The organism is Bradyrhizobium sp. JHI2711 (assembly GCF_056156565.1).
The window spans coordinates 498987-555393 of sequence record NZ_JBPZPT010000001.1 but is presented as its reverse complement, the minus strand read 5'-3'; the positions used below and the strand labels follow the sequence as shown (position 1 = coordinate 555393).

Annotated in this window: 52 protein-coding genes and 1 tRNA gene (1 of these 53 running past the window's edge); 31 read left to right on the top strand and 22 right to left on the bottom strand. The window is 65.2% G+C overall.

The window, feature by feature from the left end; genetic code table 11:
- Window positions 1–841, bottom strand: partial view of a hypothetical protein gene (locus ACTEK7_RS02675; protein ID WP_225148729.1) — the 5' portion only. Its footprint begins 101 nt before the window's first position; the window shows 841 of its 942 coding nt (coding positions 1–841); the start codon lies at window positions 839–841; its stop codon lies off the left edge, out of view.
- 123 nt (window positions 842–964) lie between these two features.
- Between ACTEK7_RS02675 and ACTEK7_RS02670 the strand changes: the two genes are divergently transcribed.
- The 3 genes from ACTEK7_RS02670 (at window position 965) to ACTEK7_RS02660 (ending at window position 3824) form a co-directional block, all read left to right on the top strand.
- Complete coding sequence (locus ACTEK7_RS02670) at window positions 965–1624, top strand: tetratricopeptide repeat protein (protein WP_225148728.1); 660 nt, start codon at window positions 965–967, stop codon at window positions 1622–1624.
- A gap of 97 nt (window positions 1625–1721) precedes the next feature.
- Window positions 1722–2363 carry a hypothetical protein gene (locus tag ACTEK7_RS02665; protein ID WP_225148727.1) on the top strand — a complete coding sequence of 214 codons (642 nt, stop codon included), beginning with the start codon at window positions 1722–1724 and terminating at the stop codon, window positions 2361–2363.
- Window positions 2364–2633: 270 nt separating this feature from the next.
- A complete protein-coding gene (locus ACTEK7_RS02660) occupies window positions 2634–3824 on the top strand; it encodes an acetylornithine transaminase (RefSeq protein WP_225148726.1) in 1191 nt (396 codons plus the stop codon).
- A gap of 113 nt (window positions 3825–3937) precedes the next feature.
- On the opposite strand, the gene ACTEK7_RS02655 is transcribed toward ACTEK7_RS02660, so the two are convergent.
- The 3 genes from ACTEK7_RS02655 to pcsA form a co-directional block, all read right to left on the bottom strand.
- Window positions 3938–4912, bottom strand: coding sequence for a quinone oxidoreductase family protein (locus tag ACTEK7_RS02655; protein WP_036012480.1), 975 nt, complete (start codon window positions 4910–4912; stop codon window positions 3938–3940).
- 85 nt (window positions 4913–4997) lie between these two features.
- On the bottom strand, window positions 4998–5723 hold the full coding sequence (locus tag ACTEK7_RS02650; protein WP_036012482.1) for a TerC family protein: 726 nt from the start codon (window positions 5721–5723) through the stop codon (window positions 4998–5000).
- Window positions 5720–6457 (bottom strand): phosphatidylcholine synthase, encoded by a 738-nt coding sequence (gene pcsA, locus ACTEK7_RS02645; protein ID WP_225145716.1) that lies wholly within the window; start codon window positions 6455–6457, stop codon window positions 5720–5722. The genes ACTEK7_RS02650 and pcsA overlap by 4 nt, the downstream gene beginning before the upstream one ends.
- A 129-nt stretch (window positions 6458–6586) precedes the next feature.
- On the opposite strand from pcsA, the gene ACTEK7_RS02640 reads away from it, so the two are divergent.
- Window positions 6587–7771, top strand: coding sequence for a UbiH/UbiF family hydroxylase (locus tag ACTEK7_RS02640; protein WP_225148725.1), 1185 nt, complete (start codon window positions 6587–6589; stop codon window positions 7769–7771).
- 227 nt (window positions 7772–7998) lie between these two features.
- Here ACTEK7_RS02640 and ACTEK7_RS02635 read toward each other — a convergent pair whose 3' ends face one another.
- The gene (locus tag ACTEK7_RS02635) at window positions 7999–8952 is read right to left on the bottom strand and encodes an AEC family transporter (RefSeq protein WP_128261615.1); all 954 of its coding nucleotides are present in this window, start codon (window positions 8950–8952) and stop codon (window positions 7999–8001) included.
- A 106-nt stretch (window positions 8953–9058) separates the two neighbouring features.
- On the opposite strand from ACTEK7_RS02635, the gene hspQ reads away from it, so the two are divergent.
- Window positions 9059–9391: a heat shock protein HspQ gene (hspQ, locus tag ACTEK7_RS02630; protein ID WP_024341905.1), complete on the top strand. Its 333-nt coding sequence runs from the start codon at window positions 9059–9061 to the stop codon at window positions 9389–9391.
- A 73-nt stretch (window positions 9392–9464) separates the two neighbouring features.
- On the opposite strand, the gene ACTEK7_RS02625 is transcribed toward hspQ, so the two are convergent.
- Window positions 9465–10295, bottom strand: a complete 831-nt coding sequence (locus tag ACTEK7_RS02625; RefSeq protein ID WP_036012492.1) for an invasion associated locus B family protein — start codon at window positions 10293–10295, stop codon at window positions 9465–9467.
- A gap of 258 nt (window positions 10296–10553) precedes the next feature.
- Between ACTEK7_RS02625 and ACTEK7_RS02620 the strand changes: the two genes are divergently transcribed.
- The 3 genes from ACTEK7_RS02620 to ACTEK7_RS02610 all read left to right on the top strand — a co-directional run bounded on the left by ACTEK7_RS02620 (window position 10554) and on the right by ACTEK7_RS02610 (window position 15228).
- Entirely contained in the window at window positions 10554–12410 is a 1857-nt protein-coding gene (locus ACTEK7_RS02620) for an extracellular solute-binding protein (RefSeq protein WP_225147208.1), read from the top strand.
- A gap of 4 nt (window positions 12411–12414) precedes the next feature.
- A complete protein-coding gene (locus tag ACTEK7_RS02615) occupies window positions 12415–13917 on the top strand; it encodes an AMP-binding protein (RefSeq protein WP_225147070.1) in 1503 nt (500 codons plus the stop codon).
- Window positions 13918–14004: 87 nt separating this feature from the next.
- A complete protein-coding gene (locus ACTEK7_RS02610; RefSeq protein ID WP_225147071.1) occupies window positions 14005–15228 on the top strand; it encodes a GGDEF domain-containing protein in 1224 nt (407 codons plus the stop codon).
- Between the two features lie 131 nt (window positions 15229–15359).
- On the opposite strand, the gene mfd is transcribed toward ACTEK7_RS02610, so the two are convergent.
- Entirely contained in the window at window positions 15360–18878 is a 3519-nt protein-coding gene (gene mfd / locus ACTEK7_RS02605) for a transcription-repair coupling factor (RefSeq protein WP_225147072.1), read from the bottom strand.
- The gene (locus ACTEK7_RS02600) at window positions 18875–19165 is read right to left on the bottom strand and encodes an FAD assembly factor SdhE (protein WP_036012510.1); all 291 of its coding nucleotides are present in this window, start codon (window positions 19163–19165) and stop codon (window positions 18875–18877) included. The genes mfd and ACTEK7_RS02600 overlap by 4 nt, the downstream gene beginning before the upstream one ends.
- A 253-nt stretch (window positions 19166–19418) precedes the next feature.
- Between ACTEK7_RS02600 and recG the strand changes: the two genes are divergently transcribed.
- Window positions 19419–21527, top strand: coding sequence for an ATP-dependent DNA helicase RecG (recG, locus tag ACTEK7_RS02595; protein ID WP_225147073.1), 2109 nt, complete (start codon window positions 19419–19421; stop codon window positions 21525–21527).
- A 160-nt stretch (window positions 21528–21687) separates the two neighbouring features.
- Here recG and ACTEK7_RS02590 read toward each other — a convergent pair whose 3' ends face one another.
- The 3 genes from ACTEK7_RS02590 to glmS all read right to left on the bottom strand — a co-directional run bounded on the left by ACTEK7_RS02590 (window position 21688) and on the right by glmS (window position 25329).
- Window positions 21688–22545: an NAD(P)-dependent oxidoreductase gene (locus tag ACTEK7_RS02590; protein ID WP_225147074.1), complete on the bottom strand. Its 858-nt coding sequence runs from the start codon at window positions 22543–22545 to the stop codon at window positions 21688–21690.
- A 103-nt stretch (window positions 22546–22648) separates the two neighbouring features.
- Window positions 22649–23419: a DUF502 domain-containing protein gene (locus ACTEK7_RS02585; RefSeq protein WP_036012517.1), complete on the bottom strand. Its 771-nt coding sequence runs from the start codon at window positions 23417–23419 to the stop codon at window positions 22649–22651.
- Window positions 23420–23502: 83 nt separating this feature from the next.
- The gene (gene glmS, locus ACTEK7_RS02580; protein ID WP_225133653.1) at window positions 23503–25329 is read right to left on the bottom strand and encodes a glutamine--fructose-6-phosphate transaminase (isomerizing); all 1827 of its coding nucleotides are present in this window, start codon (window positions 25327–25329) and stop codon (window positions 23503–23505) included.
- Between the two features lie 220 nt (window positions 25330–25549).
- Between glmS and ACTEK7_RS02575 the strand changes: the two genes are divergently transcribed.
- Window positions 25550–25768, top strand: coding sequence for a hypothetical protein (locus ACTEK7_RS02575; protein WP_036012532.1), 219 nt, complete (start codon window positions 25550–25552; stop codon window positions 25766–25768).
- A 6-nt stretch (window positions 25769–25774) separates the two neighbouring features.
- Here the strand turns inward: ACTEK7_RS02575 and glmU are convergent, their stop codons facing one another.
- Window positions 25775–27130 carry a bifunctional UDP-N-acetylglucosamine diphosphorylase/glucosamine-1-phosphate N-acetyltransferase GlmU gene (gene glmU / locus ACTEK7_RS02570; RefSeq protein WP_225147075.1) on the bottom strand — a complete coding sequence of 452 codons (1356 nt, stop codon included), beginning with the start codon at window positions 27128–27130 and terminating at the stop codon, window positions 25775–25777.
- A 174-nt stretch (window positions 27131–27304) separates the two neighbouring features.
- On the opposite strand from glmU, the gene ACTEK7_RS02565 reads away from it, so the two are divergent.
- The 3 genes from ACTEK7_RS02565 to ACTEK7_RS02555 all read left to right on the top strand — a co-directional run bounded on the left by ACTEK7_RS02565 (window position 27305) and on the right by ACTEK7_RS02555 (window position 29543).
- Window positions 27305–28696, top strand: coding sequence for a hypothetical protein (locus ACTEK7_RS02565; RefSeq protein WP_225147076.1), 1392 nt, complete (start codon window positions 27305–27307; stop codon window positions 28694–28696).
- 133 nt (window positions 28697–28829) lie between these two features.
- On the top strand, window positions 28830–29270 hold the full coding sequence (locus tag ACTEK7_RS02560; protein ID WP_036012541.1) for an MgtC/SapB family protein: 441 nt from the start codon (window positions 28830–28832) through the stop codon (window positions 29268–29270).
- Between the two features lie 117 nt (window positions 29271–29387).
- Window positions 29388–29543, top strand: a complete 156-nt coding sequence (locus tag ACTEK7_RS02555) for a hypothetical protein (protein WP_162131179.1) — start codon at window positions 29388–29390, stop codon at window positions 29541–29543.
- Between the two features lie 35 nt (window positions 29544–29578).
- On the opposite strand, the gene ACTEK7_RS02550 is transcribed toward ACTEK7_RS02555, so the two are convergent.
- A complete protein-coding gene (locus tag ACTEK7_RS02550) occupies window positions 29579–29725 on the bottom strand; it encodes a hypothetical protein (protein WP_225147077.1) in 147 nt (48 codons plus the stop codon).
- A gap of 141 nt (window positions 29726–29866) precedes the next feature.
- Here ACTEK7_RS02550 and ACTEK7_RS02545 point away from each other — a divergent pair, with 141 nt between their 5' ends.
- Window positions 29867–30247 (top strand): hypothetical protein, encoded by a 381-nt coding sequence (locus ACTEK7_RS02545; RefSeq protein ID WP_036012544.1) that lies wholly within the window; start codon window positions 29867–29869, stop codon window positions 30245–30247.
- On the opposite strand, the gene ACTEK7_RS02540 is transcribed toward ACTEK7_RS02545, so the two are convergent.
- The gene (locus tag ACTEK7_RS02540; protein ID WP_225139965.1) at window positions 30207–31766 is read right to left on the bottom strand and encodes a glycoside hydrolase family 17 protein; all 1560 of its coding nucleotides are present in this window, start codon (window positions 31764–31766) and stop codon (window positions 30207–30209) included. The two genes, ACTEK7_RS02545 and ACTEK7_RS02540, sit on opposite strands and share 41 nt — an antisense overlap.
- 327 nt (window positions 31767–32093) lie before the next feature.
- On the opposite strand from ACTEK7_RS02540, the gene ACTEK7_RS02535 reads away from it, so the two are divergent.
- From ACTEK7_RS02535 to ACTEK7_RS02495, 9 genes are all read left to right on the top strand, one after another.
- The gene (locus tag ACTEK7_RS02535; RefSeq protein ID WP_036012549.1) at window positions 32094–32681 is read left to right on the top strand and encodes a hypothetical protein; all 588 of its coding nucleotides are present in this window, start codon (window positions 32094–32096) and stop codon (window positions 32679–32681) included.
- Window positions 32682–32912: 231 nt separating this feature from the next.
- Entirely contained in the window at window positions 32913–35576 is a 2664-nt protein-coding gene (locus ACTEK7_RS02530) for a glycosyltransferase (RefSeq protein WP_225147078.1), read from the top strand.
- A 315-nt stretch (window positions 35577–35891) separates the two neighbouring features.
- Window positions 35892–35967, top strand: a tRNA-Lys gene (locus tag ACTEK7_RS02525).
- A 1190-nt stretch (window positions 35968–37157) separates the two neighbouring features.
- Window positions 37158–37505 carry a response regulator gene (locus ACTEK7_RS02520; RefSeq protein ID WP_036012559.1) on the top strand — a complete coding sequence of 116 codons (348 nt, stop codon included), beginning with the start codon at window positions 37158–37160 and terminating at the stop codon, window positions 37503–37505.
- Between the two features lie 116 nt (window positions 37506–37621).
- Window positions 37622–37813, top strand: a complete 192-nt coding sequence (locus ACTEK7_RS02515; RefSeq protein ID WP_225112455.1) for a hypothetical protein — start codon at window positions 37622–37624, stop codon at window positions 37811–37813.
- A 248-nt stretch (window positions 37814–38061) separates the two neighbouring features.
- On the top strand, window positions 38062–38277 hold the full coding sequence (locus ACTEK7_RS02510; protein WP_225147079.1) for a hypothetical protein: 216 nt from the start codon (window positions 38062–38064) through the stop codon (window positions 38275–38277).
- Window positions 38278–39260: 983 nt separating this feature from the next.
- A complete protein-coding gene (locus ACTEK7_RS02505) occupies window positions 39261–39455 on the top strand; it encodes a hypothetical protein (RefSeq protein WP_225112456.1) in 195 nt (64 codons plus the stop codon).
- Between the two features lie 207 nt (window positions 39456–39662).
- Window positions 39663–39821: a hypothetical protein gene (locus ACTEK7_RS02500; RefSeq protein WP_164936882.1), complete on the top strand. Its 159-nt coding sequence runs from the start codon at window positions 39663–39665 to the stop codon at window positions 39819–39821.
- Window positions 39822–40145: 324 nt separating this feature from the next.
- A complete protein-coding gene (locus tag ACTEK7_RS02495; protein ID WP_167361663.1) occupies window positions 40146–40316 on the top strand; it encodes a hypothetical protein in 171 nt (56 codons plus the stop codon).
- Between the two features lie 13 nt (window positions 40317–40329).
- On the opposite strand, the gene ACTEK7_RS02490 is transcribed toward ACTEK7_RS02495, so the two are convergent.
- Both ACTEK7_RS02490 and ACTEK7_RS02485 read right to left on the bottom strand, forming a co-directional pair.
- Window positions 40330–41001 (bottom strand): hypothetical protein, encoded by a 672-nt coding sequence (locus tag ACTEK7_RS02490; RefSeq protein WP_225147080.1) that lies wholly within the window; start codon window positions 40999–41001, stop codon window positions 40330–40332.
- Window positions 41002–42276: 1275 nt separating this feature from the next.
- Entirely contained in the window at window positions 42277–45375 is a 3099-nt protein-coding gene (locus ACTEK7_RS02485) for a DEAD/DEAH box helicase (protein ID WP_057029353.1), read from the bottom strand.
- A gap of 538 nt (window positions 45376–45913) precedes the next feature.
- Between ACTEK7_RS02485 and ACTEK7_RS02480 the strand changes: the two genes are divergently transcribed.
- The gene (locus tag ACTEK7_RS02480) at window positions 45914–46159 is read left to right on the top strand and encodes a hypothetical protein (RefSeq protein ID WP_463671660.1); all 246 of its coding nucleotides are present in this window, start codon (window positions 45914–45916) and stop codon (window positions 46157–46159) included.
- 4 nt (window positions 46160–46163) lie between these two features.
- Here the strand turns inward: ACTEK7_RS02480 and ACTEK7_RS02475 are convergent, their stop codons facing one another.
- Window positions 46164–46556 (bottom strand): NUDIX hydrolase, encoded by a 393-nt coding sequence (locus ACTEK7_RS02475; protein ID WP_157286040.1) that lies wholly within the window; start codon window positions 46554–46556, stop codon window positions 46164–46166.
- A gap of 134 nt (window positions 46557–46690) precedes the next feature.
- Window positions 46691–47770 (bottom strand): AI-2E family transporter, encoded by a 1080-nt coding sequence (locus ACTEK7_RS02470; protein WP_370107652.1) that lies wholly within the window; start codon window positions 47768–47770, stop codon window positions 46691–46693.
- A 227-nt stretch (window positions 47771–47997) separates the two neighbouring features.
- Between ACTEK7_RS02470 and ACTEK7_RS02465 the strand changes: the two genes are divergently transcribed.
- Both ACTEK7_RS02465 and ACTEK7_RS02460 read left to right on the top strand, forming a co-directional pair.
- On the top strand, window positions 47998–48225 hold the full coding sequence (locus tag ACTEK7_RS02465; protein WP_057029249.1) for a hypothetical protein: 228 nt from the start codon (window positions 47998–48000) through the stop codon (window positions 48223–48225).
- A gap of 102 nt (window positions 48226–48327) precedes the next feature.
- Entirely contained in the window at window positions 48328–48630 is a 303-nt protein-coding gene (locus ACTEK7_RS02460; RefSeq protein WP_027575377.1) for a hypothetical protein, read from the top strand.
- A gap of 597 nt (window positions 48631–49227) precedes the next feature.
- On the opposite strand, the gene ACTEK7_RS02455 is transcribed toward ACTEK7_RS02460, so the two are convergent.
- Window positions 49228–49443: a hypothetical protein gene (locus ACTEK7_RS02455; protein ID WP_225147081.1), complete on the bottom strand. Its 216-nt coding sequence runs from the start codon at window positions 49441–49443 to the stop codon at window positions 49228–49230.
- A gap of 653 nt (window positions 49444–50096) precedes the next feature.
- Here ACTEK7_RS02455 and ACTEK7_RS02450 point away from each other — a divergent pair.
- The 3 genes from ACTEK7_RS02450 to ACTEK7_RS02440 all read left to right on the top strand — a co-directional run bounded on the left by ACTEK7_RS02450 (window position 50097) and on the right by ACTEK7_RS02440 (window position 51765).
- Window positions 50097–50684 (top strand): formyltransferase family protein, encoded by a 588-nt coding sequence (locus ACTEK7_RS02450; RefSeq protein WP_036012580.1) that lies wholly within the window; start codon window positions 50097–50099, stop codon window positions 50682–50684.
- A 240-nt stretch (window positions 50685–50924) separates the two neighbouring features.
- Window positions 50925–51275, top strand: a complete 351-nt coding sequence (locus ACTEK7_RS02445) for a hypothetical protein (RefSeq protein WP_036012597.1) — start codon at window positions 50925–50927, stop codon at window positions 51273–51275.
- A complete protein-coding gene (locus ACTEK7_RS02440) occupies window positions 51220–51765 on the top strand; it encodes a hypothetical protein (RefSeq protein ID WP_074447965.1) in 546 nt (181 codons plus the stop codon). The genes ACTEK7_RS02445 and ACTEK7_RS02440 overlap by 56 nt, the downstream gene beginning before the upstream one ends.
- Window positions 51766–51816: 51 nt before the next feature.
- Here the strand turns inward: ACTEK7_RS02440 and ACTEK7_RS02435 are convergent, their stop codons facing one another.
- Window positions 51817–52215 carry a RidA family protein gene (locus tag ACTEK7_RS02435; protein WP_225147082.1) on the bottom strand — a complete coding sequence of 133 codons (399 nt, stop codon included), beginning with the start codon at window positions 52213–52215 and terminating at the stop codon, window positions 51817–51819.
- A 152-nt stretch (window positions 52216–52367) separates the two neighbouring features.
- Between ACTEK7_RS02435 and ACTEK7_RS02430 the strand changes: the two genes are divergently transcribed.
- Window positions 52368–53243 (top strand): DMT family transporter, encoded by an 876-nt coding sequence (locus tag ACTEK7_RS02430; RefSeq protein ID WP_036012600.1) that lies wholly within the window; start codon window positions 52368–52370, stop codon window positions 53241–53243.
- A gap of 201 nt (window positions 53244–53444) precedes the next feature.
- Window positions 53445–54878, top strand: coding sequence for a caspase family protein (locus ACTEK7_RS02425; protein ID WP_225147083.1), 1434 nt, complete (start codon window positions 53445–53447; stop codon window positions 54876–54878).
- 191 nt (window positions 54879–55069) lie between these two features.
- On the opposite strand, the gene ACTEK7_RS02420 is transcribed toward ACTEK7_RS02425, so the two are convergent.
- A complete protein-coding gene (locus tag ACTEK7_RS02420; protein ID WP_036012607.1) occupies window positions 55070–55309 on the bottom strand; it encodes a BrnA antitoxin family protein in 240 nt (79 codons plus the stop codon).
- Between the two features lie 3 nt (window positions 55310–55312).
- Window positions 55313–56290, bottom strand: a complete 978-nt coding sequence (gene cysK, locus ACTEK7_RS02415) for a cysteine synthase A (protein WP_036012610.1) — start codon at window positions 56288–56290, stop codon at window positions 55313–55315.
- Between the last annotated feature and the right edge of the window lie 117 nt (window positions 56291–56407).

Genomic DNA, 56407 nt, shown 5'->3' with positions numbered 1-56407 from the left:
GTACATCGTATTCGAAGCTCGGCATGACGCGGCCGTCGGTGTAGAGTCCGAACCTCATCGCGTACCATAACCCGAGCTCAGGCTGAGCCTTCCACATCTGTTCGCGCAGCTCGCGCAGCAGGGATTCGATCGAAGCGGCTTCCTCGAACGGCTGCGGCCCGCGCGTCAGCACGCGCGCTTGGTATTGCTTGCCGACGATTGCGACCTCGAAACGCGTCTTATCCCAGGCATTCTTGCCCTTGGGCAGATGGGCGGCCAGCCGCCAGCCGAGTTCGGCCATCATGCGATGGTTGGCCCAATAGTCCTCGCGGTCCCGGCTCCATTTTTCCATGAAGCCGCGGAAATCAGGCAGCTCCGGGGGCCCGTCGTCACACGCCGCCTTGTCCCCAACGGGCTGTCCAGCGAGCCATTGCGCAAGTTCGAGGGTCTGAGGCTCGACATCGTCATGCGGCTTCAGATCGCTCCAGGCCCTGTCGAATTGCTGCGACGTCAGCCTCGTCAGCAGCGCATCGAGGCTCGGCGCCAGCAATTCGTAGTCACCCTCGGATCCCAGCCCGACGATCGGTGGATTGTCACGATCAAGACCCGCGCCATACCAGCCGCCGACGACCGAGCCGTCAGGCAGGCGCATGAACAGCGAGAACCGGTCACGCAAGGGACTGCCGTCGACGATCGGCGCGGAGTCCGAGAATTGGCCCTGCAGCGAGAAGCAGCCGACGCTGCCCCACGGGCGCCCTTTCAGCCAAGCCGCAAAGTCGACCAGCAGCGGCGGCGCCTCGATGCCAGGCGGAAACGCGCCGCGAATGCTGTCGAGGTCGATCGGATAGGGCGTATCGGACAAGGCTTTGAGCTATCTGGTTGGTCCCGCCTTCTTGGTCTGGGCGGTGATGCATTCGGTTCGAACCAAGTCGCGTCCTTCGATCACAAACGCGCTAGAGGCGCAATGGTTTCGACGCGAGAAACAATGAAACACGATGAAACGTCAGGGATTCTCCTCAAGCTGTCCGCACTCGGCCTGACGATAACCCTACTCGCGCTGCCGGCCCCCGCCGACGCGCGATCACCATCCACCGCGCAGGCCCGCCAGTGGTGCTTCGCAAACGACGGCGGAGGCAGTGACGACCGGCGCTTCGCCGGCTGCTCGGCCCTGCTCAAGGCCAATCCCGACGATGTGCACGCGCTCGCCAATCGCGGCGAAATGTTTCGGCGACGTGGCGAGCCCGAGCGCGCCGTGGCGCTGGCACTCGACGATTACGACCGCTCCATCAGAGCGAATGCGAACCGCGCGGACGTGTTCAATTCGCGCTGCTTCACCCGCGCGATCGTCGGCCGTCTGCAGGAGGCGCTGGCCGATTGCGAGCAGTCGCTCAAGATGGCTCCCAACGATGCCTACACGCTGGACAGCCGCGCCCTTGCCCATCTCAAGCTCGGCAATCTCGACGCGGCGATCGCCGATTACGATGCCGCGCTGAGCATCAAGCCGGGGCTCGACGGCTCGCTCTACGGCCGCGGACTGGCGAAGCGCAAGAAGGGTGACAGCGAAGGCGCCGAGCGCGACATCGCGGCCGCAAAGGCGATCAACGCCGGCATCGCCGATGTGTTCTCGCATTACAGTGTCGAGTAATCGTCACGTTAGGAATGTGACACTATAATGCATTCACGCAGCGGTCACGGACTCGGCCTAACTCTGCCCGCGTCTTCAACGCGAGCGAGGGATGAGGATGAGCCGCCTCTCGGACATGCTGCGCACGCAGCGCTTCGACGATTACCGCTTCTACCACCAAAGCACCGTCAACCAGACGCTGCACCTGATCAGCGCCGTCATCTTCCTCGGCTGCTATGCCCTGCTGTTCAAGGACCCTGCTCTCGCCGGCATCGTCGGCTGGCTCGCGATGCTGACGCGGCAGACCGGGCATTTCTTCTTCGAGCCGAACGGCTATGACGCCGTCAACGACGTCAGCAACCACTACAAGGAAGCGGTCAAGGTCGGCTACAACCAGACCCGCAAGATCGTGCTGCTGCTGGTCTGGGGCAGCGCGCCGCTTGCGCTGTTCGCTTTTCCGACGCTGTTCGGATTGTTCGATGCGCCGGCGTCCCGCCTCGATTTCGTCCGGCATGTCGGCGCGCTCTGGCTCGCCATCGGCATCGGCGGCGGACTTGCGCGCATGCTGCAGCTCTTCGCCACCCGCGACGTCACGACGGGCCTGGTCTGGGTGTTCAAGGTGCTGACCGACCCCTTCCACAACATCGCGCTGTACTGGAATTCGCCGCTCAAGCTGCTGCGGGGCGAGCTGATCGACACCGCAATCGCGGACGCGGATTGGGGCGATGCAGAGGCCGAGGAAGCCGCGCACCCGACCTGACCGATGCACGCTCGGCGTGCATCTTGAAAAAAGCCTGCTTGACAAGTCCTGCCATTCGGCTGTACGGACCCGCCCCATGATCAACGCCCGGACCAACCAGCGCACCGAAATGCTCCGCCGTCGCTCCCGCGACGACGAGAGGGTGCGCCATGTCCGAGGACGCCGCTGAACCACTGGATTCAGCTACTTTTCGAGAAAGGCCGCACCCGCAAGGTGCGGCCTTTCTGCTTTTTGCGCCCTTTTTTCCACCCGCCTCCAGAGGAGTACGACATGACCACGCATCCGTATGACGCGCTGATGGACATCACCGCACGGCCCAAGACCGTGTTCGTCCGCGGCGCCGGCTCCTACCTCTGGGACGACAGCCGCAAGCGCTATCTCGATTTCGTGCAGGGCTGGGCCGTGAACTGCCTCGGCCATTCCCCGCCCGCGATCGCCGACGCGCTCGCAGCTCAGGCCAAGCGGCTGCTGACGCCGAGCCCGGCCTTCTACAACGAGCCGAGCCTGAAGCTGGCGCAGGCGCTGGTCGAGCACAGCGCGTTCGATCAAGTGTTCTTCGCCAATTCGGGCGCTGAAGCCAACGAAGGCGCGATCAAGCTCGCGCGCAAATATGGCAGCCTGCACAAAGGCGGCGCGTTCGAGATCATCAGCTTCGAAGGCGGCTTCCACGGCCGAACGCTGGCGACGATGTCGGCCTCGGGCAAGAAAGCGTTCGAGCCGCTGTTCGAGCCGAAGGTCGCGGGCTTCAAGAAGGCCAAGCTCAACGACATCGGCTCGGTCGAAGCCCTGATCAACGCCAACACCGTCGCCGTGATGCTCGAGCCGATCCAGGGTGAATCCGGCGTGTGGCCTGCGACCGATCAGTTCCTGCAGCAGCTGCGCGCGCTGACCGAGGCGCACGGCCTTTTGCTCATCTTCGACGAGATCCAGACCGGCATGGGCCGGACCGGAAAGCTCTTCCATTACGAGCACACCGGCATTGCGCCCGACATCATGACGCTCGGCAAGGGCATCGGCGGCGGCGTGCCGCTCGCGGCCCTGCTCGCGACCGAACGCGCGTCATGCTTCGAGCACGGCGACCAGGGCGGCACGTTCAACGGCAACCCGATCATGTGCGCGGCGGGCCTCGCGGTGCTCGAGGAGGTCAAGAAGCCCGACTTCCTGAAACAGGTCGCCGAGACCGGCCTCCTGCTCGAAAGCGACCTGCAGAAGGTCTCGGCCCGGCATGGCCTCGGCGGCGTGCGCGGACGCGGCCTGTTGCTCGCGCTCGATCTCAAGCTGCCGATCGCACCCGGCATCGTCGCACAGGCGTTCGAGGCCGGCGTGCTGCTGAACGCGCCGCAGGTCGACAGCTTGCGCTTCATGCCGGCGCTGAACGTCACGAAGGAAGAGATCGCCGAGATGATCGAATGTCTCGACGCGATCTTGACCAAGGCCGGCGCGGCAAGACGCGTCGCGTAGTGCTGTAGGGTGGGCAAAGCGAAGCGTGCCCACCATTTTTCACCGCAATGAAGATGGTGGGCACGGCGCTCCGCGCCTTTGCCCACCCTACGAAACCGCCGATGCCGAAAGAGCTACGGCTTCAAGATCGAAGCCCCGGTGGTCTTGCGGCTTTCGAGATCGATATGCGCTTTGGCGGCGTCCTTGAGCGCGTAGGCGTGGTTGATCGGCACGTGCAGCTTGCCGTTGATGACCGCGGCGAACAGGGTGTCGGCACCTTCGAGCAGTTCCTTGCGCGTGCCGACATAATCGTTGAGCTTCGGCCGCGTCGCGAACAGCGAGCCGTGATTGTTGAGCTCGGCGATCGCGAACGGTGGCACGGGGCCCGACGCATTGCCGAACGAGACGAACATGCCGCGCGGCTTCAGGCAGGACAGCGAGCCCGGGAACGTCGCCTTGCCGACGCCGTCATAGACGACGTCGCAGCCCTCGTTGCGGCTGATCTGCTTCACGCGCGCAACGAAATCCTCCTCGTTGTAGAGGATGACGTGATCGCAGCCATTGGCCTCCGCAAGCTCGGCCTTCTCGCGCGAGCCGACGGTGCCGATGACATGCGCGCCAAGCGCCCTCGCCCATTGGCAGGCGAGCAGGCCGATGCCGCCGGCGGCGGCGTGGACCAGCACGCGATGATGCGGCTCGACCTTGAAGGTCTTGTGCAGGAGATACCAGACCGTCAGCCCCTTCAACATCAGCACGGCACCCTGCTCGTAGGTGATGTGATCGGGCAGTTTGACCAGCTTCTCCCAGGGGATGTTGCGCTCGCCGGTATAGGCGCCGAGATTGTGGTAATAGGCGACGCGGTCGCCGGGATGAAAATTCGTCACGCCTGGCCCGACCGCGACCACCTCGCCGGAGGCCTCATTGCCGGCGATGAAGGGCAGCCCCGGCGCCTTGTAGAGGCCAGTGCGGTAATAGACGTCGATGAAGTTGAGGCCGACCGCGTGCTGGCGGATGCGCACCTCGCCGGGCCCGGGCGCCGGCACGTCGACGCTCTCATAGACCAGGGCTTCGGGGCCTCCGACCTTGTGCACACGGATGGCTTTCGTCATCACCTGACCTCCTCTTCGTGCGGCTGAGCGAAAGCTATCGCGCCCGCCTTGTCAACTCGACGCCGACTGGAACGACCCAACGCGACTACTTGGCGGCTTTCCGGCGGTTGCGCCTGGCCAGCACGTTGAAGAACTCCACCGCCGCCGAGAACGCTATTGCGAAATAGATGTAGCCGCGCGGAATGTGGAAGTGGAATCCGTCCGCAACCAGCGCGACGCCGATCAACACCAGGAAGGCCAGTGCCAGCATCTTGGTGGTCGGATGCTCCGCGACGAATCGCGCCACCGGACCCGCCGAAACGTACATGACCGCGCATGCGATCACGACCGCCGCGATCATGATCTTGATGTCCTCGGCCATGCCGATCGCAGTGATGATCGAGTCCAGCGAGAACACGATGTCGATGATCACGATCTGGACGATCACCCAGAAGAAGGCGCTGCCTGTGGAGTCCTTCTCGCTCGCGTCGTGATCGGATTCGACCTCGCCGTGAATCTCATGTGTGGCCTTGGCGATCAGGAAGAGGCCGCCGCCGATCAGGATGAGATCGCGCCAGGAAAAAGCATAGCCCTGAATCGAGAGCACCGGAGCGGTCAGGCCGATCAGCCAGACCAGGAGACTGAGCAGGATGAGGCGAAAGACCAGTGCCAGCGCAAGCCCGATCTGGCGGGCGCGCTGCGCCGGTTTCTCGGGAAGGCGCGAGACGAGCACCGAGATGAAGATGACGTTGTCGATGCCGAGCACGATCTCGAGCGCCGTCAAGGTGAGCAGCGCGGCCCAGGCTTCCGGGCTGGTCAGCAGCTCCATCACGCCGATAATCTCGCCAGGGATTTCGCCAACCGGATCAAGGCATCGCTGAAGCTGATCCAGAGCGCGATGGCGCAGAGCACGATGGTCACCCCGGTGCCGACGCGAAAATCCATTTGCAGCGTGTAGAAGGCGAGCAGCGCCCAGACCGCGATCAGCGACATCGTCAGCCAGCGCAGCCGCACCACTCTGACAGGGTGCAGCACATGGAAAGGCACGAACGTCAGCACGACCAGCGCGGCGACCAGCAGCGTCGCCCACAGCGGCGGCCAATGCAGCAGGAACAGATAGAACGCGGCCGCGTTCCAAAGCGCCGGGAAGCCGCGGAAATGATTGTCGTCGGCCTTCATGCGCTGGTCGGCGAAATACAACGCGCTGGTCACGATGATGGCGATGCCGAGCAAGGGAGCCGCCACCGGCAGCAGCATGCCGCTCGCAACGATCGCATAGGCCGGCACGAAGACATAGGTGCAGAAGTCGACCACGAGATCGAGCACGTCGCCCGACCAGTTCGGCTGCACGTTCTTGACGTCGAGCCGCCGCGCGATCGGCCCGTCGATCGCGTCGATGATCAGGGCGACGCCCAGCCATTGAAACATCGCCGCCCAGTGCTCGCGCACGGCCTCCAGCATCGCCAGGAGCGCGATTGCCGCGCCGAAGGCGGTGAAGATGTGCACCGAGAAGGCTGCGGCGCGGATCACCGGTCTCGGCTTCAGGGAATCCTGCTGAATATCCATGGCTTCTGCTATCAGAATGCGACCGGTTTGCACATCCGCCATTGCGGCGCACGATCGCAAAATTCGCCATAAAATCAGGGAAATATAGGTAGGCTTGAATTTGCCGCCCGGCGTGTCAAATGTCGTTCCATGATAGACGCATCGACACTCCATGACGCGGCCGTGATCGGCGGCGGACCTGCCGGCCTTGCCGCGGCGATCGCCCTGGCGCAGGCGGGTGCCCGGACCGCACTGGTGGCGCGCCGCGTTCCCTATGCCGACAATCGCACCACCGCATTGCTCGGCCCCTCCATCGATCTATTGGAAGGCCTCGACGTCTGGTCGCGCTGCAGGGACAAGGCGGCTGCGCTGGAAGTCATGCGCCTCGTCGACGACACCGGCCGGCTGTTCCGCAGCCCCGAGGTGCGCTTCTCCTGTCACGAAATCGGCCTCGTTGCGTTTGGCTACAACATCGACAACCGCTCGCTGATGCTGGCGCTGGAAGCGCGCGCGGCCGAGCTGCCCAATCTCGTCCGCTTCGACGACGAGGCCGAAAGCGTCGTCATCGAGGCCGACGACGTCGCGCTGCGCACGGCGTCCGGACAGTTTCTCTCGGCGCGCCTCGTGGTCGGCGCCGACGGCCGGCACTCGCTGTGCCGCGAGGCTGCTGGTATCGCCGTGACTCGGCGCGAGCTGAACCAGACTGCGCTGACCTTCAACATCAGCCATGCCCGGCCGCATCGCAACGTCTCGACCGAGTTCCACACGCCGCACGGGCCTTGCGTGTTCGTGCCCCTGCCCGGCGACCGCTCCAGCATCGTCTGGGTCGCAGCGCCTGCGGAGGCTGAACGGCTGCGCGGCTTGAGCGACGAGGCGCTGTCGGCGGCGATCGAGAAACAGTCGCATTCGATCCTGGGACGGATGAATGTGGAGCCTGGCCGCAACCTGTTCCCGCTCGCGATCGAGCGTCCGAAATGCTTCGGCCGCGACCGTATCGCGCTGGTCGGCGAAGCCGCCCATGTGGTGCCGCCGATCGGCGCCCAGGGCCTCAATCTCGGCCTGCGCGATGCCGCCGACATTGCCCGGCTCGCGGGCGAGGCCATCGCCGCGGGACAGGATCCTGGCGCCGACGATGTGCTCAAGCGCTATGACCGCGCGCGGCGTCCGGACATCTTGAGCCGTACCTTTGCGATCGACATCGCCAACCGCTCCTTGCTCAACGACTTCCTGCCGCTCCAGCCCGTCCGCGCCGTCGGCATGCACCTCCTCGGCGCCATCGGCCCGCTCCGGCGCTTCGCCATGCGCGAAGGCCTGACGCCGACCTGGCGCAGGTAGCTCCGAAGCGCGTTAGGTTGGACGACTTCACCGCTGGCTCGGTGCAATCTCTCCCGCTTGCGGGGGAGGTCGGCGCGAAGCGCCGGGTGGGGGCTCTCTCCGCGACGGGATTTTTTCTGCACTCTCGACAATCCCGACGCGGAGAGAGCCCTCTCCCCGACCCTCTCCCGCAAGCGGGAGAGGGAGCGCACCGCCCCGCGGAAGAGATCAAGCCAATCTCATCACCATCAAGGAAACGCCAACCGTCCCGTCTGGATCGCCCACATCACGCTGGTCAGCGTGACCACCGAGGCGAAGGTGCCGAGCAGCACCGCGACGGAGGCGGACTCGATCCAGGCATCGTTCTGCCGGGCGATGACGAACACGTTGAGCGCCGGCGGCAGCGCGGCCATCAGCACGGCGGTGGCGGCCCAGGGCTGCGCGAACGGGCCGAACGCCAGCATCAGGGCGAACGCCGCGAGCGGATGGATCAGCAGCTTGACCGCGATCACGCCCGGCACCTCCCACGGCACCCGATCGAACGGGCGGAGCGCCACGGTCACGCCGAGCACGAACAGCGCGGTCGGCGCGGCCGCGTTCTGCAGGAAGGTGATGGTGCGGTCGAGCGCGACCGGCAGCTCGATATGCAGCGCCGCCACCGCCGCGCCGAAGCAAGCCGACATGATCAGCGGATTGAGCACGATCTGCTTCAGCACGACGCCGAAAGCATGGACGAGCGAGGGATGGTCGCGGTCGGAAAGCTCGATCAAGAGCGGCACGATCGTGAACAGGAAGATGCTGTCGCAGCAGAAGATCAGCGCGGTCGGCGCGGCCGCCTTCGGCCCCAGTACCGCGAGCGCGAGGCCCGGGCCCATATAGCCGATATTGCCGTAGCCGCCGGAGAGGCCCGCGAGCGTCGCTTCGCGCAGCGTCAGCCGTCCGAGCAGCTTGCCGACCACCAGCGCCAGCGTGAATGCCGCGACCGTCGCCAGCGTCGTCGCCACCAGGAACGGCGGGTTATTCAATTCCGAAAACGGCGTCTTCGACATGATCGCAAACAGCAGCGCCGGCAGCGACACGTAGAGTAGGAAGAAGTTCATCCAGGCGAGCCCCGATTCCGGGATGGACTTGACCTTCCCGCAAGCGAAACCGACGAAGATCAAGCCGAAATAAGGCAGCGCCAGATTGAGGATATCGACCATTGCTGAAGTTTTTTCTGAAGGCTTGGGGGCTATCCGCCCCGGAGACGAAGGTTAATTCCAGCTGAGGGCACTAGCATCGGCCACAATCCTGGTCTATCGACGGGGGATGATTAAAGCGCGGACCGCCAAATTCCAGATCGGACAGGTCGTTCGCCACCGGATCTTCTCGTTCCGGGGGGTGATTTTCGACATCGATCCGGAATTCAACAACACCGAGGAATGGTGGTTGTCGATTCCCGAGGAAGTGCGGCCCCACAAGGACCAGCCGTTCTATCACCTGCTCGCGGAGAACGCGGAATCCGAATACGTCGCCTATGTCTCGGAGCAGAACCTGTTGCCGGACGATTCCGGCGAGCCGGTCCGGCATTCCCAGGTCGCCGAGATCTTCGTCAAGGACAAGGCCGGCGGCTATCGCCCGCGCAATCCCTCGCTGAACTGATCGTCGTGATCGTCGGCCAGCAAAAAAGGCGCTCGAACCGAGCGCCTTTTTCACGTCCGGGATTTGCTCCCGATTACTTCTGACCGGTCGGAGCCGCGCCCGGTGCGCCACCACCCTGCTGCTCGAGCTTCTTGCGCTGCTCTTCGGCCTTCTTCTGCAGCTCTTCCTGCAGCTTCTTCTGGGTTTCCTCGAACACCTTCGGATCGGTCGGCGGACCGTCATAGGCCTTCTGGAATTCGCCGGCGAGCGGCAGCGGCAGCGTCAGCGGCGCGCCGTTGGCATTGATCGCCTGGACAACGAGATTCTGGCCCTTCTTCATGTTGTTGATGAGCTCGGGCGTGGCCTCGTAGTCGGACATGCAGCCGTTCTGGAAGCAGATCACATAGGGCTGCTGCAGCGGCGCGTTGCTGTCGACGATGATGCGGGTGCCGTGCACGAGCTGCATGCCGAGCGGCAGCGTCACGCGCAGGATCTTCTTGGGCTCGCCTTCCGGCTCGATGATCACGGCCGCGATGACCGGCTGGCCCGATTCGATACGGCCGTCCTTGCCGGTGAAGCAGACCTGCTTGGCATTGGCGTCCTGGCCCTTGAGGCAGAACTTGGTCCAGGGCGCATAGATCAGCTGGATCTGCTGATCGGCGGGCTGAGCTGCACCCTGCTGCGGGGCGCCTTGCTGCGGGGGAGCCTGCGGGGATGCTGCGGGCGCCGGAGCCTTGGGAGCTGCCTTGGGAGCAGCCGCCTTCGGAGCCGGGGCCGGGGAGGCCTTGGGCGCGGCGGGGGCGCCGGGGGCCGGCGCAGGGGTCTGGGCCTCGGCGGCAAACGGAACGGCCAACGCCGTCGCCGTCAACAGGGCGAGAAGTCGCCCGCGCGGCCGGACGGACGCGGCCAAGTAACGGAAATTCATTGCGGAAAACCCTTTCTGAACGGGAAGTGCCCGAACCGCTCCGAAGCGCCGAACCTGGCCGCCTTGGGCGCGGCTCTCTCCCCGTCAATTGAGGCGGATAAGTGACGGTCTCGACGCTCTTGCGCGATTGGGTGCCTTCTTAACGTGGCCGACGAAAAGATCAATGCCGACAAGCGTCTTTGGCCGGTCTGGCGCGAAAGCCCCATCAAATTCCCTGTGATAAGATTCGCCCGACGGTCCTCGAATCACTCTGTGCCGATGTTCATGTTCCAGCGCCTCTTCGAGGGCCCCGGCCTCCGCCTCTATACGCTTGCCCTTGCCCTTGCCCTTGCGCTTGCCGGGATGCTGTCGGCAGGCACCGCCGCGGCCGAGGAGGCCCACGCGATCGCCATGCACGGCAAGCCGGCGATGCCCGCCGACTTCAGCCACATGCCCTACGCCGACCCCGATGCCCCCAAGGGCGGCCGTCTGACCTGGGGCATTCTCGGCACCTTCGACAGCCTCAATCCCTTCATCGTGAGGGGATTGGCGGTGCAGCCGGTCCGCAACTACGTGGTCGAGAGCCTGCTGGCGCGCGGGCAGGACGAGCCGTTCACGCTTTATGGCTTGCTCGCCAGGACCGTCGAAACCAATGACGAGCGAAGCTTCGTCACCTTTCGTCTCGATCCTCGCGCCCGCTTCTCCGACGGCAAGCCGGTCACGGCCGAGGACGTGCTGTTCTCCTGGCAGCTGCTGCGCGACCGCGGCCGCCCCAATCACCGGCAATACTACGGCAAGGTCGCCAAGGCCGAAGCGCCCGACCCCCTCACCGTCCGATTCGACCTGACAGGCGCCAACGACCGCGAGCTGCCGCTGATTCTCGGCCTGATGCCGATCCTGCCGAAGCACGCCATCGACGTCGCGACCTTCGAGGAAACGACGCTGACGGCGCCGATTGGCTCAGGCCCCTATCGCGTCACGGCGGTGAAGCCCGGCGCCAGCGTGACACTCACGCGCAATCCCGATTATTGGGGCCGCGACCTCGCCATCAATCGCGGGCTCTACAATTTCGACGAGATCCGGCTCGACTATTTTCGCGAGGCCAACGGGCAGTTCGAGGCGTTCAAGCGCGGCCTCTACGATTTCCGCGTTGAGCACGAGCCGCTGCGCTGGCACGACGGCTACGATTTTCCAGCCGCCAAAAGCGGCGAGGTGATCCGCGACACCGTCAAGCCCGGCCTGCCGCAGCCGTCCGAATTCCTGGTGTTCAACACCCGCCGTCCTGTCTTCGCCGACATCCGTGTGCGGCAGGCTCTGACGCTGCTGCTCGATTTCGAGCTGGTGAACCGCAGCTATTTCTTCGGGCTCTATTCGCGCGTGGCCGGCTATTTCGCCGGCTCGGAGCTATCAGCCTATGGCAAGCCTGCGGATGCGCGCGAGCGTGAGCTGCTCAAACCGTTCGCCGCACGGATGCCGCCCGACATCCTGGACGGCAGCTACCGCCTGCCGGTCACTGACGGATCAGGCCGCGACCGCACCACGCTGCGCGCCGCGCTGAAGCTGCTGTCGCAGGCCGGCTACGATCTCGACGGCACCGTGCTGCGCAATCGCGCGACCAAGAGCCCCTTCACCTTCGAGATCATGGTCACGACGCGCGACCAAGAGCGCATCGCGCTCGCCTTCCAGCGCGACCTCAGACGCGCCGGCATCGAGGCCAGCGTGCGCTCGGTCGATCCCGTGCAATTCGACCAGCGCCGGCTCGCCTACGAGTTCGACATGATCCAGAACCGCTGGGACCAGTCGCTGTCGCCCGGCAACGAGCAGTACTTCTATTGGGGCAGTGCGGCGGCGGACAATCCCGGCACCCGCAACTACATGGGCGCCAGGGATCCCGCCGTCGATGCCATGATCGCCGCCCTGCTCGAGGCCCGTGAACATACGGATTTCGTTGCGGCGGTGCGCGCGCTCGACCGCGCTCTGATCGCGGCCTTCTACACAATCCCGCTGTTTAACGTATCGGAGCAATGGATCGCGCGCTGGAATCGGATAGAACGGCCCAAGACCACCTCGCTCTCGGGCTATTTGCCGGAGACCTGGTGGTCGAAGGGGCAGCCGCAAGCTCATCAAGCGAAGTGACGCCGTGAACCAGCCAGCAATATCGCCGACGCTCGACACATTGTTTCAGCGCACGCTGATGCGGCAGCCGCACGCGACCGCCCTGCTCGATCCGCTCAACAAGGCACGCATCACCGGGCACCAGCCGCGGCGGATGACCTATACCGAGGCCGATATCGCCATCGAGGTGCTGTCGGCGCATTTCGTCGAATCCGGCCTGCCCGCCAATTCCGTCATCGCGATCCAGCTGCCGAATACTGTCGAGTTCGTGCTGACCGTGCTCGCGGCCCATCGCGCCGGCCTCGTTGTCGCCGTGCTGCCGCTGCTCTGGCGCCATGCGGAACTGACCGCAGCGCTCAACCGCACCGCCGCGCGCGCCATCGTTACCATGAGCACGGTCGACGGCGTCAGCTATGCTGATCTCGCCATGCACGCCGCGGCCGAGGCGTTCTCGATCCGGCACGTCTACGGCTTCGGAAGCGACCTGCCCGAAGGCATGGCTTCGCTCGACGACGTCCTGGCACGCCCGCCCGGCACCACGCGCGCCGTGATCCAGGACGGCCGCAAGGCGGCCATGATCTCCTTCGACGTCACGGCGGAGGGCTTCCGTCCGGTGCCGCGGCCGCATTTCAGCCTGATCGCGGGCGGCCTTGCGATGTCGCTCGAAGCCGACATCAAGCAGGGCGCGACCGTGATGGCGGCGTTCACGCCGATGTCGTTCGCAGGGCTCGCCTCCTCGCTCGCGGTGTGGCTGCTCTCGGGCGGCACGATGGCGCTGCATCATCCGTTCGAGAACGATGTGCTGGAGCAGCAGATCAACGAGCACGAATGCGAGGTGCTGATCGCGCCGGCGCAGCTCGCGCTGCGGCTCGGCGATGCCGACCTCGCGGCGCGGATGCCGACTTTGCGCAACGTCATCGGCCTGTGGCGCGCGCCCGAGCAGGTCGCGGCGAGCGATGCCTGGATTGCGCCGCATGCGCCGCTGACCGACGTCTACCTGTTCGGCGAGGCCGGATTGTTCGGCGCCCGCCGCGGCGAGGACGGCATGCCGGTGCCGGTGATGCCGGGGCCGCACGGCGCTCCGCGCGAGCAGTCCGGCTCCTCCATCGCCGGCGAGATCCTGCTGACGCCGAAGGGCACGCTTGGCCTGCGCGGCGCGATGGTGCCGATCGCGGCCTACGCCCCGCCGCAGCCGGTCGGCGAGACGCTGACGGCGCAGCCGCCGCGCGACTATGTCGACACCGGCTATGCCGCGCGGCTCGATCGCCCGAGCGGCGCGATCTGCATCACAGCGCCGCCCTCCGGCATCATGGCGGTCGGCGGCTATCGCTTCCTCTCCAACGATTTGCAGGAATGGGCGCGCCGGCTCGGCCAGGGCGCGCTGCTCACGGCGCTGCCCGACCGCCTCTCCGGCCACCGGCTCGCCGGGCGCGCCCAGGACAATGCCCGCGCCCGTGAGGCGCTCAGCGAGCTCGGGCTTAACCCCCTGATGGTCGAGGCTTTTCGCGACCGCTCCGGGCCGGTCTAGGCGCGGTTTCAGCGCCTGCGTTGACGCAGCATTAAGGCGGCCAAACTAGATTGCGGCGGCAAATTGTTGCGCGATCAGAGTTTTTACATGTCCCAGGCGGGCCCGATCCTGTTTGTGTCCGATGCCGAACGCCCCGCCTTCGTGGCGGCGCTGGACGAGGCCCGGCTCTTTCCCGTCGTCGACACCGACTGGACCAGCGCGCCGCGCGCGGTCGAAGAGGTGCAGCCGGCCGCGGTTCTCGCTGCGGTCCATGCCGGGCACGAGCCGCATGTGACGCGGCTTGCTCAGAAGATCGCCGCTCAATCGCCTTACCTGCCCTTCGTGGCCCTGGATGCGGCGGGCATGCTGCCGCACAACGCCCTGCCCTTCTCCTCGCGCGGCGGCAATCCCGACCGGCTGATCGCGCGGCTGCGGGCGGCGCTGCGCGTGCGCACATTGCACGCAACGGTTCTGCGCCGGCTGCCCGAAGTGAAAATCGCGCTGCCGCAGGGCGATCCCGCACGCGATGCCACCGTGCTCCTGATCGGCCGCGGCGCGGCTTACCCTGCGCTCTCCGTCGCGTTCGGCGAACGCGTCGGCGTGGTCGGTGCGCTCTCGATCGAGGCTGCCGCGAAACACCTCAACACCCGCGATCTCGACGGCGTCGTGCTCGCCGAAGGTTTTACCGCGCGCGTGACCGATGCGTTTCTGACCGTGCTCGCCGAGGACACCCGCTTCCGCAGCCTGCCCGTGGTCGTCACCGCCCACCAGCTCACCCAGAGCTACGACCTGCCCAATCTCGAGCTGATCACCGGCGAGCCGCCGAGGATCGCCTCCAACGCACTGCCCTTGATCCGCCAGCACGCCATGGAAGCGCAGCTGAGCCGCACGCTGCGCTCGATCGATGCCGGCGGCTGGCTCGATCCGCGCAGCGGCCTGCTCACGGTGGAAGCCTTCGCCCGCGATTTCGCCAAGGCGGTCGAGCAGACGCTCGCCCGCGGCGGCGGCCTGTCGGTCGCGCGCTTCGCCTTCGATCCCAACAATCCCCGCGCCCAGCTCGACGCCGCCCGCATCCTCAGCCGCCTGATGCGGCAGATGGATTTTGGCGCCGCGCAGAAGGACGGCTCGGTCATCGTCGTGTTCGCCGAGACCGACTTCCGCACCGCGCATATGATCGCGCGCCGCCTGTCGGCGGTGATGCGGCACACCTCCAATGGCAAGCACGAGATGCGCAGCGATCCCGTGGTCAGCGTGGACTCGCTGTCGCCGTCGGACACGGCAAGGTCGCTGCTGGCCCGGCTGTCGGCGGACGCGTCAAGGGCGGCGTCTTAGCTTTCTCGCGGGCTGTCGCAATAACCACCGTCATTGCGAGCGCAGCGAAGCAATCCAGAATCCCTCCGCGGAAAGACTCTGGATTGCTTCGTCGCAAGGGCTCCTCGCGTGACGCGGTGAGGCCGGTGCCTCTACGCCGCCTTCTTGCTCTCGGCGAGCTGCGCCAGCTGCCGCATGATCTCCGTCGTGCCCGCGAGCCGCTCCTCCGGCGTTTCCCAGTCCTGCAGGAACACAACCTTCATGTCGGGGCGCACCTTGGCGGCCTGGCCGTAGCTGCGGATGAAGCTCACGAGGCGCTCGGGATGGGCGAAGGAATTGTCGCGGAAGACGATGACGGCACCCTTCGGACCGGCGTCGATCTTCTCGACATTGGCCCGCCGGCAGAACGCCTTGATCGCGGCGACCTTGAACAGATAGCGCACCTCGTCCGGCAGCACGCCGAAGCGGTCGCGCATCTCGGCGCCGAAATTCTCGATCTCCTCCTCGGTGTCGAGATCGGCAAGGCGCCGGTACAGCGACAGCCGCACCGAGAGGTCGCTGACATAGTCCTCCGGAATCAGCACGGGCATGCCGATGGTGATCTGCGGCGACCAGCGGTCGGCGGCGGGCTCGGAGACGCCGGCCTTGAGATTGACGATCGCCTCCTCCAGCATCGACTGATAGAGCTCGAAGCCGACCTCCTTGATGTGGCCGGACTGCTCCTCGCCGAGCAAATTGCCGGCGCCGCGGATGTCGAGGTCGTGGGAGGCGAGCTGGAAGCCGGCGCCCAGCGTCTCCAGCGACTGCAGCACGGTGAGCCGGCGCTCGGCCTGCGCGGTGATCTTCTGCTGCGCCGGCAGCGTGAACAGCGCATAGGCCCGCAGCTTGGAGCGGCCGACGCGGCCGCGCAGCTGGTAGAGCTGGGCAAGGCCGAACATGTCGGCGCGATGCACGATCAAAGTGTTGGCGTTGGGGATGTCGAGGCCGGACTCGACGATCGTGGTCGACAACAGAATGTCGAACTTGCCGTCGTAGAACGCAGTCATGATGTCCTCGATCGCCGCGGGCGGCATCTGCCCGTGCGCGACCGCGACCTTCATCTCCGGCACGTTCTTGTCGAGGAAGTCCTTGACCTCGGCGAGATCGTCGATGCGCGGCACCACGTAGAACGCCTGGCCGCCACGATAGCGCTCGCGCAGGAGCGCTTCGCGGATCATCAGGGGATCGTGCGGGGCGACGAAGGTTCGCACCGCGAGACGGTCGACCGGGGGCGATGCGATGATCGAGAGCTCGCGCACGCCGGTCAGTGCCAATTGCAGCGTGCGCGGGATCGGGGTAGCCGACAGCGTCAGCACGTGCACCTCGGCGCGCAGCGCCTTCAGCCGCTCCTTGTGGCTGACGCCGAAATGCTGCTCCTCGTCGACGATGAGCAGGCCAAGGTCGCGGAATTTGATCGCCTTGCCGAGCAACGCGTGGGTGCCGACGACGATGTCGACCGAGCCGTCGGCGATACCCTTCTTGACCTCGTTGAGCTGCTTGGTCGGGATCAGGCGCGAGGCCTGCGCGACATTGACCGGGAAGCCTTTGAAGCGCTCGCTGAAGGTCCGGTAATGCTGGCGCGCCAGCAGCGTGGTCGGCACCACGACCGCCACCTGCTTGCCGTCGAGCGCCACGGCGAAGGCGGCGCGCAGCGCCACCTCGGTCTTGCCGAAGCCGACGTCGCCGCAGATCAGGCGATCCATCGGGCGGCCCTTTTCGAGATCCTTCAGCGTGGACTCGATCGCGCCCAGCTGGTCCTCGGTCTCGTCATAGGGGAAGCGTGCGCAGAACTCGTCGTAGACGCCCTGCTGCACCGGCAGCTTCGGCGCTTCGTGCAGCATGCGTTCGGCCGCGATCTTGATCAGCTCGCCCGCGATCTCGCGGATGCGGTTCTTCAGTTTTGCTTTTCGGGTCTGCCAGCCCGAGCCACCGAGGCGGTCGAGCTCGACCGTGGTTTGATCAGAGCCGTAGCGCGATAAGAGCTCGATGTTCTCGACCGGCAGGAACAGCTTGGTCTCGGCGGCATAATGCAGCTCGAGGCAGTCATGCGGCGCGCCGGCGACGTCCAGCGTCTGCAGGCCGATGAACCGGCCGATGCCGTGATCGACGTGGACGACGATGTCGCCGGCGGTGAGGCTCGTCACCTCCGAGATGAAATTGTCGAGCTTGCGACTGGCCTTGCGCGGCCGCACCAGGCGGTCGCCGAGGATATCCTGCTCGCTGATGACGGCGATCTCGTCGGTCTCGAAGCCGCTTTCGAGGCCGAGCACGGCGAGCATGGTCTCGTTGCGCGGCGTCGCCTGCACCGTCCGCCATGAGTTGACGCTGGTAGCGTGGGCGAGCTTGTGGTCGCGCAGCATCGACGTCATGCGGTCGCGCGAGCCCTCCGTCCACAGCGCGATCACGACCTTCTTGCGCTGCGCCTGCAACGCCATGACGTGGCTGACGACCGACTCGAACACGTTGACATTGCTGTCGTTGCGCTCCGGCGCGAAGTCGCGGCCCTTGCGCGCACCCGCATCGACTATGCCAATGCCGTCGGTCGGCACCGAGAACGGCGTCAGCCGCGCCAGCGGGATCGCGCCGAGGCGCTTGCTCCATTCCTCCTCGGTCAGATACAGCCGGTCGGGCGGCAGCGGCTTGTAGATCGCGCCGCCGCCGGGATGCTCCATCGCCTCGCGCCGGGCCTCGTAATAGTCGAGGATCTGCTTGAAGCGCTCGCGCACGGCGTCCTCGGCCTGCGGCTCGATCGCGATTGCCGCGCCTTGCAGATAATCGAACAGCGTGTCCATCCGGTCCTGGAACAGCGGCAGCCAGTGCTCCATGCCGGGATGGCGGCGGCCTTCGCTGACCGCCTCGTACAGCGCATCGTCGCGCTCGGGCGCGCCGAACTCGGCGACATAGCCCATGCGGAAACGGCGGATGGTGTCGGTGACGAGCTGAAACTCGGAGACCGGCACGAGGTCGAGCGAGCGCATGTCGAGCAGCGTGCGCTGGGTCTCCGCGTCGAAGGAGCGGATGGATTCCAGGCTGTCCCCAAAGAAGTCGAACCGCACCGGCTGCTCGAGGCCGGCCGGAAACAGATCCAAAATGCCGCCGCGCACGGCATATTCGCCGGGCTCGCGCACGGTGGAGGAACGGTTGTAGCCGTTGTGCTCGAGCCAGGCGACAACGGTGTCCATCGGCACGACGTTGCCCGGCGCGACCGACAGCGCCTGCGCCGCGACCAGCTCGCGCGCGGGCACGCGCTGCACCACCGCGTTCACCGTGGTCAGCACGATCAGCGGCTTGTCGCTGCCGGTGAGCGAGGCCAGCCGCGCCAGAGTGGTCAGGCGCTGGGCGAGAACGCCGCCATGCGGCGAGACGCGGTCATAGGGTTGGCAGTCCCAGGCCGGGAAGGTCAGCACCGGCAGATCGGGCGCGAAGAACCTAAGTGCGCGTTCGAGCGACTGCATGCGCCCGCCGTCGCGGCAGACGACCGCAAGGCTGACCGCCGGCTTTTTCGGCCGCGCCGCGATGGCGCGCGCGAGATCGGAGACGACGAGGCCTTCGGCACCTTCCGCGACATTGGCGAGCGTCAGCGCGCGGCCGGGCGCGAGCAGCTCGGCCGGAGATTTCATTCCCTGCTTCATGCGTTGCCGTCCGCGATCGGAAACGCCTTGATGCGGGCAAACAGCGCGCCGGCGACGTCGGCCGGCAGCACCTTGTCGCCGGTGATGGCGGCATAGAGATCGGGATCGTTGACCTCGAGCAAGGTCTCGAGCTGGCTCAGCTCGTCATCGGACAGATTGCCGATCTCGGCATCCGCGAAGCGGCCGAGGATCAGGTCCATCTCGCGCGTGCCGCGGTGCCAGCAGCGGAACAGAAGCCGCTTGCGGCGGTCATCCAGCCCGCTGCTCGATCGTGTCGTTCCCGTCATGTCTCAAATCCAGTCAAACGCAGAAAGCCCGGACGTGCCGGGCGGGGGTGATATAGCCACTCGGACCCCCGGTGTCAGCCCTTTGTTGCGGGAGGTCGTCCCTCCAATCCGTCATGGCCGGGCATAGCCGTCTGAAGGACGGCGTCGCTTCCGCTCGCCTATGTCCCGGCCATCCACGTCGCGCGGAAAAAAAGCCGTGGATGCCCGGCATAAAGCCGGGCATGACGGCGAGGAACGATCTTAGATTCCCCGAATGCGCCCCAGCCTGCTCAATCCGCTGTTTGCTCCCGTGACCAGCCTGTCCGGCGTCGGTCCGAAGCAGGACAAGCTGTTGCAGTACCTGCTCAGCCGCAGCGAGACGCCGCGGCTGGTCGATCTGCTCTTGCATCTGCCGAGCCAGGTGATCGACCGCCGGGCCCGGCCGAAGATCCGCGACGCGGCCGTTGGAACCATGGTGACGCTGGAGGTCACCGTCGATCGTCACCGCCCGCCGCCGCCGCGCAATTCGCGCGCGCCGTATCTGGTCTACGCCAGCGACGATACCGGCGACGTGGTGCTGACCTTCTTCCGCGCCAAGCCGGGCTTTGTCGAGAAGCTCTTGCCGGTCGGCGAGAAGCGCTTCGTCTCCGGCACGCTGCAAATGTACGACGGCATCCCGCAGATCGTGCATCCCGATCGCGTGCTCGACGAGGAGGCGATCTCGAAGCTGTCAGGGATCGACCCGGTCTATCCGCTGACGGAAGGGCTCGCGCTCGGCTCGCTCCGCCGCGCGATCGCGCAGGCGCTGCAAAAGCTTCCCGCGCTGCCGGAATGGATCAGCCCGGAGGTGCTGCGCCGATGTGACTTCCCGCCGATCGCGGAGGCGCTCAATCGCGTGCACCAGCCGGTCGAGCTGACCGACATCTTGCCCGACCGGCCGTTCTGGTCGCGCCTCGCCTTCGACGAGCTCTTGGCCGGCCAGCTCGCGCTCGCCCTGATCCGCGCGCAGCTGCGCCGTCCTGCGGGCGTGCGCAATGCCGGCGACGGGCATCTGCGCAACAAGATCATCGGTGCCCTTCCTTACGCGCTCACACCGTCACAGCGCAACGCTGCGGCGGCGATTGCCGAAGACCTCAAGCAGCCGCTGCGCATGCTGCGCCTGCTGCAAGGTGACGTCGGCTCCGGCAAGACCGTGGTGGCGCTGCTCGCGGCCGCCGCGGTCGCCGAGGTCGGCAAGCAGGCCGCGTTGATGGCCCCGACCGAGATCCTGGCGCGCCAGCACATCAAGACCATCGCTCCGCTCGCCGAGCGCGCGGGATTGCGTGTCGCCATCCTCACCGGCCGCGAGAAGGGCAAGGAGCGGCGCGAGATCATCACCGAGCTCGCCGACGGCGAGATCGACCTGCTCGTCGGCACCCATGCGCTGATCCAGGACGATGTCGTCTTCAGGGATCTCGCGCTCGCCATCGTCGACGAGCAGCACCGTTTCGGCGTGCGCGAGCGCCTCGCGCTGACGTCCAAAGGCGAGGCTGTCGACGTGCTGGTGCTGAGCGCAACGCCGATCCCGCGCACGCTGGTGCTGACCTATTTTGGCGACATGGACATTTCCGAGCTGCGCGAAAAGCCGGCCGGCCGCCAGCCGATCGATACCCGGGCCGTGCCGATGAGCCGCATCAGCGAGGTCATGGAAGGCGTCGGCCGTGCGCTCGAAGCCGGCAAGCTGGTCTACTGGATCTGCCCGCTGGTCGAGGAGTCCGAGGCTGAGGGCACCGAGCATCTCACCAACGCCACCAAGCGTTTCGAGACCCTGCAAAAGCGCTTCGGCGATCGCGTCGGCCTCGTCCACGGCCAGATGAAGGGCACCGAGAAGGACCGCGTCATGGCCCAGTTCGCCGCGCACGACATCGGCCTGCTGGTCGCGACCACCGTGGTCGAGGTCGGCGTCGACGTTCCGGCCGCCACCATCATGGTGATCGAGAACGCCGAGCGTTTCGGCCTTGCCCAACTGCACCAGCTGCGCGGCCGCATCGGACGCGGCTCGGAGGCCTCGACCTGCATCCTGCTCTATGGCGAGCCGCTCGGCGAGATGTCGAAGGCCCGGCTGAAGGTGATCCGCGAGACCACCGACGGCTTCCGCATCGCCGAGGAAGATTTGAAGCTGCGCGGCGAAGGCGACGTGTTGGGCGTGCGCCAGAGCGGCCTGCCCGGCTACCGCATCGCGCGTCCGGAGGTGCACGGCCAGCTGATCGCCCAGGCCAGAGACGAAGCGCTGCGGATCCTGAAGGACGATCCGAAATTAAAGGGCGAACGCGGCGAAGCGCTGCGGTGCCTGCTGTATCTCTATGAGCGCGACGAGGCGATTCCGCTGATCGGAGCGGGCTGACTTTGAGGCAGTGCCGCAAGGTTCGTGACAGACGCAAAGGCACCGGAACCTCCACGTCATTGCGAGCGCAGCGAAGCAATCCAGAATCTTTCCGCGGAGGCAGCCTGGATTGCTTCGCTGCGCTCGCAATGACGTGTTGAGAGAGCGAGAATGCGCGCGATCAGGCCTTCTTCCGCGCGATGCTCGCCGCGAAGGTCTTCATCAACGCGGCATCCACAGCCTCCCCCTTCGCATCCTCCGCCAGATGCTCGAACCACCGCGCAAAGCCCTCGTAGATCTGGCTGGCCGGATGATCGGGCCCGAGGAATCCTGAAATCTCCCGCATCTCGGCGACCCAACGATAGGCCTTCGGGATCATGTCGGGCAGCGCGACTTCGAGCCGCGCCAAGATGGCGGGCTGGCTCAGCGCGAGCTCGTCGCGCAGTGCATCGGCCGCGCCCGCCTTGGTGGCCGCGATCACCATCGCCGAGCCGATGCCGGCGAGGCCCTTGACGATGCCGGCATAGGACATTTTCAGAGCGGATGCCGCGCCGACCGGGCCCTCGACGATCCGCACATCGAGGCCGAGATCCCTGAGCAAGGCGACGTCCCTGGCGTATTCGCCAGACATGTAGAAGGCCGGGCTCTTGCCGCCCGGCTGCGGCGGAAAGCCGATGATGCCGGCATCGACGAACGGCGCCTGCGCCGACCCGATGATCTCCTCAATTCTTTGCACGGTATCGACATTGACGGCGTTGCAGTCGACCACGACCGGCTTCTTCTCGCGCCTGACGATCAGCGCGGCCAGCCGTTCGGCCAGCGCGACGGCCTCGCCCGGCGGCACGATCGAGAGGATAATGTCGGCGTCCGCGATCGCGTCGTCCTCGGCGCCGACCATGCCGGCGTCCGCCGCACGTTTCAGCGTCGCCTCGCTCCGCCCGTGCAGCGACGTCAGCACGCGCGCACCGTTCTCGCTGAGGCGGCGGGCCACGGCGCTGCCCATCGCACCGGGGGCGAGGATCGCAATGGTTTTGGACATCGTGCACTCCAGGTCGAATTCCGAGCGGCAGGTTCGGTCGACCTGAGACTAGCAGAGGACGAATGCGCCCGCGTGAACGCGACCATCCCGCAACGGAATGGCCCTACTCCGCCTTCGCAGGCTCGGGCCGGAGCGTGGAGGCATTGGCGATCCGCGCAGCATTCGCCATGCCCGCAAGCGCGGCCGCCTTCTTCGGATCGGGCGACGAGCCCGGCTGCACCACGCCGGCCGACATGATCAGCGTCGCGGCGTCCTCGGCGGTGAGATCGACCTCGATGATCTTGCTCTTGGGGACATAGAAGAAAAAGCCGGTTGTCGGGTTCGGCGAGCACGGAAGGAACACCGACACGTGCTCCTCCTGCCCCGGCAGGCTGCGCGAGATGTCCTCGTTCGGCGACTGCGAGATCAGCACGATCGACCACATGCCCGGCGAAGGAAACTCGACAAGGCCCACTTTCCGGAAGCTCGAGCCCTTGCCCGAGAACAGCGTCTCGAACACCTGCTTCAGGCCGCGATAGATCGCGCGCACCGCCGGGATCCGGCCGAGAAAGGTCTCGCCGACGTCGACCAGCGTGCGGCCGATCAGATTGGCCGCGAGGAAGCCGACCAGCGTCAGCGTGAAGAATGCGACAATCAGTCCCCAGCCGGGAATGACGTAGGGAAGATAGGTTTCCGGCCGGTAGGCCAGCGGCACGAACGGCCGCACCACGCCGTCGACCCAGGTAACGAACCACCAGACCAGATAGAGGGTGATCGCAATCGGCCCCGTCACCACGAGGCCGGTCAGGAAATAATTGCGGAAACGGCCCATCAGGCCGGTATGCGGTTCCGGAACGGGATCAAGAGGCGCAGGCGCGTCGTCGCGGGGGGTCATTCGGGTTCCAGGTCGGTCGCTACCACAAGCTAGGGTCTTCTAGCAGGTTTTGGAAGAGAGCGGCCGATCGATATCCAGATTGCCTATTCCACGGTCACCGATTTTGCGAGGTTGCGCGGCTGGTCGACGTCGGTCCCCATCACGACGGCCGTGTGATAGGCGAGCAGCTGCACCGGGACGGCATAGACCATCGGCGTGAAGGCTGCTGCCATATCGGGCATGACGATGGTGATGAGGGACTCGACCGTCGCCTCCGCCGCGCCCTTGGCATCGGTCATGAGGATGATGTTGCCGCCGCGCGCGGCGACCTCCTGCATGTTGGAGACGGTCTTCTCGAACACGCGGTCGTGGGGTGCGATGACGACGACCGGCATGGTCTCGTCGATCAGCGCGATGGGGCCGTGCTTGAGCTCGCCGGCGGCATAGCCCTCGGCGTGGATGTAGGAGATCTCCTTCAGCTTGAGCGCACCTTCGAGCGCCAGCGGGAAGCTGGTGCCGCGGCCAAGATACAGCACGTCGCGCGACTTGGCGATCCGGTGCGCTAGCTTCTCGATCTGGAGCTCGCTCGTGAGCGCATCGGCCATCAGGCGCGGAACCTCGACGAGCCCGTGGACCAGCTTGGTCTCGTCCTCGTCCGACAATTCGCCGCGCGCCTTGCCGGCCGCGATCGCAAGGTTTGCCAGCACCATGAGCTGACAGGTGAACGCCTTGGTCGAGGCGACGCCGATCTCGGGTCCCGCCAGCGTCTGCAGCACCGTCTCGCTCTCGCGCGCGATCGTCGAGGTCGGCACGTTGACGACCGCGATCGTGTGCACGCCCTCGGCCTTGGCATAGCGCAGCGCCGCCAGCGTGTCGGCGGTCTCGCCCGACTGCGAGATGAAGATGGCGAGGTCGCCCTTGCGCAAGGGGGCCTCGCGGTAGCGGAATTCGGAGGCGACGTCGACCTCGACCGGCAGGCGCGCAAAGCGCTCGAACCAGTATTTGGCGACGAACCCGGCATAGCTCGCTGTGCCGCAAGCGGTGATGTTGATGCGCTGGATGCTCTTGAAATCGAACGGCAGCGCGACCGGCAGCGCGACGCGCTCGGTTGCCATGTCGACGTAGCGCGCCAGCGTGTGGCCGACCACCTCCGGTTGCTCGTGGATCTCCTTGGCCATGAAGTGACGGTAATTGGCCTTGTCGACCAGCGAGGTCGAGGCGGCGTGCCTGATCTTGTCGCGCTGGACGGCATGGCCGTCCTTGTCGAAGATTGCGGCGCTCTTGCGGGTCAGCACCACCCAGTCGCCGTCCTCGAGATAGCTGATCGTGTCGGTGAACGGGCCGAGCGCGATGGCGTCCGAGCCGAGATACATCTCGCCGTCGCCGTAGCCGATCGCCAGCGGCGGGCCGTTGCGGGCGCCGATCATGAGGTCGTTGTCGCCAGCGAAGATGAAGCCGAGCGCGAAGGCGCCGCGCAGGCGCGCCAGCGTCAGCTTCACCGCTTCCACGGGCTTATTGCCGCGCGTGAGCAAATCGTCGACGAGATGCAGCACGATCTCGGTGTCGGTCTCGGTGTGGAACACCGTGCCCTTCTTTTCGAGCTCCTCGCGCAGCTCGCGGAAATTCTCGATGATGCCGTTGTGGACCACGGCGACGCGCTCGGTCGCGTGCGGGTGGGCGTTGTTGACGGTCGGCTTGCCGTGGGTGGCCCAGCGCGTGTGACCGATCCCGGTGGTGCCCTTGAGCGGCTCGGCCTCCAGCCGCTTCTCCAGATTCTTCAGCTTGCCCTCGGCGCGGCGGCGCTCTAGGTGCTTGCCTTCGAGCGTGGCCACGCCCGCGGAATCGTAGCCGCGATATTCGAGACGTTTGAGCGAATCCACCAATTGCTCTGCAACCGGCTCGCGCCCGAGAATGCCGACAATCCCGCACATGCGGATCACTATCCCCCAAATCGTCGAAAAATCGCCTAAACGACGCGCCCGGTTTTTAGCGAAAATCGCAGGGAACCAGATACTCAATAATTATTGCTGATTGAGACAGCACGGGCCCGCGACCGCTGCGTCGTCTGCGTCGAATTGGCCGGCTTAAACCGCGCACGTTAACCGATTGTCAATACATTTGGCCAACGAATCCGGTCAGGAGAACCAGGCCATGAAAGGCTCATCCGACCGCAAGGGTCTGTCGTCGATGTATCTGCGCGCCAGCGAGACCACGGGCACGCACCTTGCGCATTGGCCGCCGCCGCTGCGCGGCAAAGAGAACAAGCCCCTCTTCATCAAGCATCCCGAAGGCGAGCCGGTGAAGCGCGCCAAGCCGCGCGGCTGGCGCCTGACCCGCGCGATCTTCTCCGAATTCGCCGACGAAGAATAGCGCCGCTCACGTCTCCGGCTTCTTGCCGCCGGTCTTCATCTCGCGATAGCGCGCCGCGCCGCCTTCCCGGATGGTCTGCGGGCTGCGCTCCAGCGCCATCGCGTCGTCGGGGACGTCCTTCGTGATCACCGAGCCCGAGCCGATATAGGCGCCGTTGCCGATCGTTACCGGGGCGACCAGCGAGGAGTTGGTGCCGACGAAGGCGCCCTTTCCGATCACCGTCTTGTGCTTCTTGAAGCCATCGTAGTTGCAGGTGATGGTGCCGGCGCCGATGTTGGAATTGGCGCCGACGGTGGCATCGCCGATATAGGAGAGATGGTTGACCTTGACGCCGGCCTCCAGCGTCGCCGCCTTGGTCTCCACGAAATTGCCGATGCGCGCGCCGTCGCCGAGCGAGGTGCCGGGCCGCAGCCGCGCATAGGGTCCGATCGAGACCTTCCTGCCGAGCGTGGTCTCGACGATATGCGAGAACGAGTGGATCACCGCGCCGTCCGCGATCGACACGCCGGGGCCGATCACCACGAACGGCTCGATCGTCACGTCCTTGCCGAACACGGTGTCAGTGGACAGATACACCGTCTCCGGCGCGATCAGCGTGACGCCGGCCTCCATCGCCGCCTTGCGCAAACGCGCCTGCATTACGGCTTCGGCCTCGGCGAGCTGCGCCTTGGTGTTGATGCCGCGCACCTCGTCTTCGCTGGTTTCGATCACCACCGACTCCCATCCCTGCCTGCGGACGATTTCGACCGCATCCGTCAGATAATATTCGCCCTTGGAATTGGCATCGCCGATCTGCCCGAGAATGTCGAGCGCACGGCGACCGTCGATCGCCATCACGCCGGCATTGCACAGATCGATCTTGCGCTCGTCCGCGCTGGCATCGGCCTGCTCGCGGATCGCAACCAGGCGGTCGCCCTCGACGATGAAGCGGCCGTAGCCGGTCGGGTCGGCGGCGCGAAAGCCGAGCGCGGCAATGGCTGCGCCGCGGGCGAGCGGCGCGCGCAGCCGCGCAAAGGTCTCGGCCGAGATCAGCGGCGTGTCGCCGAACGCGATGAGGAGATCATCGGCGCCGCGCGCGATCGCCTCGCGCGCCGCCAGTACCGCATGCGCGGTGCCGAGCCGCTCGGCCTGCACGAAGGTCAGCGCGTCGGGACGGATGCGCTTGGCTTCGTCGGCGACCGCCTGATGATCGGGACCGATCACAACCGCGAGCGAGGTGCCGGTTCCCTTGGGTGCGGCGGCGAGCACATGCGCGAGCAGACTCCGGTGCGCGACCGGATGCAGCACCTTCGGCAGGCTCGATCGCATGCGCGTGCCTTCGCCGGCGGCGAGCACGATCGTGAGGCTGGAACGGGCGGTCATCGAAATCCTGACAGCTATGGCCGAATCAAATTGGCGCGGACGGGCGGCAACGCCCTCGGAAGCTATCGCCTTGCTACCCCCGCAAACGCCCGGAATTCAAGTGCGGCGCGCTTTTCCTGTTAATGTTCCCTGATTGATTCGGGGAAGCCGGACGGGGCTGGGCGCTTAACATTCATGGCAAGGGATTCCGACCCACTGGCGGACGCTTTCTCCATCAAGGAGACCGGCGGGCTGTTCTCCGGACTTTTGGCCGAGGAAAGCGCCTTCGACCGGCGCATGATGTGGCGGCTGGGCTCGTGGGGCGTGGCGGCCGTCGGCGCCGTCGTCATTGCCGTGATGGCCAACCAGGCCCAGCTCGGCTGGCGGCGCGACCAGGTTGCGTCCGCCGATCTCGTGCGCCAGGCCGACCGGCTGCAGCTGCTGACCAAGGAGAGCCAGAACGAAGCGCGCCGGCTCGCCGCCGCGATCGAGACGCTGAACAGCGACCGCGACCGGCTGTATTCGCGCGTCACCGTGCTGGAGCAAGGGCTCGATTCCGTCACCGGCGCCATAGCGAAGCAAGCGGCCGCGCCGCCGCCGGGCGCGAAGCCGCAGGACGCAGCACCCGCGGCTCCCAATGTCGCGCCGGTCGCTTCGACGCCGACGGCGACGAGCGAGAAGCCGCGCAGCGAAGCCGCCAAGGATGCTCAGAAGGATTCGCCAAAGGATGCTCAGAAGGAAACGTTGAAGGAGCCGCCGAGCCCGCCGCCGCAGACCGCGGCCGCCGCCTCGCTCGTGCAACAGAATCCGGCCATGACTTCGGCGCTGCCGACCATTCCGCTGGTGCCCGCCAAGTCGCTGATGGCGCCGCCGGATCCGGCCGCGTCGAAGCTGATTCAACCCGAAGCGGTTGAGAAGGCCGCAGAGAAGAGGGCCGAGCCGGCGCCCGCCGCAGCCGAAATCGTGGCGGCAGCAAACAAGCCGCCGGAGCCAGCCGAGAGCGAATCCCCTGCCATAGCCGTTCAGCAGACGCGCTTTGCAATCGATCTCGGCGGCGCCAACTCGGTTGACGGCCTGCGCGCGCTCTGGCGCGGCGTGACCAAGTCCAACCCGGAGATCGCAGCGCTGCGGCCGATCATCATGATCAAGGAAGGCAACACCGGCCTCGGCATGCAGCTCCGCCTGGGCGCCGGCCCCCTGGTCAATGCCGCCGCCGCCGCAAAATTCTGCGCGAGCCTCGCCGAGAGCAATCGTCACTGCGAGACCACCGTGTTCGATGGCCAGCGCCTGTCGATGCGTGGCGGTCCGGACAAGGTACAAGACAAGATGCAAGAGAAGACTCAGGACAGAGTCCCGGACAAGGGTTCGGAGACGAGCCAGGACGCTGGCCCTGCAGCCGAAACGGCGCCTGTGACGAGCGCGAAGCCCGAAAAGCCGCAACGCCGCCGCAGCTACTCCTCAAAACGCACCAAGCGCGAGGAGCCCGCCCCCGCTCCCGCCGCGCAGCCGGCGCCAGCGCCGGCGAAACCGGAGGCGGCAGCGTCGTCCGCGGGATCGACGCTGTCGTCGTTCTTCAGGCGGCCATGACGCCTCGGTCCCGGCGCGCACGCAGCCAGCATGCGACCAACGGACGCTTGGACCTCGGCCGCGCTTGGCAGCAAGTTCGCAGGTCCATGTCCGACGTGCGCGAAGCGTCGCCCCTCCAGAAACGCGGGTCTTGATGAACGAACTGGATGATGTGCTGAGGCTACTCGTCGCGGCGGCTACGGGCCTCGTGATCGGCATCGACCGCGACATGAACGACAAGCCGGTGGGCATGCGCACCCTGGCGCTGGTGGCCTTGGGCTCTGCGCTGATCTCGATTTCCGTGATCGAGTTTCAGAATTTGCGCGACCACCCGGATGCAGTCTCGAGGGTGGTCCAAGGCATTGTTACCGGCGTGCTGAGCGGCGTCGGCTTCATCGGTGCGGGCGTCATCCTGCACGACGTCAAGGCCAAGACGGTTCATGGCCTCACTACCGCGGCGACTGTCTGGATCGCTGCCGGTCTTGGCATCGCCTGCGCGCTGGGCGCCTGGCTGCTGGTGGGCGCCGCCATCGCAGTCACGTTATTCGTGCTGTTCGCGCTCAGCTGGCTCGAACGTCGCCTGGGGTTGAAGTAAGTCTGGTAGTCGCACATGGCCGGTGAGCGGCTTCATGCCTCCGCCCAAGTACCAAATGATACGAACGAGACCACCCTGACACGGCACACTCCGTACCGGACTTGATTCGGAGCGGAGATGACGGACGCGAACTTTCTGCGGGAGCAACTCGCGTTGATCCGCGAACTGGCCGAGCGGGCCGATCCCCACATCAGGAAGCGACTGCTCGCCTTGGCTGAAAAATACGAGCGCCGGCTGGCGGAGCAGAGCCGGAACACGCAAGGTCGCAATTGATCGCCTGCTGATCGCCCCTTGGCGCAGGCGATGACCTATTCCATGCGCGCCTTCTCCTTCAGGTCGCGGATGCGCATCTCCGCCTCGTCCTTGGACTGGACGATGTCCGACCAATCCTCGACCCGCGCCTCGTTGCTCAGCCTCTTGAGCTCGCTCAGCTGCTCCTGCGTCGGCTTGTCCATGCCTCACTCCTAGGCGGTGTTGGCAACACAATGTTGAGAACCAGCGGGAGGCTCGCGTGTTCCTGGAGAGTGCCCGGGCAGATCAACAGAAACCTCGCCTGCCCTGTTGCCTGGCCGCGCCTTCCCGACCATATTGCGGCCATGACAAAGAAGCCCTTCCGCCTCACGCCCTACCAGGTGCAGTTCCTGCTCGTGGTCGGATTCGTCACCGTCGGCTGCGCGCTCTACGTGCGCTATCTCGCGATCGAGTTTTCGCAGGTCGCGCTCGCCTGCGACGCCGGGCTTCAGACCCTGGTCTGCAAGTCGCGCTCGGTCTCGACCGTGCTGTTCAAGAATTCGGTGTTCGGCATCGTGGCGCTGGTGGTTGCGACGCTGAACCTGATGCGGCCGTCGATCGTGCTGCTGACCGTCGGCCTCATCGCCGCCGGCCTCGGCATCGTGCTCTACAATGTCGTGCTGTCGGGCCTTGCGATCGGCCTGCTTATTCTTGGCTTTGCTCGGCCCGCGCCCGCCACAGCGTGAGCGCGAACAACAGATAGATCGCGCAGGTCCACAGCGACTGCCAATTGTCGCGACCTTCGTTGAACAGCACGTACACGGCGGACAGCGCCAGCACCCCCGCGAACACCGCTTCGGCGATCGGACGCTGGCCGATCTGCGGCCGGTTCAGCATCAGAAGCGCAAACGGCACCACAGCCATCGTCAGCGCGGCGTAAGGAAAATCCTTGTAGCGCGGATCGAACACGAAGCCGAGCGCGGTCGCGGAAGCGATCACCGCGGTCACCGCCAGCGTCAGGCCGAGCACCGCCGTGAGCTTCGACCATTTCCGGCCCTCGCGCGGGCCGAGCAGGTCGAGGAAGGTCGGTAGGCTGCGGCCGATCACCATCGCCTGCGCGCAGAAGATCGGCGACAGGATGCCGGCCAGCAGCAACGCGCCCCAGAGCAGCCAGCCGCCGATCCCGTAGCTCTCGTAGTACATCTTGTCGGCGCCGATCCCGAGCAGGATTCCGGCGGTCGTCGCCGAGATGCCGACGCCGAGCCAGGCCGGGAAACGCGGTGTCCACGGCCGGCGGCGCAGCGTGATCAGCGCGACAGCGAACACCAGCACGGAAAGCCCCATGCCGGCGCCCATGTACCATTTCCAGTACGGGAAATTGCTGATCGGCTGTCCCGGCGGATATTTCAGGCTCCTGCGCACCGAGTCGTAGAGGCCCCAATAGCCGCCGACGGTGCCTTCCAGCCTGCGCTTCCAGGGCTGGTCGTAGGACTCGATGAGATTGACGCGGAACTTCTGCGCCTTCGCAAGGCCGAGGATTTCCGAGACGACGCGCGCCTGATTGGTGCGCGAGGGCAGTGCGCCGTCGCGCATGCGGCCCGCGCTCGGCCAGCCGGTTTCGCCGATCAGGATCTCCTTGCCGGGAAACGCCACCGCCATGCGCTCGCGGATCTGTTCGACATGGGCGGCAGCGAACTTCGCCCTGATCGGGAAATCCTCCCAATAGGGCAGGATATGAATCGTGACGAAGTCGACGGCGTCATACACCTCGCGGTTCTTCAGCCAATATTCCCACACATCGGCATAGGTCACGGGCACGCCGACCTGGGTCTTCACCAGGCGGATGAGAGCGACGAGGTCCGCCGTCGTCATCTCACCGCGCAGCAGCACCTCGTTGCCGACGATGACGGAGGTGATGACGTCAGGGAATTGCTTGATGAGGCGAATGGCGAGCCCGGCCTGCTCGTAGTTCTTGGTGCGGTTGCTCGAGAGCCAGATGCCCTGCAGCACCTTCATCCCGCCGACCTTGGCGGCGATCGCCGGCACCTGGTCGAGCCCGTTCTCCAGCGAATAGGTGCGGACGCAGTCGGTGATCTCCTTGAGCTGGCGCAGGTCCTGTTCGATCTGGTCGGCATCGATATGGGTCCATGCGTCCAGCGGCGACTGCTCGCCGCGGAACGGCGCGTAGGAGACGCATTGAACCTTGTCGGCGGGATCGATCGGGGCGCGCGCGAGCGTGATCGGCGTGGCAAGCCACCACCACACGGCAGCGATCGCACCCAGTGAGACGAGCAGAAGCGCCAGTGGCGTACGAAGAGAAATCGGTTCCGTCCTCCGCGAAGGGCCGTCGATTACCTTCTCGCACGCCGTCTGCCAAGGGGGCACGTCCCGTGGATCCCTTGCGCCCCCAAGGAATTTACCTGCGCCGGTTCACCGGGATCTAGGATCGTGACTTTGCTGGACAAAATTCGAAATACAGGTCATGGACTCCGAAAGACTTTTCCGCCGCATTGGAGACCCATTTGGACGCCATCAGCTAGCGCGTCCGCGGGGCTCCTGACGCGGACGGCCAGCGGATACATTGGGGAATTCATGCGGCAACGGGTGTTCGAGTCACGAAATGCGGTCCTGCGGCAGTTCGCCGCCACCTTGGCCGTCTCCTGCCTGCTCGTTCTGACCGGTGCTGGCGGCGCTTCCGCCCAGAGCGGTCCGCCGGGCCCCGAACAGGGCAAGGCGGCCGCCCAGCCCGCCGACGCCGCCAAGGACGCCGCCCAGAATCAGCGCCGCACCGACGAGTTCGCAGAAGCCGCCCAGGTCATCAACGGCCCGGCCGGCAATCCCGAATGCGTCTGGCTCGGCCGGCGCGTGGTGCGGCTGATGTGGCGGGACGACCTCGATACCGCATTCCGTCATCTCGACCTCTACGACCGCTTCGGCTGTCCCGGCGGCCACATCCAGGCCGCGTTCCGCTGCCTGACCCGTTTCGGCGGCCAGATCGACCCCAAGGTGGCCGAAACTCTGGATAGCCGCGTGCACGCGTGCTGGATCAACCCGGCCGCCCAGCCGCAGCAGGCGGCGGCCGCGGCCGCCCAGCCGGCAGCGCCGGCCGCCAATGCGCAGCCGCAGCCGGCCGCGAGCCCCTCGCCTGCGGCAAGCCCGTCCCCCACGCCGGCGAAATAGCCCAAGCCAAAATCGCTCCGGTCGTTTCAGCTGCCGTTCAGGAACGACCGGCCATAGAGACGGTTGGCACTGCCGCGCGTCGTTCGAAAAGGCCATGCCCTCATAAGGACATGAGGCCATGACAGTTGTGAAACCGCGCGGCAGAGATATGCTCCCTTTGCCGCGGACTTGGTCGGATCTCGGGGTCGGATCCGCTTCCCTGCCACCTCAGCCCCTATTGGTTTAGCCGCGATGCGCGTTGTCGCCGCCGTTCTGTTGCTCGTGTCTGCGCTCCACGCAGGCAGTTGGGGAGTCCTGCGCGACAGGGAACCTGCGCCGGACTTCAAGGGCCTGGTGCCGAGCCTGTCCTATACGCCGTTCGAACCGGGCCATGTCGTCGACCTCAAGGTCGACCCCGACAAGATTCGCGCGGACTTGAAGAAGCTCTCGACCCTCACGCGAGCGATCCGGTCCTACACCGCGACGGAAGGCAGCGAGCTGGTGCCGCCGATCGCGGCCGAGTTCGGCCTCAAGGTCACGGTCGGCGCGTGGATCGACAAGGACGAGGATCGCAACGAGCGGGAGATCAAGGCCGCCATCGAGCTCGCCCGCAAGAACAGCAACGTGATCGGCATCGTGGTCGGCAACGAGGTGATCTACCGCGGCGAGATGAAGGTCGAGGACCTCATCAGCAAGATCAAGAAGGTCAAGAGCGCGGTCCGTGTTCCCGTGACGACGGGCGAGATCTGGAACATCTGGCGCGATTTTCCGGACCTCGCCTCCAGCGTCGACTTCATCGCCGCGCACGTGCTGCCCTATTGGGAAAACTTCCGTTCGGATCAGGCCGTCGACCAGGCCGTGGACCGCTACGACCTCCTGCGCAATCAGTTCCCGGGCAAGCGCATCGTGATCGCCGAGTTCGGCTGGCCGAGCGCAGGCTATAATTTGCGCAACGCAGATCCAGGTCCGTTCCAGCAGGCGCTGACCTTGCGCAACTTCGTCACCCGCGCCGAAGCGCTCGGCATGGACTACAACATCGTCGAAGCCCTCGATCGGCCCTGGAAATTCTTCGAAGGCGGCGTCGGTCCGTATTGGGGCGTCCTCAATGCCAGCGGCGAGCCGAAATTCGCCTGGACCGGCCCGGTCGAGAACCCCGACTATTGGAAGCTGATGGGCATCGCGCTGCTGGTCGGCGTGCTGCTGTCGTTGCCGATCCTGCGGATCGAGAAAGCGACCGCGAGGCAAGCCTTCCTGCTGTCGGCGACCGCCAACGGCGTCGGCGCCTGGGCCGCGACCGTGTTCGCCTATTGGAACGGCCACTACTTCCTGTTCGGCTCGGCTTTCGCGCTGACGCTCGGCATGATCCTCCTTGTTCCGCTGGTCCTCATCGCGATGGCGCGCATCGACGAGATCGCCGCGGTTGCCTTCGGCCGGCCGCCGCAGCGCCTGATCGCCAAGAACAAGCCGGTCGAGAACGTGCCCGAGGATTACTGCCCCAAGGTCTCGATCCATATCCCCGCTTATTTCGAGCCGGTCGAGATGCTGAAGCAGACGCTGGATGCGCTGTCGCGGCTGAACTACCCGAACTACGAATGCGTGGTCATCATCAACAACACGCCGGATCCCGCCTTCTGGCAGCCGATCCAGGACCATTGCCGCGCGCTCGGTGAACGCTTCAAGTTCATCAACGCCGAGAAGGTGCAGGGCTTCAAGGCCGGCGCGCTCCGGATCGCGATGGACCGCACCGCGGCGGATGCCGAGATCATCGGCATTCTCGATGCCGACTATGTCGTCGAGCCCGATTGGCTGAAGGACCTCGTGCCTGCTTTTGCCGACCCGCGCGTCGGCCTCGTGCAGGCGCCGCAGGAGCACCGCGACGGCGATCTGTCGATCATGCACTACATCATGAACGGCGAATATGCCGGCTTCTTCGACATCGGCATGGTCCAGCGCAACGAGGCCAACGCCATCATCGTGCACGGCACGATGTGCCTGATCCGCCGCGCCGCGATGGACATGGCCGGTGGTTGGTCGAGCGACACGATCTGCGAGGACTCAGATCTCGGCCTTGCCATCCAAGAGCTCGGCTGGACCACCCACTACACGAATACCCGCTACGGCGCAGGCCTCCTGCCGGACACCTACGAGGCCTTCAAGAAGCAACGGCACCGCTGGGCCTATGGCGGCCTGCAGATCGTCAAGAAGCACTGGCGCCGCTTCCTGCCCGGCGCAAGCCGGCTGACGCCCGACCAGAAGCGCGAATATGGCCTCGGCTGGCTGAACTGGCTGGGCGCCGAAAGCCTCGGCGTGGTCGTGGCGCTGCTCAACCTCGTCTGGGTGCCGATCGTCGCCTTCGCCGACATCGCCATTCCCGACAAGATCCTGACGCTGCCGATTGTCGGCGCCTTCATCGTCTCGCTGGTGCACTTCCTGTCGATGTACCGCGCCCGCGTCGCCATCAAGCCCGGCCAGATGCTGGGCGCCATGATCGCGGCGATGAGTGTGCAATGGACGGTGTCGCGCGCGGTGGCGCAGGGCCTGATCACCGAGCACATCGCCTTCGCCCGCACCTCCAAAGGCGGCCTGTCCCGCATGTCGATCGAGTTCCAGGCGTTCTGGGAAGCCGTGATCGGCACCCTGCTCCTGGTCGGCGCCGGCGTGCTGATCGCCACCAACAGCTACAAGCAGATCACCGAGATCTACATCTTCGCCGGCGTTTTGGTGCTGCAGAGCCTGCCGTTCCTCGCCGCGGTCGCCATCGCCACCCTCGAGCTCAGCCGCATCAACTCGTTCCAGTTCTGGCGCGACAGCGCGATCCGCACCGCCGAGCTGATCGGCCTGCGCCCGGTCGCGCTGCCCCACCCGACCGGCACGCCGCAGCCGGTGCCGAGCGAGGTCCGGCGGGAGACGAACTGATCCTGCTCCACGCCGGTCTTCGGCCTCGTGCCTGGAATCACGCGGTCTCCGGCGTGGATGACCGGCCGCCAATCGAGGTGAGAATTTTGGCCTAAGCGACGGATAGCCCAGGCAAATCCCCGCTCCTGCCGCGATCTTCGGCAACCACCCGCACTATTGACCTCCGCAGCCACTCCCCCTACACAGCGCAGGCCGAAGGCATGATCCGGAAACAGCCGGTTTTCCCCGCGACGCGATCTCTAGGCGAAGCGGCAAGACATGCCTCTCGAATGTCCGAACACGATGGCGATCTCTTCGAGCCATCAGCGGCCATGGGAGCGCGTAGCTCAGCCGGTAGAGCACGTGACTTTTAATCACGGGGTCCTGGGTTCGAGCCCCAGCGCGCTCACCAAGCTAATCAAGCACCTAGAGCCAAAATTCAGCCCTTCGAGTTGAGGGGATTTTTGGGGCCTGCACACAGTGTGCACACTCGCCGGGTGCAGCCATGACCGCCATCGATATTGTCGGCTGGGTTCTCTTGGCAGTGGTTCTGGTGCTAACCCTAGGCTTTGCGAAGAAGCCGCCAACGTGAGCCGTGCCATTCACAGCGGGTTCATACGTGCTGAGGCACGCTGCGCCCCATGGAGATTCTCAGATGATCGTTTCCGTGCTCGCCGCAGCATTACTTATGGGCCCGCCCGTGCCGGGGCTGGTTCAGCCACCCATCCAGCAGGTCCAGTATGGTGTGCCAAGACACCCGCCTCCATGCGGCCACGGTTGGGACCTGAGCGCCCGAGACGGCATGTGTTATCCGAACGGGGCCCTCCCTCCTCAAGAACAGGCTGCGCGGCAGTACTATCATCGCGGCGGCGGAGGTTACGGTGGAGGCTACGGTAGACATCCCGTCCGATGCGGCCACGGCGCCGACGTCGATATTCGAGACGGTCGGTGCTACCCCAACGGCACGGTGCCGCCACAGTTTCAGCAGGGCCGGCAGGGATATTACGGTTATGGCGACTATTATCACCGCCCAAGGCGCCATTACTATTAAGCTATCAAAGGCCCGCCAGCGCGAACCGGCGGGCTCCTGTCACAAGCCTGTGGCATGTCCGTTGCACAGTCGAAGCCAACTGGGATTTCAGCGCTCAGTTTGAGAATGACACGCTGCCGGGACATGTATTTCGAGCCCGGCAGCGTTCGAATTCGAGACTCGTGAGACAACCGCTATGGCATGAGCAGAATCAAGCGCACGGGCACATTTCCGGAGCCTGCTGCTTCGCCTCCTCCAAATCATCGTCCTCAGCGTCGCTGTCGTCCTGCTCCATGTCGGTGAAATAGTCGCCTCGCATGCTCTTGGTTCATTGCCCGATCCAGGCTCCCGGCCCTGGGTTCGAGCCCCAGCGCGCTCACCAATAAAATCAAGTAGCAAAAATCGAAATGCCGTCCGGCTCAGCAGGTGGGCAGGAACAAAGGTCACCCGTTCCAGCTTGAGTCTCGCTGGCTCGTCGGCCGAGTTGGCGGAGGCGGCGCCGACCAGCCGGCACTATGTTTTCTGCGCATGGGTCCTCATGTCGTGGACGAAGAGCGCGACTGGAGGGAGACTTGCGGGTTCTTGTAGCCGAAGACGAAGACCTGATCCGGGACGTGGTGGTCGACATCCTGGAGACTCACGGGCACGAGGTGATGGAAGCTGATAGCGGCGAGCGCGCGCTCGAGCTCTGTGCCGAAGCCACACCCGATCTCTTGTTCACCGACATCAGGTTGGCGGGCTCGCTGACGGGCTGGGATGTCGCCATCCAGTGCAGGCAATCCAATCCGCGCATGCCTGTGATCTACGCCACCGGCTACACGCACGCCGCTCCGCGTCCGGTGTCCGGCAGCATCATGCTCCAGAAGCCGTTCGGGCTTGAACGCCTCTTGGAAGCGATGCAGTCGCTCGCGGGCGATTAGCTGCAGCCAGCCGCGGTCAATGCTTTGCAGACTGACAATTGTCAGTCGTTCGACTCCACGCAGGAACGAAGGGCCTTCCGCACGCTTTGGCAGGAATGCCAAATGTCTCGCCCGGGATGGTCAGGCCGCTGCGGCTCGCTCTGCTGTATGGGCACCTGATCGCGCGGGGCACGCGGCTGTATCATCCGGGCGGCTCGCAGCCGGTGTGCAGCCTGTCATTTGCCAAGCAAATGGTCGAGGCGGGTTTGCTCTGCGCAAATGGCGAGAGCTTCGAGCTGACGCAGGAAGGCCGGAGCTTCGCCGGTTGATGCGCACATCATTGGCTTCCCCACGAACTCAACAACCGCTGGCGCGTGACCAGGGTCGTGAAGTCAAGCGAGGCGTTCCAAGCAGCCCGCCCGCCGGATCTGACAATCTACGGTGACAGTGCACTCAACTGTGAACGAAAACTCGACCAGTTGCCATTTTTTCCCGAAACGATTCACATATGCGAATGAAGCTACAAAGAAGAATGCCGCTTCCTGAGAGGTGCTGGGCAAATCGGGAGCATGCTTCATTGACTGACGAGGTTCCGTCGCAAAGCCGATTTTTCATTCGCATGGGCGGCAAGGGTTGGATGGTCTACGATCGAGAACGCAGGGGCCCAGCACTGATCGGGACCGATATGGCGGCCAATCTGACCAAGGAGCGAGCTGAACAATTGCTACTTCTGCTGATGCCCTCACGCGCGGAGAGGTCGCGTGCGGCGAACGATGGTGGTTCGCCAGCGTGAACCGGTAGGCCCAATGGTTGCGGCCTCCTTTCTCGCGCGCCGCATTCGAACGTGTTCACCGGCCGCCGTTCGCGTTGCCGTCGGGGCTGGTTCTGGCCTAGACCTCGAAAATTTAATGCTGGACGGTATCTTTTGAGACACCCAGCTCGAATGTTTGAGCAGACGATATCACCCGGCGTGCCACGCTGAGTGGTGCGTCGGGCGGCCTCGGTGTGTCCGCAGCCAGCCCCGGGACGCCCGGGGCCGTTCCTTTGGATTCACGTTTGTTGATGCAGGAACGTCCCTCCAGGACGAACATGTCGTTACCGGGGCCGGCAAGTTTCATCTCGGATCTATCGTAACCCGGTAGGGCCGCTGTTCCAGAGCGGCGGCCCTTGTTCTGAAGCGTGAACCGGGGGCCGCGCCTAGCGCCTCTTTGGCCGATCGGTTTCTGCTGATCGCGATTTAGGGTTGCCACCCTTGCGAATTGTCGGGGGCGGCTTGCCCGCGTGACTATGCCTCTCTTGCATTTGCTCGGCTGCGACTACGCGCGAGCGCAGATCTTCCAATGCGGAAAGCCCAGAAGCAAGCTCATCGAAACGCTGCTTCAGAACAGCGGTGTGATCGAAAGTGCCCATGTACCCCCTCCGTCAACGAGCCGACCGAAAAGTGGGAAAATCATGCAATCGAGGAATGCAGAGGCATGGAGTCAGTTCCTTTGAAGAGTGCTGCGCCGTTGTCGCAGTTCGTGCGATGCGACTCGGCTCCTCCATCCGCGAACGCTCAGAGGCAGGCGCCACGGCCACGATCGCAAATCGCGGCTAGCGCCAATGACGGCCCCGACCGTGGGGGGCTTTTGGGGTGTGAGGCCGGGGCCGCTGGAGGTGCTTGGACCTTTGGGGAAGGCCAAAGCCACCGAAGACTAGGAAAAATCGGCAATCGCTTCTGCTCGCTTTCGCACATTGCTTGTACGTTTTGTTTGCGCAGAACGAAGCCAATTGCCAATGAAGGATTATCTGGCGCAGATCGAGAAACTTGGCAAAGATGCGGCCGAACGCGCCCTGATCCGCGACTTGGCTACCGATCCAGCCAAGCGCGAAGTGTTCGACAGGCTCGCAAGCCACCTCACGGTCCTTGCTGACCAAGTGGAAATGGCGATGGTTGAGCGGAAGGCCGGGACCGACCCGTCTCGGCCTTAGAAGCACGCCGCGGATCCGGTGCCCGATCCGCGCAGACATGGCCCAGTGATTTTGTGGCTCCAGGCTTCGAAGCCGCAGTGGTGGTCGACATGCTGAGCGGAGCTGCGGAGATGCTGATGCACCGCCAATCCAGATCAGCATGGGAACGTTTCGATCGGCACTGAGTCCTACAGGCGCAATCCATCCCGTTTCCTCGTGGATCGAACGATGGAAAAAGCACTCGCCTATGCCATCTCGGCGGCCCTTGTGGGCTTCGGTCTTTTGATCTTTTTCGCCGGTCTGTCTTCCAGCTCGCCCGCCTTATGGACGATCGTCGCGCTGGTCCCGATCACGATCGGGATCGTGAGCGCCTTTGGTCCTGTGTGACTTGATGTGGAAACCAGGGCTTTAGGTCAGCCCGTCTGTATTTTTCGAATCGGCAGCCCGTGTTCGCTCTCTCGGAGCTTCCAACCGCTGGTGACCCGCGTGAGCCATTTCGTCTCGATGCTTCTGCTTGCGACGGCCCTGGTCCTGACGTTGTGCTTCGGAGTGGCGGCCTGGCGCCTCTCGGCAGACAAAGAGGCCGACATCACCGCCACGATTTCCCATCAGGAATACGGTTGGAGGCCAAGGCCCAGCAACTGAAACTTTGACACACCCGCTGACATCGCGCCGGAAACGTGTAGGATTCCCCAAAACCGGAGGAACGGCATGTTTGAAATCAACGGTTTCGACACGGCGGGCGTCGTCAATCTCAAGCGGTCCTCACTCGCCGCGGCCCTCAAAAAGGCCAGGGAGCTGGTCGAGGACGGATGCTGGGACGTTCAGGTCGTTGATCCCACAGGCCGGGTCTATACCTCGTTCGAGGAGGAAGCGGCCTAGCCAGAACGCGTCCTCAGCTCTCCGGCGCCGCCACCGCAGCCGGCGCGGTCAGCGGAGCCCCTCCGATCGACACCGGCCCTAGAGGCCCCAGGGGCTTGGGCTCACGCACCAGCCGCTTGCGCATCGCGGCGGATAGTCCGTAGCGCGCATTCGCTCTGCGAACGGACGATGTCACGTCCGACATCATCACATTCTGCAGCGAGTCGACCTTGGCGATCAGCGTGGACAGCTGCGAGGAGATCTTCTTCACGTCGACCCGCTCGTCCGTGATGCTCTGCCGCAGCGACAGCAGCAAGAGTGAATCCTGCTGCAGCAAGGCTGCATTCTGCTGCAGCGTCTGGTTGTTCTCATGCAGCGAAGCGGTGTGCTGCTGCTGGGCCGACTGGATCTCCTTCAGGGCGGTGACGACCGGATCCGGTTTCGGTGCCGGTGCCTCCTGCCGCGGCAGCAGTTCGGCGAGGCTGGCAACATTCAATGACGGCATGCCGGAGGGCGACGTATAGATGGCCGCCGCGCCGTTGATGGCGAGGGCACACACCGCCAGCGGCAGGATCGTCTTGCGGCGGGGCGTGATTGGCGGCGTTTCAGCTTCCGGGCCTGCGGGTTCCTGCGCGCCTGCAGCGTCTGCAAGGGCGACGGCGTCGAGCTCTTCGGCGAAGCTTAGCGTTTCGAAGGACGTGGTCATTTGCACTGACCCCCCATGGAGCGAGCAACAGGAAGCCGCCCCCTGGAACGCCCTCGCGACGATCCGCTTACGCAGCACCCATACACAACTGCCTAAAATTGTCGGCTTTCTGGATTAATTCCGCGTTAGCGGCGCGGCCGGCGGACGGGCCGGCGCCCCCGGCCGATTACGGATCCGGCGCAAGCTCCTCGCCGCGCATCCGGCAACAGCCATGCCAGCAACGGATTTTCCGAAGTTGGCATAATGCCACTGTTTTGCCCGACAAATCAACGGCCAAGTGACGGCGCCTCCGGCACGGACTCGGCACGATAGGCCTGATCCGGGTCGTGGACCACGCTTGCTTGGGCCACCTCGGCCGCGATGGACGCGCCGAATGCAGAACGCCTTATCGCACAAGCACATAGCTACTGTGCATGGGGTTGTTTTCGCACTTTCCGATTTACCCCCCCCCAGCAGCTCGAACAGCTCGTGCGTCCGCTCAAACCGCGAGCGCCACATGTGCTTTGGTAGAGCGCGATGCACCGAGTCGACCTGTTCCCCCGTCACTCGCAGATTACAAACCTGGTCCTATCGGGCTCGTAACGCGTTTGGGCGACACAGTCGTTCGTCGCTCGACCCGGGCCTTGGCATCCAGCACCTTGTCTCCAGCTCGTGCGGCTCGCGGCCGACTGATCTGGTCCGAAAGGCTCGAGCCTCTCCCTGACAGACTATTTGAACCAACACTGGCGTTTCCTTGAGCCTGTGTTGCCGGTCGGAATCTGCTTTGGGAGAACGCCGAACCAGCGGCCTTTTGATCTTCATTGCTCGTGCCGCTGCCAATTGCGCCGATCGGCAGGCCATTTTGAGCGCGACCAGCCCCGGCATTTCTCGCGGCCTGAGCTGCCGCCCGCGACCTCGCAGGCGTGGCGGGCTGGACGTTCGAATTGGTCGCTTCGCTGTTGGTGCCCAGATCTCCGCCGGGCGCGATGTCCTTCGTCCCCATCCCTGGGGGTGCTGAGGGACCTGCATTGCCCGCACTCGTCCCCATTCCAGAAGGCGCCGAGCCGCCAGCGCTACCTTGCCCCGTTCCCATGCCCGCTCCGGCGGAGCCGGCATTTGCGCCGCCCGCTTGCACCAGGGCCAACAGACATGAGCCTGCGACAATCGTGGCAATCACTGGACGAATGGCATGTGACATCGGACGATCTCCTTCGCCACGCCCAAATTAACTATAATGGTGGAGCAGGGTTTCCGCTACGAATTCGCAGTTGCGAGCGCTGACGAACGCGCAAGCCCCTACCCCTCGTCCAGCAGCTCGAACAGCTCCTCCACCCGCTCGAACGGCGCATCGCGCATCGGGCTGTGATAGACGACGCGGTCGCCGTCGCGTTGCAGTGACTTGCCTCGCGACTTGCGCAGGCGTCCGGGCAGGAACGTCGCGGCCGCAGCTTCAGGCCCGACGTCGAGGCGGATGATGCCGCGTCGCTTGCATTCGATCCTGAGCTTGGCCGCGGCGAAGAAGTCGCGCGCGAGCTTTGGCAAGGGTCCGAAGCGGCGGGAGGTTTCCTCCTCGAGGTCGTCGAGATCGTCCTCGTCGTTGCATCGTGCGGCGCGGGCATAGAGCTCGAGCCGCACCGGCTCGGACTGCACATAGCTCTCGGGCAGCATGTCCCCGACCGGCAGGTTGAGGTCGGGCACCCACAGCTGCTCGTCGCTCTTCTCCGAGGCCATTTTCAGCAGGTGGCTGTAGAGCACGGGCCCGAACACCTGGACGTGGCCGGATTGCTGCTCCGAGAACAAATCGCCCGCGCCGCGCAGATCCAGGTCGCGCTCGCTGATGGCAAAGCCCGCGCCCGGCCGGCTGAACTCCTCGAGCACGGCGAGGCGCTTCTCGGATTGTCCGGACTCCGTCTCGGTGAGCAGATGCGCGAAGGCGCGGATGCCGCCGCGGCCGACGCGTCCGCGCAGCTGGTGCAGTTGAGCGAGGCCGAATTTTTCCGGCCAGCACACCACGATGGTGTTGGCGCGGGGAATGTCGAGACCGCTCTCGACGATGTTGGTCGCGAGCAGGACGTCGGCATGGCCTTCGACGAAGCTCATCATGCGGTCGTCGATTTCGTCCGCGGCCAGCCTGCCGTGCAGGCAGACGATGCGCAGGTCCGGCGCCACGGCCCGCACCCGCGCCAGCATGGGATCGAGATCCTGGATGCGCGGGCAGATCAGGAAGCTTTGGCCGTGGCGGCGCTGCTCGCGCAGCAGCGCCGAGGCGATCGCCGCATCCGACAGCGGCGCGATCCGGGTCGCGACCGGAAGCCGGTGCACCGGGGGCGAGGCGATCACGCTGAGATCACGGAAGCCGGCAAGGCCGGCGGCCAGCGTACGCGGGATTGGCGTCGCGCTCATCATCAGCACATGGACGTTCTTGGCGAGCCCCGCGAGCTTTGCCTTTTCCGCCGCGCCAAAATGCTGCTCCTCGTCGACGATGACGAGGCCGAGATCGTCGAACCTGACGTCCTTGCCGGTGAGCGCCTGCGTGCCGATCACGACCTTGATCCGGCCGCTGCGCAGGCCCTCCTTGGTCTCCCGCAGCGCCGCGCCCGAAGTGGCGCGCGAGAGGTTGCCGACCTCGATGCCGAACGGGGCAAATCGCTTTTGGAATGTCGCGACGTGCTGGCGCGCCAGCACCGTCGTCGGCACCGCGACCGCCACCTGCTTGCCTGACAGCACCACCGCGGCTGCGGCGCGCAGCGCGACCTCGGTCTTGCCGAAGCCGACATCGCCGCAGATCACCCGATCCATCGGATGGCCGGATGCGAGATCATCCAGCACGTCCCGGATCGCCTGGGCCTGGTCGATCGTCGTGAAGTAAGGAAAACGCGCGACGAACTTCTCGTAGGCCGATCCCGGCGGCACCAGCTTTTCGCCGCGCCGCCGCCGGCGCTGGCTGATGTGCTTGGCGAGCGCCTTGCCGGCGATCTGGATCTCGCGCTCGGCCTCGCTGCGGCGCGCCCACCACGTGCTGCCGTCCGCCTTATCGAGCGAAAGCCTGCCGAGCTCGGCGGCGTAAGGCCACATCAAGGCGAGATCGGGCGGCGGCACCAGCACCGCATTGTCGCCGGCGAACTTCAGGCGGATCATCTCGCGCATCGCGCCCCCGCCGGTGTTGACGGTCTGCAGGCCGTCGAGCACGGCAAGGCCGCGCTGGAGATGAACGACCACCGTGCCCTGCTCCGGCGCATCGGCATGGTCGAAGGCCGCGCTCCAGGCGCGCGCCATCGGCTGCGGATGATGCGCGCGGCTGCCGAGCACGTCGGACGCCGTCACCACGACCAGAGGCTTCTTCGCCGGCACGACGAAACCGGCATCGAGATCGGCGAGCAGCGCCGTCTCGCCGCCCCGCCCGCGCGCCGCCTCCTCCCAGTCTTCGCAGCGCTCCGCCTTGACGCCGCTCATCCGCTCCATCACGCGCAGATCGTCCTCGTGCGCGGCAACGAGGATCAGCCGCGACCCGGCCCGGCGCGTCTCCTCGACGAAGCCACGCAACGCCTTCCGGGAGGATGTCAGCTTGGAAAATTCCGGGATGGCCTGGAACGGTGCCGTCCGCGGCAGCACCTTGATGCCCTTGGAGAGCCGCTTCCAATCGCTGCGCCCGAGATATTCGCGCTCCCGCTCGCTGCGGGGCGCGGCCTCCTCGATCGTATCGAGCCATCCGTCGGCATGCGACGGCACGCCGGCATCGGCGATCCATCTGGCGCCCGCGCAATAATCGAACAGGCTGGCGCGCTTGCCGCCTTTGCCGGCAAGGCCGAGCCGCTCCGACATGGGATCGACGAGCAGCTCCCTGGTCTCGAAGATGATCCTGTGCTCATGCGGGTCGAAGGCCACGATCCGTTTGATCGTGTGCTGCGAATGCTCGATCCGGAACGGCCCCAGCGCGCCTGCGGGAAATATCTCGAAGGTCTGGCCGTGGAACAGCGCCCCGCCCGGATAATCCGGCTCATCGTCAAGATCGTAACCGAGGGATTGCAGGCGGGACTCCAGCTCCTGCTCGGAGAACGTGCCGCCCACCTTCAAGCTCAGGCTCAGGCGCGACAGGCTGGCCGGCGGCGGCATCCGCTCCATCACCGCTTCGGCCGTCGATACCAGAAACACCGGCTTCTTGGACTTCGCAAGGCGCCTCAGCACGGAGGCTCTGCGCCCCGCGAGCTCGTGCGAGGGCTCCAGTTGATCGAACGGCAAGGTATTCAAGCGCGGAAACACCAGCACCTCGCAGGCGGGGTCGAGCGCGTGAATGACGCTGCCGAGCCGCTCCGCCCTGTTCTCGCTCTCGGCGAGAAACACGATGCCGCTGCGTCCGGACTGCTTCCATTGTCCAAGCAGATGAAGGGCCATCATGCCGAGAGGCGACGAAGACGAGATCGTGGCGCGCTGCGATCCTTTGCTCTTCTTCGGCGGCTTCTTGGCCACCCTTGCCTTCGTGGAAAGCCTCACTTGGACCCGTTTCTGCTCTTGAACCGCCGCAAACTGAATGCGAGCCGCCTTGCCCCTCGAATCGGCAGCTCGGCGCCATGCATATGGGATTTGCCCTGCGAACGCACCCCTCCTCGATAACGTTCGAGGCGGCGGCGCGATCCTTTCGATCTGCTCTTGGCTGTGAGAATGGAGGCACGAAAAAGCCCCAGCGGTTGGAGCCACGCTGGGGCGTTTCGTTCGAAATGAATCGGTTAAGCAATGACGTCTTCATAGCAGCGGTTTCGCCGCGCGCTTGTGAACTGGTTCACACGTCTTGTTGGCTCGGCGATGTCTGGCGGCATCGGGCCAGGCCGGCATTCAAGCTTTCTTCAGACATTTCGGATCAGCTGACGATCCATTTCAAAGTGATTGTCATCCGCGCATGAGTTCGGTCCAGGTTCAGTGCACGCGGTGCAAGAACGTGTTTCGCGATCGCGCCGGCCGGTTGCAGGACGGCTATTCCAGGCAATGTCCGAGCTGCGAAGTCGTGCTGTTCTTCGCCGAGGACTCGCAGCATCCTTTCATCAAGCGGGCGATGCGCAGTGCGCGCCAGGTCCGCAAGGAGATGCGGGAGCTCCAGGCCGCGAAGCTCGCCGCACCCGAGCCGGAGGTGGCGCAATCGAGGAGGTTTGCTGGCAGGACGCGATCGGCGGCGCGGGAGGACTAGCGGCTCAGCTTCGCCGCCGCTTGCGCGGAAACAGGCGGTCGCGGATGTAGCGCGAGGTCGCCGTCAGGCGGATGCCGCGGGGCTTGTGCCAGGCGGCGCGGTCGATCTCCTTCTTGTCGCCGATCGCCAGCCTGCCCTTGGCGGACTTGGCGATGAAGATCGCGTCGCTCATCTTGCGGCCGGAGCGCTTGTTCCTCGCCTTCACTTCCTTCCAGAGGCTGATCCTGCCGAGCTTCAGCTTGGGCAATTCCTCCTTGATCTCCCGCCGCAGGCAGTCCTTCTCCGACTCGCGCGCACGCTTGCGGCCGCCCGGAAACATCCACAGGCCGTCCGACCGGCGTCTGACCAACAATACCTTGCCGCGCCTGGCGGCAACCAGCTTGGAAGACTTTGCCATTGCTGCCGTTGTCGAAAACAGAATCGACCCAATGGTAACTTGTCTAGTCAAACAGACAAGTTAGCGACGCGCCTTGATCACAAGCCACGAGCTAACCGGCATGGGCGGCTGACACCGCGCTGGCGGGCGCGAGATCACCCCTTCCCCGTCTCCGCCCGGTCCTCGGTCCTGATCCAGGCCATCATCATTTCCCAGGCCACCGACAGGATGATCGGTCCGATGAACAGTCCGACGATGCCGTGGGCCAGCGTACCGCCGATCACGCCGACGAAGATCACGATGGTCGGGGTGGTCAGGCCACGGCCCATGACCAGCGGCTTCAGCATGGTGTCGATGAAGCCGACCAGGACGAAGAACACGGTGAGCAGCAGCGCGGTGGTGACGTCCTTAGCGGTCCAGATCCAGATGATCACTGGCAGCAGCACCAGGAAAGCACCGATCTGCACGATCGAGAGCAGCAGCACGATGAAGGCAAGAAGGCCCGCGCTCGGCACCGAGGCGAGCTTGAAGCCGATTCCGGCGAGCAGCGCCTGGACGATCGCCACGCCAATGACGCCCTGCGCCACGGCGCGGATGGTCGCACCGGCGAGCGAGAGGAAATGCTCGCTTTGCTCCGGCACGATGCGAAACAGGAAGTTGCGGCCGGCCGCGACCAGGCGCGGCCCATGCGGAAACAGGAAGCCGGCCACGAACACGGAGACGAGAAACTGGAGCGTGCCAAGGCCGGCGTCGCCCGCGAGCGAGAGCAGCGGGCCGGCCAGCGGCTGAAGATACGGCGCCACCTCGCGCACCGCCGTCCGAACGTTGTTGTAGGCCTGATCCCAGAGCTCGTAGAGCCAGGGGCCGACCAGCGGCCAGGACTTAAGCTGCTCCGGAGCCGATTGGAGCACGAGGTCGCCGGTGCCGAGCTGGTGCGCCAGCTCACGCACGCCGTCCACCGCGCTGATGCCGAGCCAGGTCGCCGGGCCGATGACGATACCCAGCGTGATCAGGGTCAGGATTATTGCTGCGGTTTTGGGTCGGCCGCCCAGGATCTTGGCGACCCAGCTGAATGCCGGATAGAACGCGACCGCCAGCACGCCGCTCCAGGCCAGGATTGGCACGAATGGGCGGATGATCAGGAAGGTCCAGATGATCAGCAAGGCGAGCAGGCCGAGGCGGATCACGAGCTGGATGACGTCCTCGCCCGTCAGCAACTGACGGAGGCTTTTCACGGGCACAGCTTTCCTTGCGGCATGAACGCAACTTCCGCGCTTGCGGGCTCAGCCGTTATTGCCAGCAACGTATCTGGCGTCAAGACGACCGGCTGCCGGATACCACATCGCCCGCCCCCAACCCGGCTTGGCTAACGCGGGTTAACCGGATTTCCCCGCGCCGGTTTACGCCGCTGCAAATGCTGGTGACTACCTTTCTTCGTAGTCACCGAAACGCATTCTGGGCCATGGCCAACAGCATCTGGACGATCGAAGAATTCACCTGCACCGGTTGCGGCATGAACTACACCGCGACCAGAGAGGAGCACAGCGAGGCTCACAGCGGCAGCTTCAAATGCGGCATCTGCAGCGGCATCGTGCATGCCTGGTCCGGCAAGCACCACTTCTTCGGCTGGCAGGCCGTGAAGACGAGGCCACCGGTGTTCGGGCGGCGCTGGGCCGGCGTCGAATGGTAAGCCGCCTGCGGTGACGCCGGATCCGCCGAATTGCGCCGGCGCCGTTTGCACTCCGTTCACCGATCGCGGCTAGATCAGGACGGATCCTCCGCTTCGAACGCCATGGCCGACCTCAACGCCGTCCTGACCAGGCTCAACGACCGTCTGCTTCGCCTCGAGGGCGAGCTGTTCGTGCTGCGCTCGCTGGCGCGCGCGACATTGACCGCGGGCGACGACCATGCCGCGCGCATGCGCAAGCTGGTCGAGGCCGCAAAAGTCGCGCTCGACGACGAGGCCAAGCGCCCTCTCGACAAGCCGACCCGAAAATATGTCGATGCCGCAACCGCACTGGTAGAGGAGCTGCTGGTCGAACCCACCCCGGCGCGGCCGCTGTTCACGGTGATCGACGGCGGCCGACGCGACTGAGCGCCCGCCTCAGCACGGCGATGACTACCGCCGATACATGCCCGGCGCACGTGCCCCGTGCGGGTAGCACTGTCCCTGCGAGTAATTGTAATCATAGCCGTCCGGACAGAGCCCGCCGCGTCGTCCGTAATATTGAGGGCGACCGTAAGCGCCGGGCGCGTGCGCACGATTCGGGTAGCACTCGCCTGTCGAGTAATTATAGTCGTAACCGTGCGGGCACAAGCCACCACGGCGCCCATAGCCCGAGCCGTGGCCCCCGGTGTAGACACCCGGCGCGTGACGGTCGTTGGGATAGCAGCGGCCGTTCGAGTGGTTGTAATCGTAGCCGTGTGGACATTGCCCGCCCGGACCGCCCCTGAACTGAACCTGCTCCACCATGGGCGCTGTCGGCGCCGCAGGCCCGGTTGCAAACGCAAGCAGGCCGGCCAGCGCAAGTTCGATCATGACGATTCCTTCAAAACACGGGGACAAGCCTATCAGGATTCGCGTCCCACGAAACGACATGGCAATTGACGCATGGCTGGCCTGAACCCCGCATGAACCGGGCTCGGACTGCGACAATGCGTCAACGCCAGGCATCGCGCACGATGCCGACGTCTAGATCGTGGACTTATCCGACTTGAGCCGGCTGAGCCCCGCCTCGATGATCGCGATCTCCTCGTCGATCTGACCGATCGGCAGGCTGAAATCATAGCCGGACCGGCTCTTCAGATCGACCGCGAGCCGCTGGCTGTGCATCATCAGCTCGTCGAGTCCACGGCGGTTCTTCAGACGCACATAGGCGTCGACGATCTGCTCGATCGCGTTCGGCATGAGATCTGTCCCGGCGAAAAGGCCCGGCGGCGCGCCCACGCCGGCGGACGATTTCGGTGTCGCGGTACGCAATACAAATCCGCGACGGATTCGTCGATACGCCAAGCTGGTTGAGATCGTGTTACCGTTCGATGATTTCGTCAGTCGTGGGCATGAAAGGCCGCCCGCGGCCAAAAGCCGGGGTCGAAAACGGATGCGGGTTTGAAATGCACCAGCCCCGGTTGGCGCACCCTTATCAGCCAATCCGAGTCAGCCAATCCGAGGCATCTCTGTTAAGAAACGAAACACAGGAACCCGCTACAGGCTCTCGTCCACGACGCAGGGCCCCAGGCAACGGTAGGCGTCCGAGATCGGCGCCACCTGATGGCGCAACGCCGGTCGGGACCGCCGGGTAAGGCCCGCCAGCTTGGGCCGAAGTGGCCGCCAGCAGTGTCGCGACAGCGAAAAACCCGACGCTGCGCATTGCCTTCGCTCCCAAGCCGATGTCATGCCCGCTTGGAAGGCGCCGGACGGCTCGACGGCGCAATCCCGGCGTTCGCGCAAGCGGCGCCCGGCGCATTGTTGATAACCCACGCAAACGCTGCGCGGGTGGTGACAGGGCATGCGGACGTGTTATCGGGGGATGACGCAGTTGCGAGACGGATCGGACACCCATGCGAATTACCCTCGTCGGCTCCCGCCATTTTGGCGTGACCACCCTGAACATGCTCCGGGAGCACAGCGTCTCGGTCGTCCGGGTCGTGGTGGCGGACGCCGACGACCGCCTCGCCGCGGCGGCCAAGGCGGCGGGCATCGAGGTGCAAGTGCAAGCCAATCCCAAGCTGGTGGTGGCCTCCGAGATCGCCCCGGACACCGATCTGATCATCACCGCGCACAGCCATGCCAGGATCGGCAAGGATGCGCTCGCCGCCGCTAGGCTCGGCGGGATCGGCTATCATCCCTCGCTGCTGCCGCGCCACCGCGGCAAGGCCGCGGTGGAATGGACCATCAAGGAAGGCGACCCCATCGCTGGCGGCACGATCTACCATCTCGCCGACCGCATGGATGCCGGCGCGATCGCCGCCCAGGACTGGTGCTTCGTCAAGAAGGGCGAGACCGCACGAGAGCTTTGGGAACGCGCGCTGGCGCCGCTCGGGCTCAAGCTGCTGGCCGACGTGATCGATTACGCCAAGGTCCACAAGGCGCTACCCGCCAAAGTCCAGGACGAGCAGTTCGCCACCTCCGCGCCGAGCCTCTCCTGAGCCAAGACCCTCTGAGCCAGCCCTCTGAGCCGAAGTCTCCTGGAGCAAGCTCTTTCCGAGTCGTCCTGACGTTTACCCTTAACGTGCGGCGCCCTTGATTCTGCTTCGGAAATTGGAGCCAAAAGCGCAAATAAACCATTGTTCCCAAAGGAACAATTTTCGCTTTGGCATCGCAACAAATTTCCGTCACATTTCGTCCGAATAAGCGTCAACAACTCAGACACATTCAAGGACGAATTCATGCGTTTTGGTCGCATTGCGGTGTTCTGTGCCGCCCCAGTTCTCGCTGGCACCCTTGCCGCCCCCGCCTTCGCCCAGAATCCCTATGACGGCAATTGGCAAGTCACCATCGTGACCAAGAGCGGTTCGTGCGAGCCGACCGCAAGCTCGATGCTGACGGTTGCCGGCGGCAAGATCACCGCGCCCGGCGCTAACGTTTCCGGCACCATCGGCAGCGGGGGACTTGTGAAAGTTTCGATCAATGGTGCATATGCCAACGGTCAACTCAGCGGCAACGCCGGATCGGGGAAGTGGAATGGAGCATCTGCAGGCATACCGTGCAGCGGGCGGTGGGAAGCATCGCGCCAATAAACCAATTGAGGCTCGCGCCCGGAACCGGCGGCTGCTGATCGCGGCCGCCGTTTTGTTTGGGGCTGGGATCGCCGCGACCGAAAGCAGTGCCCAGTCCGGCCCGTTCGCCCCGCTGGCGGGCAGCTGGAGCGGTAGTGGCACGGTCACGCTGGATGACGGCTCGACCGAGCGGATCCGCTGCCGGGCCAAATACGCTCCGATCGGACCGACCATGGAGATGTCGCTGACCTGCGCCAGCGATGCCTACAAATTCAACCTCGGCGCCAACGTGAAGGCCGAAGGCGGCGCCATTGCAGGCAGTTGGTCCGAGACCAGCCGCAACATCTCCGGTTCGCTCCAGGGCCGCGGCAGCGGCGGAAGCTACGAGCTGGTGGCCTCCACCGCGGGCTTCAACGCCAACATCTCTCTCAAGACGTCCGGCAACAAGCAGAACGTCACGATGCGCGCGGACAGTCAGTTCCGCGGCGCGCACATCTCGATGTCGAAATAAGACGCTAGCTCACGCGACAATCGATCCGGCGCCCGCGCCGGATCGATTTTTTTATGGGCCGGGCACGAACGCCGTGACCTCGATCTCGACCTTGGCACGCTCGTCCACGAGGCCTCCGATATAGAGCAGCGTCGAGGGCGGAAAATTGCGGCCGAGCGTTTCCTTCCAGGCCGCGCCAATGCCGGCACCTGCCGCTTCGTACTCGGCGCGGCTGGACAGGTACCAGATCAGGCGGACGATGTGCTCGGGGCCGGCACCGGCCTCGCCCAGCAGCTTGACGATCCGCTTCAGCGCCGTCGCGACCTGGGCTGCCATGTCGGGATCGTAACTGCCGGCCTCGTCGCCCCCGGTTTGGCCGGCGAGTACCACCCATCGGCCCGGCCCCTCGGTCACGACGCCGTGGGAAAAGCCGCGCGGTTTTTTCCACTCGGCCGGCTGCAAGATGCGCATGGGCAATGTCTCCCGATCTTTGTCGTTGTTCGCTGATGCTTAGCATGCCGCCCGGCATCGCTGCATCCGCAGATTTGGCCGTTGCAAACGGCGGCAATGTCGCCGATACCGGCCGCCCCTCCTCTGTCCATCCCTTTCCGTATCCGCCGCAGATGAGCACCACACCGTCGAAAATGATGGCTGCACTGTGGATGGCCGGCTGGCTGTCGCTGATGCTGATCATGGCAGTGGCCGGGCGCGAGACCACGCGCGAGCTGAATGTTTTTCAGATCATGGAAATGAGGTCGCTGGCCGGCTTCGTCTTGCTCTCACCGATCATCTACCGCGCCGGCGGCTGGAAGGTGCTCAAGACATCGCGGTTGCCGCAGCATGTCGGCCGCAATTTGGTGCACTATGTTGCCCAACTCGGCTGGTTCTTCGCACTGACACTGATCCCGATCGGCCAGGTGGTCGCAATCGAGTTCACCATGCCGATCTGGACGGCCGTCCTCGCGGCGAGCTTCCTGTCCGAGCGGATGACGCCATGGAAGATCGCCGCCATCGTGCTCGGCCTCGTCGGCGTTATCGTCATTGTCCGCCCCTCGACCGGGGAGATCAATCCGGGGCAGCTCATCGCGCTTGGCGCCGCCATGGGATTTGGCGTCGCGATGGCGCTGGTCAAATCGCTGACCCGCACCGAGAGTGCGCTCTCGATCCTGTTCTGGATGCTGGTGGTGCAGTCGGTTGCGGGCTTCATTCCGACGCTGTTGGTCTGGACGTGGCCGTCGCTCTATGTCTGGGGCTGGGTCGGCGTGATCGCCGTCTGCGGCACGTTCTCACATTATTGCCTGGCCAGCGCGATGCGCTACGCTGACGCGACGGTCGTGGTTCCGATGGACTTTCTGCGGGTTCCACTGACTGCAACTGCCGGTTGGCTGTTGTATTCCGAGCGGCTCGACGCCTGGACCGTGCTCGGCGCCGCGCTGATCCTGTTCGGCAATTTACTCAATTTGAAGCCCGCTTCGTCGGTTCCCGCCCGGGCCAGGTGAACCTCGCGCCGTCTCGCGCGACAAAACCAAGTGGCCGTGTGATTTGGATCACGTTGGAGTGACACTCCATCGTGCACATTCGGCCACACAGCAGCGGGTTGAACGCAACGGACTGCCGTTTTGGTGGCGCGAAGTCGGGCACTTCGTGTAGGTTCGTGGCCGATTTGTTGCTGCCTGCAATTCGATTCTGGGGATTTCAGAATGCGCTATCTCACCCTCCTCGCTTCGCTGATGTGCATGGCGCTGTCGATCAGTGCCGCCAAGGCTGACCGCCGCGTCGCCTTCGTCGTCGGCAACGGCTCCTACAAGAACGTCGCGCAATTGCCGAACCCGCCGATCGACGCCAAGGCGATGGCGGCCACGCTGCGCAATGTCGGCTTCGAGGTGATCGAAGGCTCCAATCTCAGCCGCGACCAGATGACCGAGAAGCTGCTTGATTTCGGCCGCAAGGCGCAAGGCTCCGATATCGCGCTGTTCTATTATGCCGGCCACGGCATCGCCGTCAGCGGCACCAATTACCTGCTGCCCGTCGATGCCGACATCAAGTCGGAGATGGACGTCAAGCTGGGCGCCGCCATCAACATCGACCTGACGCTCGAGCAGACCATGGGCGATGCCAAGGTCAAGCTCGTCTTCCTCGACGCCTGCCGGGACAATCCGTTCGCCGCGAAGATCAAGTCGAATTCGGCGACCCGCAGCGTCAACGTCCAGAGCGGCCTCGCCGAGATGAAGTCCGGCGAAGGCACGCTGATCGCGTTCGCCACCGGCCCGGGCCAGACCGCACTCGACGGCCAGGAAGGCAACAACAGCCCGTTCACGCGGGCGTTGATTGACAACATCACCAAGCCCGGCGTCGAGATCCAGCAGGCCATGACGTCGGTGCGCGCTCAGGTCAATGAAGAGACCCGCAAGGGCCAGCTGCCCTGGGGCCACACCAACCTGACCGGCTCCGTCTATCTCAATCAGGCGCCGACCACCCAGGTCGCCGCTGCGGCCCCGACCGCGACCGGCATTGTGCCGGCGGCGACCGGAAGCTCGGACGGTGTCGAGCTCGAATACTGGCGCTCGGTTAAGGAGTCCAACAAGGCCGAGGAGCTCAATGCCTACCTCACCGCTTTCCCGAACGGCCAGTTCAAGGCGCTGGCGCTGGCGCGGCTAGCGGCGATCAAGAGCGGCCCCTCGACCGCGACCCGCACGCTCAATGCCGGCGTCGATCCCGCCACCTTCACGGATGAGGCTACCCAAGTGACCGAGGACCAAATCGGTCTCGACAAGAACAAGCGTCGCGACGTGCAGCGTCGACTCACGGCGCTCGGCTTCGACACCAACCAGACCGGCGTCTTCAACGACGAAACGCGGTCCGTGCTCAAGCGCTGGCAGACTGCGCGCGGCTATCCCTCGTCGGGTTATCTCAACAAGAACCAGCACAAGGCCCTGCTCTCGGAAATCGTGGCTGCCCCGGCAACGGCGAGCGACGGCAGCCAGAAGCCGGCTCGGCGCGCCGCCACCGCCCCGGCTCAGAGCAGCGCGCCGGCACCGGCTCCCCAGCCACGCAGCAATCCCGGCGATGCTGCCGGTGCGGCCTTCGTCGGTGGCGTCGTCGGCGGCATGATGGGCGGCATGTTCCGCCGCTGAGAGCGAGACGGATCCCAGACGACAGAAGCCCGGCTCGCGCCGGGCTTTTTCGTTTGTGATCCTCATGGTGAGGAGGCGCGAAGCGCCGTCTCGAACCATGAAGGCGCGCCTCGACCAGCGGGGCCTTCATCCTTCGAGACGCTTGCTTCGCAAGCTCCTCAGGATGAGGAGCTACAGCCCATCCGCGAAGTCTACTTCCCTGCCACCTTGCGCAGCGCCTCGTTGATGCGATCCTGCCAGCCGGGACCGCCCTCCTGGAAGAACTCCAGCACGTCCTGGTCGATGCGCAGCGTGACCTGCTCCTTGATGCCGGGCACGGCGTTTTGCTTGGGCGGCGCCGTGGCGACCTTGGCCGTCACCTTCTTGAACGCCGCCTCGGCCTCGGTCCTGGCATCGCCCAGCGTGCGCGGCCGTCTCGGTTGATCCGCCATGTCCTAGATTCCCTCAAACAGAGCCGTCGAAAGATACCGCTCGGAGAAGGACGGCACGATCGCCAGGATGGTCTTTCCGGAAGCTTCCGGCCGCTTGCCGATCTCGAGTGCGGCGGCGATCGCGGCGCCCGAGGAGATGCCGCCCGGAATGCCCTCATGCCGCGCCAGCGCGCGCGAGGTCTCGATCGCCGTGGTCGAGTTGATCTTCACGATCTCATCGATCACGGAGCGGTCGAGGATGTCAGGGACGAAGCCGGCACCAATGCCTTGGATCTTGTGCGGAGTATGCTGTCCCCCCGAGAGCACCGGGCTCTCCTCCGGCTCGACCGCGACCACACGCAAGCCCGGCTTGCGCGGCTTGAGTACCTGGCCGACGCCGGTGATCGTGCCGCCGGTGCCGACGCCGGCCACGAAGAAGTCGATGCTGCCGCCGGTGTCGTTCCAGATCTCCTCCGCGGTGGTGCGGCGGTGCACCTCCGGATTGGCGAGGTTCTTGAACTGCTGCGGCATCACTGAATTCGGCGTCGTCTTCAAGAGCTCCTCGGCGGCCGCGATGGCGCCCTTCATGCCCTGCGCCGCCGGCGTCAGCACCAGCTCCGCGCCGAGAAAGGCCAGCATCTTGCGTCGCTCGATCGACATCGATTCCGGCATCACCAGCTTGAGCCGGTAGCCGCGGGAAGCCGCGACGAAGGCGAGCGCAATGCCGGTATTGCCGGAGGTCGGCTCGATCAGCACGGTGTCCGGCTTGACGATGCCCGCCTTCTCCATCGCGATGATCATGGCCGCGCCGATGCGGTCCTTCACGCTCGCGGCAGGATTGAAATATTCTAGTTTTGCCAAAATGGTCGCGTTCACGTCGTGCATGCCGGGCAGCCGGCGCAAGCGCACGATGGGCGTGTTGCCGAAGGCATCGACGATCGAGTCATAGATCCGGCCACGGCCGGGTTGGTGCGCTGCACCCGTGTTGGACGATACGTCCATGATGAACTCCCTGTGGCGACGATCTGCACGTCTGTCGCGGCCCTGCGCAGTTACGGACAGCTTGCGGCGACACGCAAGCGGCAATGCAGCACATGTTAAATACGCTGCATCGCAAAA

Bases quoted from the DNA above. Each gene is read 5' to 3' on its own strand.
- ACTEK7_RS02485 (WP_057029353.1), bottom strand. From the start codon at position 45,375: ATGATGGCCCTTCATCTGCTTGGACAATGGAAGCAGTCCGGACGCAGC.
- ACTEK7_RS02455 (WP_225147081.1), bottom strand. From the start codon at position 49,443: ATGCCGAACGCGATCGAGCAGATCGTCGACGCCTATGTGCGTCTGAAG.
- ACTEK7_RS02660 (WP_225148726.1), top strand. From the start codon at position 2,634: ATGACCACGCATCCGTATGACGCGCTGATGGACATCACCGCACGGCCC.
- ACTEK7_RS02490 (WP_225147080.1), bottom strand. From the start codon at position 41,001: ATGACCACGTCCTTCGAAACGCTAAGCTTCGCCGAAGAGCTCGACGCC.
- ACTEK7_RS02550 (WP_225147077.1), bottom strand. From the start codon at position 29,725: ATGGACAAGCCGACGCAGGAGCAGCTGAGCGAGCTCAAGAGGCTGAGC.
- cysK (WP_036012610.1), bottom strand. From the start codon at position 56,290: ATGGACGTATCGTCCAACACGGGTGCAGCGCACCAACCCGGCCGTGGC.
- ACTEK7_RS02445 (WP_036012597.1), top strand. From the start codon at position 50,925: ATGCGTTTTGGTCGCATTGCGGTGTTCTGTGCCGCCCCAGTTCTCGCT.
- ACTEK7_RS02440 (WP_074447965.1), top strand. From the start codon at position 51,220: ATGGAGCATCTGCAGGCATACCGTGCAGCGGGCGGTGGGAAGCATCGC.
- glmS (WP_225133653.1), bottom strand. From the start codon at position 25,329: ATGTGCGGGATTGTCGGCATTCTCGGGCGCGAGCCGGTTGCAGAGCAA.
- ACTEK7_RS02555 (WP_162131179.1), top strand. From the start codon at position 29,388: ATGACGGACGCGAACTTTCTGCGGGAGCAACTCGCGTTGATCCGCGAA.
- ACTEK7_RS02655 (WP_036012480.1), bottom strand. From the start codon at position 4,912: ATGACGAAAGCCATCCGTGTGCACAAGGTCGGAGGCCCCGAAGCCCTG.
- ACTEK7_RS02450 (WP_036012580.1), top strand. From the start codon at position 50,097: ATGCGAATTACCCTCGTCGGCTCCCGCCATTTTGGCGTGACCACCCTG.
- ACTEK7_RS02515 (WP_225112455.1), top strand. From the start codon at position 37,622: ATGGTCAGGCCGCTGCGGCTCGCTCTGCTGTATGGGCACCTGATCGCG.
- ACTEK7_RS02560 (WP_036012541.1), top strand. From the start codon at position 28,830: ATGAACGAACTGGATGATGTGCTGAGGCTACTCGTCGCGGCGGCTACG.
- ACTEK7_RS02495 (WP_167361663.1), top strand. From the start codon at position 40,146: ATGTTTGAAATCAACGGTTTCGACACGGCGGGCGTCGTCAATCTCAAG.
- ACTEK7_RS02670 (WP_225148728.1), top strand. From the start codon at position 965: ATGAAACACGATGAAACGTCAGGGATTCTCCTCAAGCTGTCCGCACTC.
- ACTEK7_RS02585 (WP_036012517.1), bottom strand. From the start codon at position 23,419: ATGACCCCCCGCGACGACGCGCCTGCGCCTCTTGATCCCGTTCCGGAA.
- ACTEK7_RS02475 (WP_157286040.1), bottom strand. From the start codon at position 46,556: ATGGCAAAGTCTTCCAAGCTGGTTGCCGCCAGGCGCGGCAAGGTATTG.
- ACTEK7_RS02430 (WP_036012600.1), top strand. From the start codon at position 52,368: ATGAGCACCACACCGTCGAAAATGATGGCTGCACTGTGGATGGCCGGC.
- ACTEK7_RS02535 (WP_036012549.1), top strand. From the start codon at position 32,094: ATGCGGCAACGGGTGTTCGAGTCACGAAATGCGGTCCTGCGGCAGTTC.
- ACTEK7_RS02665 (WP_225148727.1), top strand. From the start codon at position 1,722: ATGAGCCGCCTCTCGGACATGCTGCGCACGCAGCGCTTCGACGATTAC.
- ACTEK7_RS02565 (WP_225147076.1), top strand. From the start codon at position 27,305: ATGGCAAGGGATTCCGACCCACTGGCGGACGCTTTCTCCATCAAGGAG.
- ACTEK7_RS02530 (WP_225147078.1), top strand. From the start codon at position 32,913: ATGCGCGTTGTCGCCGCCGTTCTGTTGCTCGTGTCTGCGCTCCACGCA.
- ACTEK7_RS02460 (WP_027575377.1), top strand. From the start codon at position 48,328: ATGGCCGACCTCAACGCCGTCCTGACCAGGCTCAACGACCGTCTGCTT.
- ACTEK7_RS02425 (WP_225147083.1), top strand. From the start codon at position 53,445: ATGCGCTATCTCACCCTCCTCGCTTCGCTGATGTGCATGGCGCTGTCG.
- ACTEK7_RS02575 (WP_036012532.1), top strand. From the start codon at position 25,550: ATGAAAGGCTCATCCGACCGCAAGGGTCTGTCGTCGATGTATCTGCGC.
- ACTEK7_RS02545 (WP_036012544.1), top strand. From the start codon at position 29,867: ATGACAAAGAAGCCCTTCCGCCTCACGCCCTACCAGGTGCAGTTCCTG.
- ACTEK7_RS02420 (WP_036012607.1), bottom strand. From the start codon at position 55,309: ATGGCGGATCAACCGAGACGGCCGCGCACGCTGGGCGATGCCAGGACC.
- hspQ (WP_024341905.1), top strand. From the start codon at position 9,059: ATGATTAAAGCGCGGACCGCCAAATTCCAGATCGGACAGGTCGTTCGC.
- ACTEK7_RS02435 (WP_225147082.1), bottom strand. From the start codon at position 52,215: ATGCGCATCTTGCAGCCGGCCGAGTGGAAAAAACCGCGCGGCTTTTCC.
- ACTEK7_RS02610 (WP_225147071.1), top strand. From the start codon at position 14,005: ATGTCCCAGGCGGGCCCGATCCTGTTTGTGTCCGATGCCGAACGCCCC.
- ACTEK7_RS02600 (WP_036012510.1), bottom strand. From the start codon at position 19,165: ATGACGGGAACGACACGATCGAGCAGCGGGCTGGATGACCGCCGCAAG.
- ACTEK7_RS02590 (WP_225147074.1), bottom strand. From the start codon at position 22,545: ATGTCCAAAACCATTGCGATCCTCGCCCCCGGTGCGATGGGCAGCGCC.
- mfd (WP_225147072.1), bottom strand. From the start codon at position 18,878: ATGAAGCAGGGAATGAAATCTCCGGCCGAGCTGCTCGCGCCCGGCCGC.
- ACTEK7_RS02620 (WP_225147208.1), top strand. From the start codon at position 10,554: ATGTTCATGTTCCAGCGCCTCTTCGAGGGCCCCGGCCTCCGCCTCTAT.
- ACTEK7_RS02505 (WP_225112456.1), top strand. From the start codon at position 39,261: ATGAAGGATTATCTGGCGCAGATCGAGAAACTTGGCAAAGATGCGGCC.
- recG (WP_225147073.1), top strand. From the start codon at position 19,419: ATGCGCCCCAGCCTGCTCAATCCGCTGTTTGCTCCCGTGACCAGCCTG.
- ACTEK7_RS02500 (WP_164936882.1), top strand. From the start codon at position 39,663: ATGGAAAAAGCACTCGCCTATGCCATCTCGGCGGCCCTTGTGGGCTTC.
- ACTEK7_RS02640 (WP_225148725.1), top strand. From the start codon at position 6,587: ATGATAGACGCATCGACACTCCATGACGCGGCCGTGATCGGCGGCGGA.
- ACTEK7_RS02625 (WP_036012492.1), bottom strand. From the start codon at position 10,295: ATGAATTTCCGTTACTTGGCCGCGTCCGTCCGGCCGCGCGGGCGACTT.
- pcsA (WP_225145716.1), bottom strand. From the start codon at position 6,457: ATGGATATTCAGCAGGATTCCCTGAAGCCGAGACCGGTGATCCGCGCC.
- ACTEK7_RS02465 (WP_057029249.1), top strand. From the start codon at position 47,998: ATGGCCAACAGCATCTGGACGATCGAAGAATTCACCTGCACCGGTTGC.
- ACTEK7_RS02635 (WP_128261615.1), bottom strand. From the start codon at position 8,952: ATGGTCGATATCCTCAATCTGGCGCTGCCTTATTTCGGCTTGATCTTC.
- glmU (WP_225147075.1), bottom strand. From the start codon at position 27,130: ATGACCGCCCGTTCCAGCCTCACGATCGTGCTCGCCGCCGGCGAAGGC.